Here is a 57,671-nt window from a genome sequence, read left to right as displayed (position 1 = left end):
CCGCTATTAGCGGAACGAATAGTATAATATCATCCGAAACCGCTTATGTCAACCGATTTTCAAAAAAAATCTAATGTCTTTATATTTCGATAATTTGCTCTATTATGTTGATTTGATATACATAATCCATAAAAGAGTTTGATGTAGTATTTGAGATTATAAACTGTCCATATATTGTGGTTGGAAAGCAATCTGCTAAATACATAAACAGCCAGGTCAACATTAATCCTTCTGCAAATCCTGTTATGATTCCCAAAAGAGAATTTACTGTATCTATTCCAGGGAGTTCTCCTATAAATACTATGAGTTTATCCAAGATGAAAAGCAGTAACACTCCAACAGCTACACTTATAATGAAAGCTATACCCTTTACAGCTGTTTCACTAAGCTCTGTAGATATTAGTTGAATCGTTGCTTCAACTGATTTATGAATAGTCTCATCAAATCCTTCTTTTATAGGCTTAGGAACCAGTTCCATTACTCCATCCATTCCAGATCCTTGCTTGGTTTCCTCTGATGCCTCATATTTCTCGTTTAGTCTTGTGGAGATTTGTTCCTGGACCATAGTTGGAATTGATGTATTTACATTTAAATAATCGGAGATATAATCACAGGCCATATTTACGAATATGAGAAGGAGCACCCATGAAATCACGCCATAAATAAGCCTAAGCATTCCCTTTCTTGCACCTCGTATCATGCAAAAAAGCATTAATAATATAAATATTATTAAGATTGGGTTTGTAAATTCTTCCATTAAACAATTCCTTCTATTTTAAGCTTATTTCTTCTGTTTTTGTTTCTTCTAAAACATAATATCTTCTTGAAGTTGCGCCTGGTATAATTCCGTATACCTTCTCATCAAAACTATAACTGAATTTTGCAAATCCTTGGTGATTGTATAAAGTTATGTTATTACCGTCTGAAATAAATATCTCGTTATTATCTAGTATGGAAACAGTGTTATAGCTTTGGCTTAATTCTTTTGACGCAGTTCTTAATCCATAGAGATTATATACATTCAGTTGGTTAACAATTGTACCATCCTCTTTTGCGGTTTCTGTTATGTATCCAAAATGAGTATCGTTGTAAAAAATGCTTTTCATCTCGCCTTCAATATTTAGTTCTTTTACAACGGTAGCTTTCAGATTATTATTGAAGATTATTATTCTATTATCTCCAAATGCAATTGCTTTATCTTTATCAACATATTCCACCTTTGGTATTAAAGCCCCTAGATATGTATTAGTAGCAACTATATTATCCTCTTCTTCTCTTCCAGCGCTTGTGAAATCATAGAATACCAATTCTGAAGTAAGCTCACCATTACTAACATTTATAATAGAAACTAATAATCTTGTAGCATCAGAAGATAGCGCCATCGATACAGGGAATCCACGATTTTCAGGATGTATTTCTCCTGATACCAATAAAGTTCCACGCTTATCGTACATCTGTATATAGCTTGTATTATTTTCCTGTAGTAAAAGTGCAACAGTTCCCTGAGATGCAACCTTTGCTTCAACAATAGGTATAGTAGTTGTTAGCTGCTTCACAAATCCTTTTGTGGAAAAAATGTCAACCTCAGTACCCTTTTTGTCATAGGCTACTACGTAGGAACCACTTTTTTCTACACTAGGATTAGTCATATTGAAAGTATAGTTCCAAATAAGCGAACCATCATAAGCAGTATAGAAGATGCCATCTCCACTATATTTCAACAAATTACCTTGAAAACTAGCAAAATTGCTTTCCGCAGAGTCAACTCTTTCCCAGGTTTTTGTTACCTCGTAATCATCGAAGGTTGTAACTATACGAATTACTACAACTGCAATAATTGCAATAACTATTAGCAATATTAAAAACATATATCGCTTCTTTGGCGGTTGATAGTCATCATCCTGACGCCTTCTTTCGACTATAGGCTCTTCGATTTCCTCTTCAGTTTCTTGCTTTCTTGGTATGGTTAATATTTTAAAATCTTCCATAAATAATAATTGTCCTTAAAAAAGAAATGGGCTGTAACCACAGCCCATATTGTTATTTTAATATGTAAAAATTGCAATTTGATATGGCGCAAGCGGGAATCCTACAGAATATTCTCTTCCATCACATTCCTCATGTTTAGGAATAATTGTCTCTGGAATGCATCCTCCATCTCCACCATACTGCTTGTTTTCGCTATCTAACAATAGCTTTAGCTTGCGGTTGGTAGGAACGCCCACACGATAATCTTCGTATTTCATTGGCGTCATATTGATTACAAACAGCATATCGTTCTTTCCGCTCTTTGACTTACGAATAAAACTGAAAATGCTTCTATATCCATCATTGGCATTTATCCATTCGAATCCTGCCCAAGAAACATCCTGCTCGTACATTGCTGGATATTCTCTGTAAATATGAAGTAAATCCTTAAACATGCGTGCAACATGTCTGTGATTTGAATTGTCTAAAACATACCAATCAAGCTCTCTTGCTTCACTCCACTCTGTCCCCTGAGCAAATTCCTGTCCCATGAATAAAAGTTTTTTGCCAGGATGACCCATCATGAAGGCATATCCTGCCATAAGGTTCTTATACTTATCAATTTCAAGACCTGGCATCTTTGCAAGCATTGAACCCTTAAGATGTACAACCTCGTCATGGCTGAGTACAAGGATATATCTCTCGGCCTCGTTGTAGCTCATTGCAAAGGTCATTTTGTTGTGATTGTCTTTTCTGAAATATGGGTCTAATTTCATATAATCAATGAAATCATGCATCCATCCCATGTTCCATTTGTAGGAGAAGTTCAAACCTCCGTTTTCAACATCCCCGGTAATCTTAGGCCATGCTGTAGATTCTTCTGCAATCATGACTGCACCTTGGTTTCTGCCTCTAATAAGGGTGTTAATATGCTTGAAAAATTCAATTGCCTCAAGGTTTTCATTTCCGCCATGCTCATTTGGTACCCACTGACCAGACTGCTTGCCATAGTCAAGGTACAACATAGATGCAACGGCATCTACTCTAAGACCATCGATATGGTAATGCTCAATCCACTGCAAAGCACTACCAATGAGGAAATTCTTAACCTCTGATTTTCCATAATCAAAAATCTTAGTTCCCCAGTCAGGATGCTCTCCCTTTCTTGTATCAGCATATTCATATAATGGCTGTCCATCAAAATCTGCTAAACCGTGAGCATCCTTAGGGAAATGAGCTGGAACCCAGTCAAGGATTACACCGATTCCATTTTTGTGTAAGTAATTGATAAGGTACATGAAGTCGTCTGGTGTACCATATCTAGATGTAGGTGCATAATATCCTGTTACCTGATAGCCCCATGAGCCATCAAATGGATATTCTGATATTCCCATTAATTCCACATGGGTATATCCCATGTCTAATACGTATTCAGTTATGCTATGAGCAAATTCTCTATAGCTGTAAAAGCCATCATTTTCTGGTCTAGGATGACGTTTCCATGATCCTGGATGAACCTCATAGATAGCCATTGGCTTTTCCCAAAAGTTACCAGATTTTCTCTGTTTCATCCAAGACGAATCAGACCATTTAAACTTAGTGTTGTCATAAATAATTGATGCTGTTCCTGGTCTTAATTCTGCATAGGTTGCATATGGATCAGCTTTATAAAGCTTATCTCCTGACTCTGTGTAAATTAAATACTTGTATAACTGTCCTTCTTTTGCCTCTGGTATGAAAGCCTCAAATACCCCTTGGCTTTCTGGTTCAATTCGCTGCATGAAATTCCTTGTTTCATCCCAGTTATTGAACTCACCAATAACGGCTACTTGCTTTGCGTGTGGTGCCCAAACATCAAAATATACTCCGTTTACCTTTCCTTGCTTGCCCTTGTGTGCACCAAGCTTCTTGTAAATGTCGTAGTGTGTTCCTTGGCCAAATAAGTAACCGTCTAATTCTGTGAAATTGCTCATATTTTTCTGTCTCCCCTAATTAGTATTAATCAAAATCCTTCTCTTTTAAGATGACGTTGCCGTCTCTATCGTATTTTGGCTTGTTGAAGAATCCACCTCTTGTAGATTTTTCAATAGCACCGTCCATGATCTCAGCAACCTCTTTTATTGTGGTAGCGTGATTATAACGGCCAATATTATTGATACGATTATAGAGAGCAAGTACTCCCATGTCATCGATAGTACAACCTGCCTCATAAGCATATGTTCTACCGAAGGATACTAATTCATCGATTGTAAATGCAGGAATTACAATCTTTTCTGTAAAGCGCTTAGCAAAAGAACTATCCTTTGCAAGTGCTCTATCAATTCCTCGCTTATTGTCTTCAATGATAATAATAGTTCCGGTGTTATCCTGCTCCATTAATAGAGATAGAGTAACTGCTGTTTCTTTTGAAATGTCACCAGCTGTCTCTATAATGAGGCAACCACCCTGAATCTTTGAGTAAAGCTTTTGAATATCCTTTTCATTAAGCTTTTCACCTGATATCTTTCCGATACCTCCCTTAGGATATCCGGTTTTCTTTTCCAGAACTCTGATGATGCTTGTGGCCATTTGGGTTTTACCTGAACCTGGCTCACCAATAATCATAATATTTCCGGAGTTAAGATGAGGTTGGTTGATTCTTTCTGAAACCCCAGCAAGTGCCTGACTTATTTTTTCCTTCATACCACTTATTGGAAGGAAATAAGAGAATGTCTCTAAATCCTCTTCATCAAGGTTAAGGTTTGGCACCTCTGACTGTATTGCCTGAGACAATACGTTTTCATCAACAAGCTGAGCATATTCCTCTGGCTCTATGACATTTTCAGAGATAATTGGCAATTCCTCTGATGTCATCATTTCTGGCATAGCAATCTCAGGCAATGGTACTTCTTCTGGAGATTCCATTTCTGCCATTGCTATATCAGGAATAGAGATTTCAGGTAATTCGTCTGTAATATCATACTCAGGCATCATTTCTGACTCCTGATACATCATCTCCGAATCACTATCAACATATTCCGAGTCATCTTCCATAATCTCAGACTCAAAAGTGCTTTCAGAAACACCTCTAATATCTGCCAATATATCCTCTGGTAACTGGATTACTGGAAGCTCAATTTCATCAATGCTAACAGCTGGTTCCTCTGGAGTAAACTCAGGAACAGCTTCTGGGATAGAATCCTGAACAGGTTCCTCTGCTGTAAGCCTATCTATTTCCTGCTGTAAAACCTTGTTTACATCAGCAATCATTTCTGAAGCTTCTTTTAAATCCACGTCCTCGTTCTCTCCATTGTTTAGTGTAGGTGGCCGCCAATTAGATGTCTCATCTACGGCATTTTCAGCCGAATGAACTATAGCTCCTGCTACACCAGCTGTTGCTCCTATTATAGCCGCCTCCTCTGGATGAACTATTGGAATATCAATTGAGCCTAATGGTTGTCCATTAATATTCAGTTTTGGTATAGAAAAGCCTTTCTCTTCTTCATAATTGTTAGGCTCATCTATGTTTTCATCAGAAACTGGTTCTGAAGATTCAACAGCATCAGCCAGTACTTCTGGTTCAACCTCTTGACCAGCTAAGTATTCTTCTTTTAAGAGATCAGCTGATGTCATTCCTGAATTAAGCTTAGACATTGCACCTTCTAAACGGTTAAGTACATTGTTAGCCTCTCTCAGTGCTCTAGCTCTAGCGCTTTCAAGCTCCTTAGATTTAGCATCCTCCATTGCAGCTTCTGCTGCACGCTTAGTTTTTTCCCATTCAGCAAGTACATCCTCTATGGTCATCTGTCCTTCGATTTGTTCATCATCGCTAGATGTCTCATCTGTCAGTCGAAGACTTATTTGTCCGTCGTATCCTTCTTCAAGGTACTGCTGGAATGTGTCGTTTACTGAAAATGAGTCATCTACTTCATTAGACTTCTCTTCTTCAGGAACCTTAAGATATGGAATTTCCTCTACGAGAGTCTTGATATTGTCCATGTTCTCAGATACTTCACCAGTATCTGTTGCTTTCATGATTTCATCTATATTCTTCTTTATTTCTGCCTGAAGATTAATGGTGTCAAAGCGCTCTGGACCAGTTGGCAACTTAATGTTTGCAATAGCTGGCAAGATTTCACTAGATTCTGCCACTGGCTTAGGACTAATTTCTGTAATTCCATCTTTTTTCTGCTGGAAGCTACGGTATTTATCCTCTTGAGTCTTGTCGAGAGGTTGATATAACATCTTAAGCTCTAAAGCACGCTCAACCACTGGACCATCTCCAAACCAAAGTATTATTTCATCGCAAAGGCTAATGCATTTTTCAGCTTGGTTTGTTTTGTGATAAAGATACGCAAGCTCATAAGCCCACTCCTCAATAAAATCATTTTCCTTGAGTTGCTCAAGAATAGTGATAAGAGTGGACACATCTGCACCTTTTGCTGTATTAATATTGTATTTCAGGATAAATCTAAGACTATCATGAGGAGCGATTTGTACAAACTCATTGTAGTATTCCTGCGCTTCGTCAATATCCTTTAGCTTGATGGATATCATACAAAGCTTGTACAAGATCATTCTTCCGATAGGAGAACGCTCATGAGCAAGAAGAAGCAAATCCCTTGCTTCCTCCACTTTTCCTGCTGACTCGTAGCACTCACTACCTGCAATAAGATCGTTGATATTGTGAATCTTTCGCCAATTAACTGTCTCCGCAACTGACATGGCATCAGCAAATTTATTTTTTGAGATGAGATCCTTCATCTCTTCGATTCTGTTTCTGTATTCCAATTTTTCCACAGTATTATTTCTCCAAAACTACATACTTATAGTTATAGAAATTTTAACATAGCTTATCTCTAAAATCAAAAAACCGAGAAGTTTTTTCTCGGTTTTTTAGGATTTTTTATTTTATTTTTTAACTATTGTCTGTTGTAGTTTATAAGGCATCCCTTGAGAATAATCTCACGTTCATCGTCTGTAAGTTGGCCTAATGTCATTTCAAATTCTTTTAAACCATCTTCCTTAACCACATATGCTTTGATTGTCTCAGATTTATTTACTACTGCATCCTTGATTCCTGGAATAAAGAGGAAATCAAGATTCTTGAAAGGAAGCTCTCCTTCTGGAATTACGAATGGAAGCATTCCCCAATTTATAAGATTTGAACGATATCTCTTTGTAGCATATTCGTTGGCAATATTTGCCCATCCTCCAAGAACCTTCTGACAAGATGCTGCCTGCTCTCTAGCTGAACCATCACCAGGCTTAACTGCAAAGATTGTTGAACCAACTCCAAAGTTGTCATGATTAACGTTTGGATATGTCTCCTTTACCTTATGAACAACCTTTTTCAGTTCTGGTACGGCATCTCCTGCGCACTCTCCAGCCTCAAGCGCCTTCTGAGCTTTTTGAATATTCTTTGCACGACCAACATACTCTGGATCCTTACGTGAAAGTGTAAACTCTGCAAGTCCAAGTGGGTTTGAACGATAAGATGATGTCTCTCCTGATGGAATAAGCTCATCAGTTGTAGTAACAGGGTCGTGAATCTCTGAAACTACCTGAAGGAACAAGTTCTCTGGAAGAGCACTCATCTTTGGCCAATCCTTAATATTTGGACCAAAGTGAATCTCTGTCTCAGGCTCTGCCTGTCCATGAGAATCAAATACACGATTAGCATAAATTCTACCATCAAAGTGGTATTTTGGCTTGCTGTAATCAACATCAATATCTGTTGCTGCTGTAAGATAACCCTTGTTTGCTGCTGTTGCAGCGATTGAACGAGCATCCATAAGAGCAACTGATGCTATCTGACCATTCTGAAGCTTAGAACCTTCACGGTTAGGGAAGTTTCTAGTAGAGTGGCGGATTGAGAAGCCATTGTTAGAAGGTGTATCACCTGCGCCGAAGCATGGTCCACAGAAGGCTGTCTTTACAATAGCACCTGTACTCATGAGATCAGCAACTGCTCCATTCTTAACAAGCTCCATATATATTGGAGTAGAAGCAGGATATACAGAAAGAGTGAACTCATCTGGCCCAATGCTTGTGCCACGGAGGATATCTGCAGCATCACAAATATTTTCAAAACCACCACCAGCACAACCAGCGATGATACCCTGATCTACATATAATTTGCCGTTTCTTACCTTATCCTTAAGCGAAAACTCAACCTGACCATCAAGAGAAACCTTTGCTCTCTTCTCGCAGTCATCAAGAATATCCATAAGATTAGCGTTTAATTCTTCAATTGTGTATGTGTTGCTTGGGTGGAATGGCATTGCAATCATAGGCTTAATCTCATCAAGATTAATTTCAATCATGCCATCGTAGTAAGCAACCTGTCCTGGATTAAGCTCTTTGTATTCTTCCTTACGACCATGAATCTCGTAGAATTCCTCAGTCTTTTTATCAGTAGTCCAAATTGAGCTAAGGCAGGTTGTTTCTGTAGTCATAACATCCACACCAATTCTGAAGTCCATAGAAAGATTTGCTACACCTGGTCCTACGAACTCCATAACCTTATTCTTAACATATCCCTTGTCGAATACTTCACCGATAATTGCAAGAGCAACGTCCTGTGGTCCTACGCCCTTTCTTGGTGTACCTGTCATATATACGGCGATTACACCTGGCATAGCTATATCATAGGTCTGGTTAAGAAGCTGCTTTACAAGCTCTGGTCCACCTTCACCCATTGCCATAGTACCAAGTGCACCATAGCGAGTGTGCGAATCTGAACCAAGTAACATCTTGCCACTTCCTGCCATCATCTCACGTGCAAACTGATGAATAACAGCCTGATGTGGTGGAACGTAAATTCCACCGTATTTCTTAGCACAAGTAAGACCAAACATGTGGTCATCCTCGTTTATTGTACCTCCTACTGCACAAAGTGAGTTGTGACAGTTTGTAAGGCAATATGGGATAGGGAATTTCTCAAGTCCTGAAGCTCTTGCAGTCTGGATAATTCCTACATAGGTGATATCATGGCTGATTAATTTGTCGAACTTAATCTGCAAATTATCCATGTTGCCTGAGGTATTGTGACTTTCTAAAATACCATATGCCATGGTTGCCTGATGCGCAGATGTTTTATTAACGTCCAAACCAGTTGCTGCTTTAATAGCGGCTGCTGCCTCATGACCATCTTCAACTATCTGTGTGCCATTAATTAGGTATACTCCGTTGTTGTAAAGCTTCATTCCTTATTCTCCTTTTACTTAATGCAATTTACCAAAAAGACCTCCAAGGCCCTTCTTACCTGATTTCTTAGGTTCTTCTCCTGACTCTTCCTCCTGCCATTTAAAATATTCAGCATCCAAGTCTTCAGAGGAAATAGCATTTCCCTCTTCGTCTAAGTCTCCAGCAGGCTGGTCTAAATCATCACCAATATCTAAGCCCGCTCTTGCAAAATAGTCCTTATCAATTCTAATTTCTGGAGCAGCGTATTTTGGAGCATCATCAAACTCCTCGTCTGTTCCATTTTCTTTTTCCTTGAGGCGACGCATGTTCTCCTCATCTATTAGTCTTAAATATTTCTGAGTATCAATCAAATCATTGAGATGACTCTTAAGCTCTAGCTGATTGCTTTTTACAGCTTTTGTCTCTTCCTTGATTTTCTTAATAGCATCATCATAAATTTTGGAAACGGCTTCTTCTGACTCTTTGATAACATTTTGAATGCTATCTAAAGCACTATCTGTGTACATGATTGAAGCAGCATAAATATCCTCTGCTTTTCTTGTAGCATCAAATACAATATCATCGCCCTGCTTTTGCATTTCACGGTTAGCCTTATCACGACTCTTAGCAGTAAGCTCGTATTCCTCCATCATTTCATACATGCAACCATTTAATTCTTTTAATAAATCCATCATGGCATTTTTATCCACGATGACATTTCTTGTGCTTCCTTCATACGGCTGGGCCTTTGAAAAAAGAACATGCATGTCTCTTAAAACTTTTTCGGTTCTATCTTGAGCTCCCATATTTTTCCTTCCAAATTTTAAAATATATAAAAATACCGAGCCGCTATACAGATATCAATTGGTAGCCACCCTGAAAATGCTCCCTCCAGGCAACCCCGCGTCAGATGAGCGGGCCTACTTAGTGCTGCTGCATTCCTGCCCTGACACGATTCATAGGTGCCCATTACGCAGGACCCAAAGATCAGCACACCTCCAAGGCAGCCGCCAAGTGATATCTATATTTTGCTATGCTCGGAGCCTTTATTCTATGAAATAAAGGCGATTTTGTCAATAAATAACTGGTATCTACATTAATTGATTTTTCTGTTCTCGCAGTTCTTCAAAGAATTTAGTCATCATTTCTGTACATCTTTCCCCTAAAACTCCAGTCTCCAAATCACAAACATGATTAAACTGATGCATCTGAAGGATATTAAGTACTGAACCTGCGCAACCTGCCTTTGGATTCATAGCACCAACCACGACCCTAGGTATTCTGGCTTGAACTATTGCTCCAGCGCACATTTGACATGGCTCCAAAGTCACATACAATGTGCAATCCTCAAGTCTCCAGTCCCCAGTCTTTTTACAAGCCTCCTGAATGGCAGCAATCTCAGCATGGGCAAGAACACTTTTATCAATATTACGACGATTATAGCCTCTTGCTATGATTTTGTCATCCTGAACTATAACGCAACCGATAGGAACTTCATTGATGTCGTAGGCTTTTTTTGCTTCCTTTAAGGCCTGTTCCATATATTTTTCATATGTTTTCAGGTTCTTTTTTTCAAGCTTTTCTGCCTGTTTGGCGATTCTTCTTTCTTGTCGTTCTTCCTTCGACATCATGGAATTTTCCCTCCTGTTTTGCTATACTTTTCTTTAATAAATAGTACATTTTAGGCTATTTCATGTTAACACTTTTATCATTAAAAGGAAATGACTTATGCTTATACTAGGGCTGCAAAAAACAACACTTTTAGACTATCCGGGGAAAATTGCCAGCACCATTTTTACCGGTGGTTGTAATTTTAGATGTCCATATTGTCATAATAGAGATTTGGTTATTCCTCCTAAAGACGTTATCGCTTATTCAGAAGAAGAAATTTTTTCTCACCTATCTTCAAAGAAAAAGGTATTGGATGGCGTTTGTATTACTGGAGGAGAACCAACCTTACATAAAGATCTACCTGATTTCATAAAGCAAATCAAGGATTTAGGTCTTATGGTTAAGTTAGATACTAATGGTACAAATCCAGAAATGCTCAAAGCACTCATTGATGCTAATCTTTTGGATTATGTTGCAATGGATATTAAGCATTCAAAGGATAAATATAATACTATAGCATCCATGAATAACCTTGATATATCTGTCATAGACAATTCTGTTCAAATACTTACGTCATCAAATATTGATTATGAGTTTAGAACAACCATCATGAAAGAATGTCATTCTTCGGAAGATATGGAAGATATAGGCAAGTGGCTGAAGGGAGCAAAAGCTTATTATTTACAAAGCTATAGAGAATCAGAACAGGTTATTAATCCTATTTTTTCACCACATGACCGTTCAACCTTGGAAAGCTTCGTTGAATTACTGAAACCATATATACCAAACACTAATCTTAGAGGTATCGACTAAATTTCATTACAGGGGGAACTTATGAAATTTGAGATTAACACTGAGAGACTAGATTTAAGAGTTCTCACAAAGCAAAATGCAGACATGGTTTTAGACTTTTACATCCGTAACAGAGATATTTTTGAAAAATATGAACCTGTTATAGGTGATGATTTCTATACCTTGGCACATCAGCAAAAAATCTTAGATTTTGAGTATCAAAACATTTTAAAAATGGTTATGATGCGTTATTGGATTTTTGAAAAAGATAATCCTTGCCAGATTATTGGAACCGTAAGCTACAGAAATATAGTTAGGCCCATCTATGAAAGCTGTACAGTAGGATACAAGATGGACAGGGACTACACTAATAGGGGATACTGCAGTGAAGCTTTGGCAAATAGTATTCCACTTCTTGCCAAAGAACTTGGAATTCACAGATTTGAAGCTCTGATTTTGCCAGATAATGATCCTTCTATTCACATGGTCGAAAAGCTTGGCTTTAAATTTGAAGGCATCCTCCGAGATAAAATCATTATCAACGGAGAACGCCTTGATCATTGCATGTTTTCCTATTTAGCAAATAATTAGTTACTTTATGATTTTGCTGCCATGTGGCTCCAGAACAAAGTCAAAATGCTGTCCTCTATAATCAAAGGATATTGGCTTTTCTTGAGCTGTATTGTTCAAAGCAACTAAAACAAACTCGTCATCTAAGGCTCTGGCAAATACCAGGGTCTCATTTTTTACTTGAACTTCCTCATATCTTCCTAACTGAAGAGCCTTTGAGTTTTTACGCACATCTGCAAGTGTCTTTATATGATCAACGAGGTCTGGATTATTTAACTTTTCTATATCCAGCTCTGGTCTAAGTGCATAATCTCCTTCTCCCGCTTTTTTATCACCTTCAATTCCATATTCGCTGCCATAGTATATTGATGGCAATCCTGGCATAGTAAATAACAAGGTGTAGGTCGGGAATATATTTGCCTTGTCATTAAGCAAGGTTGCTATTCTGTTTACATCATGGTTATCAATGAAATTATAAAGATACTTGCCGTAGTATAAACCACCTTGACCCCACTGACGCTTCATAGCATAGTTTATTTCAAAATAATTGTGGTCATTATGGCTGGAATATATACCCTTCCAACATTCATAATTTGTTACTGCATCCAGCATGTCCTCATTTACATAAATATTATAATCTCCATGAATTATTTCACCCATTAACCAAAAGCTTGGTTTCTTCTGCTCAGTAAAGCTTTTTAAACGTTTAAAGAAATCACGCTGAATACAATCTGCTGCATCTAGTCTAAGTCCATCAATATCAAACTCATCTATCCACATAGCAACTGCATTTAATACGTGGTTATTCACATCTTCACACCAGTAATTCAACTTAACCAGCTCTTGGGCTCCAGACCAACATTCATAGGAAAAGCCGTCATTATACCAATTGTTTCCACCAAAATTTAGACCTGCAATCCACTCTTTATAGCTTGAGGCCTCTCGCTTCTCTTTAACATCTAAAAATGCCTTGTGTCCTCTACCAACATGGTTAAATACACCGTCCAACACTACCTTTATTGAGGCATCATGACAAGCTTTAACAACTTTTTTAAAATCGTCATTTGTGCCAAGTCTTGTATCTAGCTTGTAATAGTCAAAAGTGTCATATCCATGTGTTCCAGATTCCCATATTGGACCCAAATAAATTGCATTAACACCAATTTCAAGCATATGTGGAATCCAGTCTATTAGCTTTAATATCCTGTGACCAGCTGTTTCTTCACCTTTATTTTCCCTAGGACAACCAAAGGCTCCTAATGGATAGATGTGATAAAAAATGCTCTCTTTAACCCAACTAATATCTCTCATGATGTCCTCCTTACTTATTTTTTAAGGAATTAATTCCTTTAATTGCAAAAAGGCAAGACGTAATTGCCTTGCCTTTTGTTTTATAATAGTATACCAGATTTTTCTTTACTAATTTCGATTTTTTCGTTAAGAATCTTGAATGGGTGATACAGAATAACACCAATAAAGATAGCTACACCTACATAAATCAACAATGTAAGCATACAGTCTCTATAGGTGTGCTCATAAAAGCCTCCTATACATTCACGAACCGCATTCATAGAATAATTAAATGGCATAAACTTGTACAATGCTTGGAATACATCCGGTAAAACTTCTATTGGGAAGGTTCCACCTGCACCTGCAACCTGTATTACCATAAGGATTACTGATAATGCTTCGCCTATATTTCCGAAGGAATATGTGAAAGAGTACAGTAATAACGAATATACAAAAGATGTCCATGCACATGCCGCCCAAAATAGTAATCTGTTTTGACACTGTATTCCTACAAATAAAAATGCCCCAAGTACAGTAATTAAAGTTTGGATTTGTCCTATCATACAAGTTACGAAAAATCTTCCGAAAAAGCATTCCCAGTTCTTTAGATTGTTCATTCCTGTAGTGTCTTTTATTTCTGTCTTTAGGATTGTAGACATGATTAGAGCACCAACCCAAATGGAAAGTATAATGTAGAATGGCGCTGTCATTGAACCATTATTTTCTACTTCATACACATATTCATTGGATACCTCAACTGGGCTGCTTATAAAATCTGATAGTAATTCAGGGTCAGAACGAAGTAGCTCCATTACTTTCAAATATGCCTCATTCTGATTTAAGCTCTTTATATCTTCAATCAAACATGAAAGCTTCTTTTCCATCTCTATAGCTTCGTCTCTTGATTTAACAAGACCACCTTCAGATTGAGAAAGAATCTTTTTATAATCGTTCAAATTGGCAACTACCATATCAATGCTCTTTGCATTGTATTTCACAAGCTTCTTGACTTCTGAAACGGTAGCCGATGCCGAATTAATAGCTTCTCCCGCCATTGGGGACAACTTACTTGAATAATTATCTCTAATATCCTTAGCCTGTGTTAAGACATTATCTGTATCAGTTACAGTTTTATTTCTGATTTCATTAAGATTTGCTGCACTGTTTTCTTCAGCCACCACAAATTCATCTATATCTGTTTTTATAGTCGCAAAGTTTGTATTTAGCGTTTCTATTGTTGTTCTTATATTCTCAGGAATATATGGATAAAGCCAGTTATCTTTTATTAGAGTATATATTCCGTCTACCTCTTCTGTACCACTCCATTTTTCATAGGCAAGATTATATAAACCTTGTATTTCTGGTCCGATTTTTGGACCTCCTACAGTATAATCGCTTAATCTTTTATTTATTACAGAAATGGTTGTACTGAATTCGTCTAATTTAGTATTTAATGAGTTTATCCTAGTATCTACTGTATTTTTTGCAGATTGTACATCCTGCTCAACGTTACCAGTATCTCCCTCCATAGAGGCCGTCATATCTTCTGCAGTCTTAGCTATTGCTTTTGCCGAATCTCCAACTGCTTTTCCTGTCTCTGCTATCTGTTTTGTAGAATCCATTAGAGCAATATAGGAATCAAGAATTACAATTATGCCATTTAAGTCGGAATCAAGTCGCTCTAGCTTTGCTATTCCTTTTCCGGTAATATTTCCCTGCTCATCAACAGTTGCAAAATATTCTCCAGCCTTTAGCAATACCTCCGCTACAGTTCCCACAAAGGCATGATCTACTTCTCTTTCGATTGTTGTCTTTACCTTTGCTGTGATTTTAGGTGCAATAGCGTTCTTTTTCTCATTTTCATAATAAGTAATCTTAGGATTCTCAATATTACCACCTAAAAAACTTATCATGTTTGCGCTAAATTCTTCATCAATAACAAGGGCTGCATAATATTCACCAGAATGAACCCCTCGAATTGCTTCTTCTGCATCTTCGGTGAATACCCAGCAGATAGAGTCATTTGTCTTAAGACGACTTATTATTATCTCACCAACATTTACTTCTTCTGTACCAATTACAATTCCCTGGTCTGAAGATGCCACCGCAACCTGAAGATGTTTTGTAGCATCCTTGCCGTAAGGATCCCAGTTAGACAATATATTGAACCAAGCATAAAGGCATGGTATTACTGTTAATCCTATTATTACTACCATTGCCACAACATTGGTAGATAACCTCTTTATATCTGATGCGACTATTTTAATTATATTTTTCATTTCTTAAGCTTATCTCCCACTGATTGGATATCACTTTTAATCCCTTGTTTTATTTCTTCTCTCTCTTTTTTTATTTCTTGCTTTTCTTTCTTAATCTCTTCTTTGATACCCTTTTTGATTTCTTTAATATCTTCCACCATTTCTTTTCTGACATTGTTAATGTCATCTATTCCTTGAACAACTTCATTTCCAATCAATGCTTGTTTTTCATCCTGTTCAAGTATTCCAAATTCCTTAAGATGCTCCTGTAATTTAAAATCCATATATTCCACGTACAGAAGATAAAAGGAAATACCAAACAATGAAATAATCCACAATACAAGGAATACTAGCTTCGATCTATTTGAAATAAAGCTAATTGCCAAGAAAATCAAGGGAAGAAGGATATTTACTTTCAATCCAACTCTTATTTTCTTTTGATTCTTAACATGTATTTCCTCTTGAAGATTATAGAATTTATCATACATTTCTTCTTTTTGATTCATGAGTGCCTCCAAAAACTGCAATCTCGATGATTACATCATCTCGGTATCTTCCATTCGTTCTTCCATGTAATGGTTAATTGGCTCAAATGGAATCTGTATTAACAAGCCAATTACTAAAGCTACTACCATAAATATTCCTAGACATGCTAGATACTTCAAATAATCATAATGATACATTCCACATAGGCATTCTCTTATTGCATTAATTGCATAAGGGAATGGGAAGAATATGTACATTTTCTTGAAGAAATCTGGCAAAAGCTCAATAGGATAAGTTCCTGAGCTACCTGCAATCTGTATAACAACAATAACAACTGATAATGCCTTTCCTACATCTCCCCAAGTTACCACTAAGGAATAGATTAAAAGGGTAAAGGTTGTTGCAATAACTGATGCTGCAAGCATAAAGAACCATGGATGTATGCATTGTACGTGAAGAAGGAATAAGTCTCCTAATACAATAACAACCGCCTGTAATTGTCCTAATATCCAATATAGGACATATCTTCCAAAGAATAATTGTCTCTTGGACGCATCTGGATATTGTGTTTTATCTGGATGAACTTTAATAATTGCTGTTAGAATTAAAGCTCCAACCCAAAAGGCTAAAGTTGAATAAAATGGTGCCACAGCTGAACCGTAGTTTTCTATTGGATATACAGCTTCTGTCTTTATCTCCACTGGCTCTGAGAAGAATTTTCCATATACCTCTGGATCTCCAGATAGAGCATTTACAACAGCCTCTATCTTATCTCCATCACCAACTTTATCTACCTGATCAATTACCTCAATTAAACGACCATTAATATATGCAATAGCGTCACTAGTCTTTGTTAGGCTAGTATTTGCAGCATCTACTGTATTATCGATAGCAGTAAACATTATCATCAAGTTGCCAAATGTATCTCCAAGGGAGTTAAGCATACTATTTGTGCTATTTAGATTTCCACTGAGGCTTGTTAATCCATTATGAATCTTTGGAACTAACTGATTGTCGTATTTAGTCTGTAAAGAATCTGTGTGTTTTCTAAGCTCAGCAATTTTTAATCTAAGGTCTTCTTCTTTTTTGCCTGCTGCTTCTGTTATATCGTTAGACGCATTATTAACAATCTCTTCTTCTTTCCACTGAACTATATCTTCGGCCTTATTCTTTAATTCATAGGCCTTTTTGCCAGCATCAATGTAGTCTCCATATCCCATATCTCTCAGGATATTTTCAACGAGTGTAATTTCTGATGAGTAATCGGATATGGCCTGCTTTGCCTCTTCTTTTGCTATAGCCTCAGGATTTAAGGTATCAAGTGCAGCTTTCATTGCTCCTACATCCTTTGCTAAACCTATAAGGCTCGTAGTGATTTCTGATACATTTTGTGTAGCCTCAGCTGCTTTAAGCTTTGTATCCATATCAGACAATGAACCATTAATAAGATTAAGCATCGCATCTACATCAGCTGAATAGCTATTAAGTGTAACATCAGCTTTATCTGTAGTTTTTTTGCTATTGTATACAGCTTCGGCTGTTTTTCTGGCCTGATTCTTTACATTGCTAGCATCATTTTCTGCCACCTTAAGAGATTGTTTAAGCTTGGCATCGTTTTCTATAATCTTTTTGATTGTCTCTTGTTGAGCTGATAAATCGTTACTTAAATCCCTTAAGTTGTCTATGGCAAGATTAATATCGTTATCTTCCTTAATATCATCTGATACTTTTTCTGCACCAGAAATAACCTCACTAACAACAACTTCTGTAAAGGCTACGTTTATGTTGTTCTGTAAGGTTTGAACTACTGTATCTGAAATTTTAGTTGCTACAGGATTCTTCTTTTGATTCTCGTAGAAATGAAGAGTAGGACGCTTTACTTCATCTGTAAGTACATTGTACATGTTGTAAGTAAAATTCTCGTCAATAACTACTGCTGCGTAATACTCTCCACTATATACGCCTTCAATTGCTTGATCTGATGAATCTACAAACTGCCAGTTAACTGCAGTATTCTCATGGAGATTATCTATTATTGTATCTCCCTGATTATGATAGTTTCCATCTTCATCAGTATATCCCTTATCCAAGGATACTGCTGCAAGCTTCAAAGCACCTGTATTTCCATAAGGATCCCAGTTGGAGTAAATATTGAACCATGCGTAAAGTGCTGGAAGAAAGCATATTCCAACTACAATCACAAGTGCAAAGAAATTTTTAGCTAGACTTAATATGTCATCAACAAAAATTTTCCTTATATTTTTCATTTTTATTTCCCTTATTAATTACTATTTTTCTTTTTCGAGGAGCTTGATATTATTTCTACTCTCTTGCTTTACTTCATATAGCATTTTATCTGCACCTTGAAGATACTCATAATAGCTTGTTTCCCCATCAAGTAAACCGTAACATATTCCCTGGGAGATGGTTACTCGACTATCCGACAATGAAAATTTGTGCTCCATTGCCTCATCATATATTCTGTCTCTTAATAGATTTGCTTTTGCAAGTACCTCGTCTTTTGTTAATCCTTCATAGATTATTACAAACTCATCTCCACCATATCTGGCACAGAAAATACTTTCATCTTGAGAAAGTTCAATAAGCTTGTCGGCAATAAACCTGATACAGTCATCACCTGCCTGATGACCATAATTATCATTAAACTGTTTAAAGTAATCTATATCAAGAATCTCTACCGCTATATTTCGCTTATGTGCGAATGCTCGATCAAAGGCTTCCTCACTATATTCATTAAGCTTCAGTCTATTATACATCCCTGTAAGTGGGTCTGTCTCTGAACGTTTTTGTAAAAATGTATTCTGCTCCTCTACTTTTTTATTGATTTGTGTAAGCTCCATATACGAATTTCGCATAACAAGCATGTTACTAACCATCAATCTGTTCTCTCGTTCCATAAATTCTGATAGCTCAAAGAACAGTACAGAAGCAATTTTATACTCCTCAATTTGCCCTACTCGTCGGTAATATCTTATCTTGAGAGTTAATAATTTTCTTTCAAGATTTTTAATAGAAGTTCGTTTTGTTAATTCATCTAAAACAGAATAACTTTTGAAGAAATCATCATATTTATCTGTGGCAAGAAGCATTTCCAGATAATCGTAGAAATCATCAAATACGTCCATTATTGGCATTCTTGTGCTTGTATTCTCATTTACCTTTTCAATCCAATAATCTCTTGCCTCTTTTTCGTTCATGGCATCGTGAACCCTTACAAAATAGCAGTATATTACTATTTTTTCCAAATCGTTTAGGTATGGCATGCACTCTACACGAAGCTTCTTTTCAATTTCCAAAAATTTTGATTCTTGCCCTAACTTCAAATATGCTCTACCTATTCCAAGCAAGCCAAAAGTTAAATTTTCCACATAATCTGACATGTCCTTGTGAGCCAAAATATATCTATATGCAATTTCAGTATGTGAGATTGATTTCTGATATTCCTCTATATTCAGATATAGAGAACCGAGATTTAGATGAATTACCCATTCCATATCAGGCAATGAATAATCCTCACAAATGCTAATGGCCTTAATATAATAATCCAATGCAAAGGGGGCATTTCCTCGATTTAATGAAGCTATTCCAAGCATATTGTTGGCCTTAGCAACATATTCCCACTCCCCAGCATTTTCTAATGGAACTAGGCTATTTAGCATTTGCGAATAGAAATTTGAAGCGTCATTCAAAAGGTAATATGTTTCACCTTTTGAAAAATACGCATAACCTACTAAAGCATCATCTTTCATGCCATTACCATAGGCAAGTAGCTTATCACTGGCAGAAAGTAACGCTGCTGCATCTTTTCCTCTATTTGATTGTATATCACCTATTAGAACTTGAACTTCTCTGTTATATGTTCGAATATCCATTAATACAAGCTCCCCCTCCTGTATATTAAATATTCTTTAAAATATTTGTAAGCTTTGCAAAGTCCTCTAAGGATAAGGCTTCTCCTCTTATTGTAGGACTAAAACCTGCCTGTTCTATAGCTGCTGCAATCTGCTCCTTTGAAAAATGTGTTCCATTTCCCAAACCATTTTGTAAAGTCTTTCTTCTTTGGTTAAAAGATGCTCTTATAATTTGGAATAAAAGCTTTTCATCGCATTCCACTGGTGGTTTGTTATGACATTTAAGATTAATAACTGTACTTGTTACCTTAGGCTGTGGCATAAAGCAGCTTGGTGGTGCATCGCAAACTATCTGTGGCATCGAATAATACTGAACAGCAAGAGAGAGCGCTCCATACTCTTTTGATCCTGGTCCCTCTTGCATTCTGTCTGCAACCTCCTTTTGAATCATAATTGTAATTGATTCAAGCGGAACGTGACTCTCAAATAATCCCATAATAATCGGTGTAGTTATATAATATGGCAAATTTGCCACAACCTTAATTGGCTTTCCACCGTTTTTCTCTTCAGCCAGTGCCCTTATGTCAACTTTTAATACATCCTGATTTATGACAGTCCAGTTTTTGTAAGTGGAGAGAGTATCATCAAGGATTGGAATAAGTGTTTTATCAATCTCCACAGCTACAACCTCTCTGGCTTCCTCACAAAGGCGCTGAGTCATAGTACCAATACCAGGACCTATTTCCAAAACAAAATCATCCTTTGTTATGCCTGCTGCATCTATTATGTTATCTAATATATTGCCGTCAATTAAGAAGTTCTGGCCATATTTCTTTTGAAAAGAAAAACCATGAGCTTCAAGAACAGCCTTTGTATAGGTTGGATTGCTTAAATATGCCATCGATTAATTCCTTTTTGCTTTTGAATATATTCTCAGAGCGTTTTCATAGGTGATACGCTCTACCTCGCTAACATCCATACCCTTAAGCTCAGCAATTTTCTCTGCCACATAGCTTAAGAAAATAGAAGAGTTGCGCTGGCCACGATGTGGAACTGGCGCCATGTATGGACAATCTGTTTCCAAAACAATACTTTCAATAGGGATAGCCTGTACTGTCTCCACCAGTTTCTTTGAATTTTTGAAGGTCACGACACCTCCAACACCTATAAACCATCCCATCTTAGTATATTCTAACGCTATTTCCTTAGAATATGAATAGCAATGAATAATACCTTTTCTTTCACTTTGCTTATTATAATCAACAATTGTGTTTAAAGTATCTTCTGCAGCATCTCGTGAATGAATTATCACTGGTAAATCCACTTCTTTTGCAAGTTCAAGCTGCTTTTTAAACCATTCCCTTTGCTTTGCTCGGCCTTCTTCATCTTTTATCCAATAATAATCAAGTCCGATTTCACCAATAGCAACTACCTTTGGATGAGACGCATTAGCCTTTATCCAATCAAGATTTTCACTTGTTAAATCATCCATTTCTTCGGGATGAATACCAATGGCAGCATAAACATTATCATAGGTTTCTGCAAGCTCTAGGCTATCTTTACAGCCTCTAAAGCTTGCACCAACGTTTACTATATTTCCAATATTGTTTTCTCTCAATAAATGAGAAAGAAGTTCGACTCTATCCTCGTCGAACTTCTCATCATCATAATGAGCATGTGTCTCAAAAATCATACTTCTATACCTAATTTATCTCTCGCCTGTTACAGCTACAAGCCTTAGAGTTTCTCAGCTCACCATAGAAAGCTTCGCTTGAGAAACCTAAGAGCTTGATGCCTACAGGCTATTTATACATTACTTAGCAAATTTCTGCGCCACTAGGCATATCCTTCTCTGGTGTCATAAGAGCAAGATTTCCTTCTGCATCCTCTGCACAAAGAAGCATACCCTCTGATAATACACCTGCAAGCTTTGCTGGCTTAAGATTTACAAGAACCATTACACGCTTTCCAACCATTTCCTCAGGAGAGTAGTGCTTGCTGATTCCTGAAACAATCTGCTTTGTCTGTGAACCAATCTTAACCTGTGAGCAAAGAAGCTTTTTAGAGCCCTTAACTGCCTCGCAGGCAACAATCTTTCCGACCTGGAACTGAAGCTTCATAAAATCATCAAATGTGATTTCTGGCTTAGCCTCAATATCGATACCTTCCTCATCATCAGCCTCTTCTGGCTCAACTGGATGAAGCTCTGCAACCTTTGCCATAACCTCATCAAGATCGAGACGAGCAAAAAGAATCTCTGGTGAATCAGTTACCTTGCCACCATTTGGATAGTGACCAAATGTAGAAAGTTCATCGTATGCAATTTCCTTTGCACCAAGCTGTGCAAGAACCTTCTCTGATGTCTCAGGCATAAATGCCTTGAGAAGAGTAGCACCGATTGAAATTCCCTCTACGAGATTATAAAGAACAGTAGCAAGTCTATCTTGCTTTGTCTCGTCCTTTGCAAGTGCCCATGGCATTGTCTCATCGATATACTTGTTACATCTCTTGAAAAGATTAAATACCTCTGTAATAGCATCTGCTACACGAAGATCTGCCATCTTAACCTCTACTGTAGCAACTGTGCCAGTAACTACTGTCTTAAGATCTGCATCTACATCCTCTGTAACACCCTTGTCCTCAACAACTCCACCAAAGTACTTGTTGCTCATAGAGATTGTACGATTTACAAGGTTTCCAAGTGTATTTGCAAGGTCTGAGTTTACACGCTCAACCATAAGTGGCCATGAGATAGCACCATCGTTTTCGAATGGCATTTCGTGAAGCACGAAATATCTAACAGCATCTACGCCAAAGAAATCAACAAGCTCATCTGCGTAGATAACATTTCCCTTTGACTTTGACATCTTGTCGTCGCCACCATCAGCAGCCTTTGTAAGAAGCCATGGATGACCAAATACCTGCTTTGGAAGTGGAAGATCAAGTGCCATTAAGAAGATTGGCCAATAAATTGTATGGAATCGGATAATGTCTTTTCCAATAAGATGAAGGTCTGCTGGCCAAAGAGCCTTAAACTGATCTGTAGACTCACCATCACATTCGTAACCAATACCTGTGATATAGTTTGTAAGAGCATCAAGCCATACATATACAACATGCTTTGGATCAAAATCTACTGGGATACCCCAAGTAAAGGATGTTCTTGAAACACAAAGATCCTGAAGACCTGGAAGAAGGAAATTGTTCATCATTTCATTCTTACGTGATACAGGCTGAATAAACTCAGGATGTGTATTGATATATTCAATAAGCTGATCAGCATACTTACTCATCTTGAAGAAGTATGCTTCTTCCTTAGCTGGCTGAACTTCACGACCACAGTCAGGGCACTTGCCATCTACAAGCTGTGACTCAGTCCAGAAGGATTCACATGGTGTACAGTAAAGACCTTCGTATGAGCTCTTGTAAATATCACCCTTATCGTAAAGCTTCTTGAAAATCTTCTTAACCTGCTTCTCATGATCTTCGTCTGTTGTACGAATGAACTTGTCATAAGAAGTGTTCATTAAATCCCAAATATTTCTAACCTGACCTGAGATATTATCTACAAATTCCTTTGGTGTAACGCCTGCTTCTGCAGCCTTAAGCTCGATTTTCTGACCGTGCTCATCTGTACCTGTCTGGAAGAATACATTGTAACCTTCCTGACGGCGGAAGCGTGCAATGCTATCTGCAAGGACGATTTCGTATGTGTTTCCGATATGTGGCTTACCTGATGTGTAAGCAATCGCTGTAGTGATGTAATAATTACCTTTGCTTGCCATTTCTAAAACTCCTACTCTTCTTCAAAAATATCATCTATTTTTTCTCCGCAGGTGCTGCAGAATCTAGAACCATCCTTTACAAGTGCACCGCACTTTGGACATGGCTTTCCTCCCTTTTTCTGCATTATCTCATCGGAGATTTCTTTTATTCTAAGGATAACAGCTGTAATTTCTTTGATGCTTTCATCATCTGCATCCTTATTTTCTTCGTAGTATTTTTTGCCTAGCTTTTCATAAAGCTTTGTTAACTCAGCTTGCTTAACCTTTTTATCATACTGAAGCTTTGTTAAATCCCCGGCATTTTGGGCCATCTTTCCAAGATCTTTTGTTGTGTTAACTATACCGTCTGATATTTCGTCTAAAAATCCCATACTCGACCCCCTTTATCCCATATAAAACTTACTCTTTAAACCCTATGATTTTATCATAATAGTTGACTTTTTACCACTATTTGAGATAGTTAAGCAATGCCTCCATCTCGAATAATTATATAAGCTAAATATCCTACATAAAGGGCAAGCATAATTACACCCTGTAATCTACCAAGATTCTTCTTAACAAAACACATAAGCCATACTATTACTGAGAATGCAAGAAGAATTAACGCATCAATAGCGTTTACAGTTTTAAATGGTATTGGCGAGATAGCAGCTGCTGCACCAAGTATTAGTAAGATATTAAATATATTTGATCCAACAACATTTCCAATTGCCATATCAAGCTCGTTCTTTTTAGCTGCAACAACTGATGTAACCAACTCTGGAAGGGATGTTCCAAGTGCTACAATTGTAAGACCTACTAATGTCTCAGACATACCAAATTTAAGTGCGAGAGTAGTACAAGAATCTACAACCCAGTCACCACCAAACTTAATTGCTACAGCACCACCGATAATATAGATAATGCATAACCAAGTAGGAATATTTACAATTTCCTTTTCAACATCAACCTCAGCTTCGTGAGCTGCTTCTTTTCTAGATTTCTTTGCTGCAGAAAGCATTGATAAAAGGAAAATCACAAAGGCTACTAGAAGAATTCCTCCATCAATATGTCCAAGCTCTTTTCCTAATAATCCCATACCTACAAGGGCAACTGTGCATATCATAGAAAAAGGAAAATCCTTCTTGATAGTATCTTCACCAACCTCTAAAACAGAGAAGAGAGCACAGCTTCCTAAAACAACCATAAGGTTGAAAATATTTGATCCAACTACATTTCCGATGGCAAGCTGATTACTTCCTGCCATAGAAGCTGTAACTGATACAGAAAGTTCTGGGAGAGAAGTACCCATAGCCACAATAGTCATTCCAATAACGAGTGCTGGTACATGAAGCTTCTTTGCTACAGCTGATGCGCCCTCTACAAAGAAATCTGCTCCCTTAATAAGAAATATAAAGCCTGCTACAAGTAAAATTAATGCTCCTGGTATTGTTTGAAAAAATGCTGTCATCACGACCTCCTAAAATCCAAAAGATATTCCCATAGTATGTTCAAGAAGTATCTTTACTCCGAGGAATACAAGAATAATTCCTCCTGCCAATTGTGCCTTAGCCTTAAATTTATCTCCAAAGATGTTACCCACATAAACACCACCTGAAGATATAACAAAGGTTGTAACTCCAATTATTGTTATTGCTTTAATAATATTAAAATTTTCGTAGAATGAAAAGGTTACTCCACAAGCTAATGCATCAATGCTAGTGGCAATTGCTAGAAGAGTAAGCTCTTTATAATCAAGAGGTGGATCCATTTCTTCAACCACATCTTTTTCTTTCCACTCTCTAATTGCATCCACAATCATTTTTCCTCCGACATATAACAGAAGAATAAATGCAATCCAGTGGTCAAAAGCAACTATTTTCTTTGCGAAGGTTGTTCCAAGCGCCCATCCTATCAAAGGCATTAATGCTTGAAATCCTCCAAAGAATAAGGCAATGACAAACATTTGTCTTTTGTTTACCTTTCTCATCGCCAATCCTTTACATATTGCAACTGCGAAAGCATCCATAGAAAGACCTATTCCTAGAAGAAAAATATCAAGATTACTCATTTGGTAACTCCTTATACATTTGATTGGAACAAGAGAGAAGAGTAGTAATTCTGCCAGAAAATTACGTATATATAATAAAAAACCCACGTGCAAGATTCACTTATAGAATCAATGCACGTGAGTCTCACTATTTAATGTTTGCCAGGTTTAATCACCGAGTCTGTTGACAAACAACGTATACACGCTTGCTACTCCCTCACGAAGATGTAATCAATTTACTAGATTATTTATTATATGTCAACTTTCCTTCCAAACTTTGTATACAAAGCGTTGATTATAAAATAGCTGACTATTCCACCAGATACACCTATTAAAGTTCCAACTATAACGTCTGTTGGCCAATGAACAAACACATATAATCGACTTATGGCTATACATCCCGCAAGAATTATGGCTGGTATGCCAAACTTCTTGTTTCTTGTAAATATTGCTGTTGCTACAGCAAAGCTAATATTTGAATGGCCTGATGGAAATGAAAAATCATGTGGTACCTTTACAAGCATCTGCACATCTTGTTCCAACCAGCATGGACGACATCGCATTACCATTGGTTTAAGAATAACATTACATACTAATACTGTTAGTATAATTGAAATGGCAGCTTGAAATCCTAGCTTTCTATTTAAAGGTAAAACAATTAATAGGATAGTAATTACTATCCAAAACCATCCAGCATTTCCAAGGAATGTTATTTGGGGAACGATGAAATCCAAAAAATCATTATGTATACTTTGAAACCAGTGTAAAAGATTTAATTCCCAATCAAAATAAAACACTCGTGAGCTTTCTATTATAGCTTCCATATTTGCCTCCATATACGTAAAAAGTGCCAAAGCTTTAAACTTTGGCACTAGTATACACATTTTATGTGTCTATTTTATATTAAGATTTCTAAATTCTGTTATGCTTCAATCTTGCAGAAAGACTTTTTACCCTTCTTAAGAAGGAATTCCTCAGCAAAAGCTGACTTTTCATAAGCTGTAAATGGATCTGAAACCTTTTCACCATTTACTGAAACGCCACCCTGCTGTACAGCACGTCTTGCCTCTGCACGGCTAGCTGTAAGACCAGATGAAACCAATACCTGAAGGATATCTACCTTGCCATCTCTGAAATCTTCATCTGAAAGAGTGTGGCATGGTACGTTCTCAGAATTTGCTCCTCCTGCAAAAAGAGCCTTTGATGCTTCACGAGCCTTATCAGCTTCCTCTGTACCATGAACCATCTGTGTAAGCTCATATGCGAGGATATCCTTTGCTTCATTAAGCTGAGCACCTTCCCAGCTATCCATTTCCTTAATCTGCTCAATAGGAAGGAATGTAAGCATACGGATGCACTTAAGAACATCTGCATCTCCAACATTTCTCCAGTACTGGTAGAACTCGAATGGTGTTGTCTTGTTGGCATCAAGCCATACAGCATTTCCTGCTGTCTTACCCATCTTCTTACCCTGTGAATCTGTAAGAAGAGTAATAGTCATAGCGTGAGCATCCTTACCAAGCTTACGTCTGATAAGCTCTGTACCACCAAGCATGTTAGACCACTGGTCATCACCACCGAACTCAAGGTTACAGTTGTATTTCTGGAACATGTAATAGAAGTCATAAGACTGCATAATCATGTAGTTGAACTCAAGGAAAGAAAGACCCTTTTCCATACGCTGCTTGTAGCACTCTGCACGAAGCATGTTGTTAACTGAAAAACATGCACCAACTTCTCTAAGAAGGTCTACATAGTTAAGGTCAAGTAACCAATCAGCATTGTTAACCATAAGAGCCTTATCATCTGAAAAATCGATGAATCTTTCCATCTGGCGCTTAAAGCACTCTGCATTGTGGTCAATGTCCTCTCTAGTAAGCATCTTTCTCATATCTGTACGACCTGATGGATCACCAATCATGGTTGTACCGCCACCAATAAGGGCGATTGGCTTGTTTCCAGCCATTTGTAATCTCTTCATTAATGTGAGAGCCATAAAATGACCAGCTGTAAGGCTATCTGCAGTACAATCGAAGCCGATATAGAAAGTTGCCTTGCCCTCGTTTATTAATTTTTTGATTTCTTCCTCATTTGTTACCTGAGCAATGAGGCCACGCTCTACTAACTCGTCGTAAATTGTCATTGCAAATTTCTCCTTTCTCACATTATTTTGATAGTTAGTAATAAATCCTATTATGCAAAAATCCCTCGCCCCCATTACTAGGGTCGAGGGATATTTAAGAGGTGCCAGTCGGATTTGAACCAACGATCAGGGAGTTGCAGTCCCATGCCTTACCACTTGGCTATGGCACCATATTCAAATTATAAAAAAGTAAAACGGAGAAGGAGGGATTTGAACCCTCGCGCCGGTTGCCCGACCTACACCCTTAGCAGGGGCGCCTCTTCGGCCTCTTGAGTACTTCTCCAAGTTGTAGGTTTATTACTTATTTTGTTTCGACGCAAGTGTTATTCTACAGGAGTATAGGGCTGTTGTCAACAAAAAAATACCTTTTTTTCTAAGAAAAATTTAGGAGGTGTTCTGAGCAGAACACCTCCATAAAATTTGCATGAAATTATCTCTGATTAATGGAAATTACTCAGCTGTCTTCTCTGCAAACATAAAGTACTTGTTCTGGTTCTTAGATGTATAAATACCATCTACATTTGTCTTCTGGAGATAGATATCGTTGTAGAAGTAGATAGGTACTACTGCACTTGTCTCCATAAGCATATCCTCTGCCTCACGCATAAGCTTTACACGCTCTGCAAAGTCTGTTGTAGCATAAATCTTCTGAATGTGCTCATCGTATTCCTTCCATGAAGGAGCAGAAGAGTTGCTTGTATCCTTACCAAGCTGCATGTCGTTGTTACCACCTGTTGATAACCACATTTCAAGCATGTTGATAGGATCGTTAAAGTCTGCAATCCATCCCTCACGAGCGATATCAAACTTACCAGCTTTTCTATCCTCAAGGAATACGTTCCAGTCTTCTGTTTCAATCTTAACATCGATACCTACAATGCCCCAATCCTGCTGGATGCACTGTGCAATTGCTTCGTGACCTGTACCTGAGTTTGTCATGTATGTAACTTCAAGTGCTGGGCTAATCTTGTATCCGCCGTTTCCGTCTGACTCGAATGAATATCCGCACTCTTCAAGAAGACCCTTAGCCTCTTCTACATTACCTGCACCTGTTGTTGTTGCATCATAGTATCCGAAATCATCTGCTTCGAAGATTCCACCATTACCATCAGCCATTCCGTCTGGAATGAATGTATCAGCTGGTACCTGACCTGTCTGACCTACAGTATCAACGATGTACTGTCTATCGATAAGAAGTGAAAGTGCCTTTCTCATCTTGCAAGCCTGATCAGCTGTAAGACCCTTGAAGAGATCTGAGTTTACATTGAAACCAACATAGTATGTTCCAAGTGTATCAATTACGTGGAACTCTGGGCTGTTAAGAAGTGACTGAATCTCGTCGTTTGGTACAGTATCAGCGAAATCAATGTCACCTGAGTTGTATGCAGCGTAGATAGCTGTATCATCTGCTGAAAGCATGAATTCTAGCTTCTCAAGCTTAACTTCGTCAGCTCTGTAGTAGTTAGGGTTCTTCTCATAAACCATAGACTCGTTGTGCTTCCACTCTTTAAGTGTAAATGCACCGTTTGATACGAAGCCTGGCTCCTGTGCCCATGCACCTGGCTGTGTTCCATCTGGATCAGCCTTCTCTACATCTGCCTGGAATACTGGCATAAATGTTGGGAATGCAAGAAGATCGTAGAAGTATGCACATGGTGCGTTAAGCTCTACCTTAAGTGTGTAATCATCTGTTGCCTCAATCTTAAGTGTTCCATCTGAGTTTGTTGCAATTGGAGCAAACATGTAAGCATAATCAGCTGCTGTCTTTTCATCTACAGCACGATTCCAGCTATATACAAAGTCATTAGCTGTAAGTGCATCACCGTTAGACCACTTTGTCTCTTTAAGCTTGATTGTGTAAGTAAGACCATCCTCTGATACCTCTGGCTCACCATCAGCGATAGCTGGTACGCAATCGTTGTTCTCATCATAAGTGTAAAGACCTACAAATGAGTTAACTGCAAGACATGCACCATCAACTGATGAGTTAAGAGCTGGATCAAGGTAATCTGGCTCTGATGCAAGGTTGATTCTAAGTGTTGTTGTGTCTGTGTTGACTGCTGTAGCTTCTGCAGGAGCGCTATCTGCTGAACCATTAGATGCAGATCCTGAGTTTTTGTTACCACAAGCTACAAGGCTTGCTGCCATAGAAGCAACAAGAAGAACTGCGATAAGTTTCTTTTTCATTCTTTTTTTCTCCTTATTTTTTTATTTATTCTAAGCCCCTTGGCTCAAAATCAAAAAATTGTGGAACTACTTTTCCCAGCAAGCTACAAAATGACCATTTCCTCTGTCTGTAAGAGGTGGCATTTCCTTAGCACACTGTTCTGTTGCATATCTACATCTTGTTCTGAATGGACATCCACTTGGCATCTTAAGAGGGCTTGGAACATCTCCCTCAAGGATGATTCTCTGGCTCTTTCTAGCAGTCTCTGGATCTGGAATAGGTACTGCAGAAAGAAGTGAGAGAGTATATGGATGTACTGGATTATTATTTAAATCATCAGCATCTGCAATTTCCATAATGTGGCCTAAGTACATTACGGCAATTCTGTCTGAAATATGATGTACTACAAGTAAGTCATGAGCGATAAATAAGTATGCAACTCCAAGCTTTTCCTGAAGCTCCTCAAACATATTTACTACCTGTGCCTGAATTGATACATCAAGGGCAGATACTGGCTCATCACAAACGATAAACTTTGGATCTACTGCAAGAGCTCTTGCAATACCAATACGTTGTCTCTGTCCACCTGAGAACTCGTGAGCATAACGCATTGCATGCTCAGCATTAAGTCCTACTGTTTCCATAAGGGAAAGAATCTTGTCACGACGCTCACCCTTTGAAGAATAAAGCTTATGAACATCAAGAGGTTCACCAATGATATCCTCAACTGTCATTCTTGGATCAAGTGATGAATATGGATCCTGGAATACCATCTGCATCTGCTTACGGTATGGGTGCATATTTACATCAATTTTCTTTTCGCTATCAAAAAGAACGTCACCATCAAAAACGATTCTACCTGCTGTTGGCTGATAGAGACGTAGGAGAGTACGACCTACTGTTGTCTTTCCACATCCTGATTCACCAACAAGACCAAGTGTCTCACCTGGCTTAATTGCAAATGAAATATCATCTACAGCCTTAAGTGGTACTGTATGAAATCCCTCTTTAATTGGGAAATACTGCTTTAAATGTTCTACCTCAAGGAGGTACTTTTCTTCACTCATCTTATGCCTCCTTTTCCTCATAAAGTTTCTTAACATTCATCCAGCAGCTAGCTAAATGACTGTCGCTAATTCTAAGTTCTTCTGGTACCTGGTTAAGACAAATCTTCATTGCCTCATCGCATCTTGGACAGAATGCGCATCCCTCTGGCATGTTAAGAAGATTGATAGGAGTACCTCCGATTGGAACAAGCTTTTCGTTCATATTATCTGTACGAGGAATAGAACGAAGAAGGCCCTTTGTATATTCATGTGCAGGATGATAGAAGATATCATCTGCTGTACCACGCTCACATACACGACCGCCATACATTACAATAATTTCATCACACATAGAAGCAATAACACCAAGATCATGAGTAACCATGATAATTGCCATTCCAAGCTTCTTCTGTAAGTCCTGCATAAGCTCAAGAATCTGAGCCTGGATTGTAACATCGAGAGCAGTTGTTGGCTCATCAGCAATAAGAATATCTGGCTCGCATGCAAGAGCCATTGCGATCATATCACGCTGTCTCATACCACCTGAATGCTCATGTGGGTACTGCTTAATACGCTTTTCTGGATCATTTACACCAACTAAACTTAAAAGCTCAATTGCTCTTTCCTTTGCCTGAGCACGAGTCTTGTTTGTATGAAGCATAATTGCTTCCTCAAGCTGATAACCAACAGTAAATACTGGGTTTAAGCTTGTCATAGGGTCCTGGAAGATGATAGAGCATTTACTTCCTCTAAACTTCTGCATTTCCCTTTCTGAATACTTTGTTATGTCCTCACCCTTGTAAAGAACCTCACCACCTGTAATTCGTCCTGTCTGTGCAAGGATTTGCATAATTGAATATGCTGTAACTGATTTTCCTGAACCTGACTCTCCAACAATTCCAAGAGTCTTTCCTGGCTCAAGCTTAAAATTTACGCCATTTACTGCCTTGACCTCACCTGCGTCAGTGAAAAAGCTTGTGTGGAGGTCATTGACTTCTAGTACATATTTTGAATCTGACATAATTACCTCCTAAATTAATCAAGCTTTGTATCGAATGCATCTCTAAGACCATCACCAAGGAGGTTAAGTGCAAGAACGATTAAGCAAATAATAACTGCTGGGATTACAAGTCTTTCTGGATAAGACTGCATACCAGCTCTAGCATCATTGGCAAGAGAACCAAGTGATGAAAGTGGTACTGAAACACCAAGTCCTAAGAATGACAAGTAACTCTCTGTGAAGATAGCACTTGGAATCTGAAGGGCAGTAGTGATAATGATTACTGATAAACAGTTTGGAAGAATATGAGTTCTAAGAATCTTTGCATTTGATGTACCAATACATCTTGCAGCAAGAACGTACTCATTATTCTTGATTGTAAGAATCTGGCCTCTGATAAGACGTGCCATACTTACCCAATATAAAAGTCCAAATACAATGAACATAGATATCATATTTGCACCAAGTGATGAGAAGATTGTTCCAGCAAGCTTACCAGAAAGATTTTCCTTTAATACTACTGATAAAAGGATGATGATAAGCATATCTGGAAGAGAATAGATGATATCAACAATTCTCATCATAATAAGGTCGACTTTTCCACCAAAGTAACCTGCGATTGAACCATAAACGATACCAATAAGTACAACCATGATTGCAGCTACAACTCCGACTGCAAGGGATACTCTTGTACCATAGATAACACGAATGAAATAATCTCTACCAAGACCGTCTGTACCAAAAATATGTGGAAAAAGGTCTTCGCCAGTTTCATTCATATAATCAAGCTCTTTCTGTGAATACATGAAAAAGCCAAGGTTAGCACTACCTTTATCTCTTACTCCGTTAACGGCAATAATCTGATCATAAGAATATGGAACAAAATGTGGTGCGATAATGATTATTAATAAAATAAGTGCAAGCACTACAATACTTCCCATAGCAAGTGGGTTTTTACGAAGTCTTCTCATACCATCCTTAAAGAATGTTGTAGACTCACCCATAACGTCCTGCTGACGTTTTTCCTCATCTGTCGCTTTTTCAAAATTAGCAGCGCTGAATTTTGAAAGATCCACCTGAGCTGACAGGAGGCTTTTTTTCATTTCTTTATTATCCAATTTCTAATTTCCTCCTAATCAAGCTTAATTCTTGGGTCAACGAACTTATAAACAATATCAGTAAGAAGGTTTGCAACAACCATAAGGATTGCAAGGAAAATTGTTACTGCCATAATTGTTGTGTAATCTCTGTTTGTAATTGAGGTTACAAATGTTGAACCAAGTCCACCTATTGTGAAAATGTTTTCTACTACCATTGATCCAGTTAAGATATATGCAACCATTGGTCCCACATATGTGATTACTGGAATAAGAGCATTTCTAAGAGCATGTAAGAAAATAACCTTAATCTTTGATACACCCTTTGCTCTGGCTGTTCTAACATAATCCTGATTAAGAGCATCAAGCATACTTGTCTTGGTAAGACGTGTAATATATGCCATTGGATACACTGCAAGTGCGATAACTGGAAGTGTATAATTTGGATCCGATGCAGAATAAACCTGGAACCATCCTAATTTTAAACAAAATACCAATAACAAAAGGGTAGCTAAAACAAAGGATGGCATAGCTGTACCTAAAGTTGTAAAGAAAATAATTAATCGATCTGGTAATTTGTTTCTAGTAAGTGCCGCAATAGCTCCAAGGATAATACCAATTATTATAGCGATAATAGCCGCTCTACCACCGAGTTTTGCTGAAACAGAAAACTTAGCAGTCATGTCCTGCCAGATAGGACGACCAGTTTTAAGTGAAACTCCCCAATCTCCATGAAGAAGATTATTCATGTAAAGAACATATTGTGTTCCAAGTGGCTTATCCAAGTTGTATCTAGCCTCCAATTCTTGGATTACCTTTGGATCTGTGGCCTTTTCTTTGTTGAATGGGCCACCTGGGATAGCGTTCATAGCAAAGAAAGTGATCATAGTAATTATCCATATAGACACTATCGCCAGTAAAATTCGTTTTGCGATGTACTTAGCCAAAACATAAACTCCTTTTCTTTAATTTCTTTCTATCTTAAAAAACCCTTATTAATTAGATTTTATAAGCTATTAAATTCTTTAATCGCAGTTTCATATAGATTATTTCCATCTGAATCAATAACAACGATTACTGGAAAATCCTCTACATAAAGCTTTCTGATTGCCTCTGCACCTAAATCATCGTAACAAATCACTTCTGAGGATTTGATACATTTTGATAGGAGAGCGCCAGCTCCTCCAACTGCTGCAAAATAAACACCCTTGTTTCTCATAATGGCGTCTATTACTTCTGGAGAACGCTTACCTTTTCCAATCATAGCCTTTAACCCTAAGTCTAAAAGTCTTGGGGCATACTTATCCATTCTACTTGCAGTAGTAGGGCCAGCAGAACCAATAGGTCTACCTTCCCTTGCTGGAGATGGACCCATATAATAAATTGTTGAATTTTCAATAGGTATTGGAAGTTCTTCTCCCTTATCAAGAGCTTCATTCATCCGCTTGTGGGCGGCATCCCTGGCTACATAGATTTCACCAGTAATAAAAACATAATCTCCCGAATGAAGAGTTGCAGTAATCTCTTTTGTAATTGGTGTAATAATTTTGTGCTCCATTATAGCTCCCTCGTGATGTGTCTATTTACATGACAGCAAATATTAATAGCAACTGGAAGTCCAGCAATATGTGTAGCGTAGGTATTAATATTTACTGCTAGAGCAGTAGTACTTCCACCAAGTCCGCCTGGACCAATTCCAAGCTTATTTATCTTTTCAAGCATTTCATCCTCCAAATCCTTTACCCAAGGAATTGTTGGTCTTGCTGAAAATTCTCTTGTTAGTGCCTGCTTTGCCATTAAAGCAGATTTTTCAAAGGTTCCTCCTATTCCTACTCCAACCACCATTGGTGGACATGCATTTGGACCTGCGTCCTTCACTGCAGTAAGAATAGCTTCTTTAACTCCCTCAATTCCATCGGCTGGTTTAAGCATAAACACACGACTCATGTTTTCTGAGCCAAAGCCTTTTGGAGCAAGAGTTATCTTTATTTTGTCTCCAGCCACAATATCGTAATGAATTACAGCTGGTGTATTGTCTTTAGTATTAATTCTTTCAATAGGGTCGCCCACTACTGATTTTCTAAGATAGCCTTCGGTATATCCTTTTCTCACACCTTCATTTATAGCATCAGTAAGAAGACCTCCATCTATGTGAGCTTCTTGACCAACCTCTACAAAAAATACGGCCATTCCTGTATCTTGGCAAATTGGAATTTGTTCTTTATCAGCAATTTCTAAGTTTTCTTGTAGCTGATTTAGAATCTTTTTTCCAAGTTCTGACTTTTCCTTCTCTACAGCTTCCTCTAATGCTGAACACATATCATTACTTAAGTAATGATTTGCTAAAATACACATGTCTTTTACATTAGATACAATTGTTTCAAAACTTATCTGTCTCATCAATGTTTCCTGTAAATACTTTAATATATCGTTGCTTTAATTTATCGCTACTTTAAATGATTAAAGCGTTTTCTTGTAAATAAAAGGAGCTGCTATATCTAAATAACAGCCCCATTGCTATTACACACTTTTATGATTCGGTTGTTAATTCACCATTTAATTCTTCAACCTCTTCAGAAAGTATTGTATCACTTTTTCTAACTTTTGCAATACTAATCAACTTTGTATTTTCCTTTAAGTCGATTAATTTTACACCTGATGTAATTCTACTAAGGAGTGCAGTACCTGAAACTTCAATTCTAATTATAGTTCCGGCTGTATTAATGAGCATTACCTCATCATCTTTTTCAACAGCCTTTGCACCAATAAGATTTCCTGTTTTTTCAGTAATCTTGTAGCACTTAACACCCTTACCACCTCGATGAATAACATTAAACTCACTCATCAATGTGCATTTACCAAGACCATTTTCAGAAACAGTCATAAGGCTTTCGCCCTGGGAAATAAGCTGCATTCCGATGATTTCATCATCAGCTGAAAGATTCATACCAATAACACCCATGGTAGCTCTTCCGGTTGCACGTACTTCAGTCTCGCTAAATCTAATAGCTTGACCATACTTTGTAACCATAATTACATCTTCTTTACCATCTGTAAGCTTTACTTCGATGAGCTTATCATCATCTCTTAAGGTAATTGCTGTAAGACCATTTTTACGAATATTATCATATTCTGTAATCTTTGTCTTTTTAACAAATCCATCAGCTGTGGCCATGAATAAGTATTTATCTTCATGATAATCCTCAATAGGAATCATAGCAGTTACTTTTTCATCAGGCTGAAGTTGTAAGATATTAACTATTGCAATTCCTCGACTGGTTCGACTGCTTTCTGGTATCTCGTATGCTTTAATTCTGTATACTCGACCTTTATTAGTGAAGAAGAGGAGATAGTCATGTGAAGACATCATAAGCATTTCGGTAACGTAATCCTCGTCGATTGTCTCCATTCCCTTAATTCCCTTACCGCCTCTGTGCTGAGCCTTGAAGTTATCCTCGTTCATACGCTTGATATAACCAAGCTTTGTAAAGGTAACAACAGTATTTGTAACAGGAATCATATCCTCCATGCTGATATCGTACTCATCAAATCCAATGCTTGTACGACGGTCATCACCGTACTTATCAGCAATTTCTGTAATTTCTGTCTTTATTACTCCAAGAAGAATCTTTTCATCACCAAGTATTGCTTTCAACTTTCCAATTAAAATTTGTAAATCATCATATTCACTCTGGATTTTGTCTCGCTCCAAACCTGTAAGAGCACGAAGACGCATATCAACAATAGCCTGTGCCTGTGCTTCTGATAATCCAAAGCGTTCCATTAACTGAGCCTTTGCAGTATTTACATCAGCTGAGTTTCTGATAATCTTGATTACTTCATCAATATTATCTAGAGCAATTAATAATCCCTCTAAAATATGGGCACGCTCTTCAGCCTTATTGAGCTCGTACTTTGTACGACGAGTAACAACATCTTTCTGATGATCAAGATAATGCTTAAGCATTTCCTTTAAGCTAAGGATTTTTGGCTGGTTATTAACAAGAGCAAGCATGATAACACCAAAGGTATCCTGAAGCTGAGTATGCTTATAGAGCTGATTTAAAATAATATTAGGATTTACATCTCGGCGAAGTTCAATACAAACTCGGATACCTTCACGTGATGATTCATCACGGAGATCTGTAATACCATCAATCTTTTTATCTTTAACAAGCTTAGCGATATTTTCGATAAGTCTTGCTTTATTTACCATGTATGGAAGCTCGGTAACGACAATTCTGTTTTTACCATTATCCATAGGCTCGATTTCTGAAACTGCACGAACTCTTATCTTTGCACGACCTGTTCTATAAGCTTCTTCGATTCCAGCTTTACCAAGGATAACGCCACCTGTAGGGAAGTCTGGTCCTTTAACGATATTTAAAAGCTCATCAATATCAGTATCTCTATCTTCTTCAACCTGATTATCTATAATTTTGTTTACGGCACCAATTACTTCACGAAGATTGTGAGGTGGAATATTAGTAGCCATACCAACGGCGATACCAGTTGTTCCATTAACAAGAAGATTTGGATAACGAGCTGGAAGAACAGTAGGCTCTTTCTCAGTCTCATCAAAGTTTGGCATAAAGTCTACGCCATCCATATCGATATCTTTTCCAAGAGTGAATTTTTCATCCTTGTAGTTGATACCGAACATTGTCATAGAAATCTTAGAAAGACGTGCCTCGGTGTATCGCATAGCAGCGGCACCATCACCATCTTCTGAACCAAAGTTTCCATGACCATCTACAAGTGGATATCTTGTGTTCCAATCCTGAGCCATGTTTACAAGTGCGCCGTAGATTGAGCTATCACCATGAGGGTGATATTTACCCATTGTATCACCGACGATACGAGCACATTTTCTATGTGGCTTGTCAGGACCATTGTTAAGTTCAATCATAGAGAAGAGAACTCTACGCTGAACAGGCTTAAGACCATCTCTTACATCAGGAAGTGCACGTGAGGCAATAACACTCATGGCATAATCGATGTAGGATGTTTCCATTGTTTCTTTCAGGTCAACATCATGAATATTATCAAAAATTTTGTCGTCCATAATTATCCTTTTTCTTTGTGTATTATGGGGCGAAGCCCCGAAATTTTTTAACTATTAGATATCTAAGTTCTGTACATATTTAGCGTTTGCTTCAATGAATTCTCTTCTAGGTTCTACGTTATCACCCATAAGAGTTGAGAATGTAACATTGATTTCTGAAACATCTTCATCATCAATAACAACACGCTTAAGGATTCTCTTTTCAGGATCCATGGTTGTTTCCCAAAGCTGTTCAGCATCCATCTCACCAAGACCCTTGTATCGCTGAATCTTATTATTGTTATCTCTGCCGACTTCAGTAAGAATCTTGTTTAATTCTTCATCTGAGTATGCGTACCAAACCTTTTTATTTTTCTCAAGCTTGTAAAGTGGAGGAGTAGCAAGATATACATATCCCTGCTTTATAAGCTCTGGCATAAATCTGTAAAGGAAGGTAAGCATAAGTGTTGCAATATGAGCACCATCCACATCGGCATCAGTCATAATAATAATTTTATGATAACGAAGCTTTGAAATATCAAAATCTTCATGAATACCTGTACCAAAAGCTGTAATCATTGCTTTGATTTCGGCATTACCATAAATTCTATCTTCTCTAGCCTTTTCAACGTTAAGAATTTTTCCACGAAGTGGAAGAATAGCCTGTGTTGCACGGCTTCTTGCTTTCTTAGCAGAACCACCAGCGGAATCACCCTCTACGATGAAGATTTCACAATTCTTTGGATCCTTATCTGAACAATCAGCAAGCTTTCCTGGAAGTGACATTCCTTCAAGAGGAGTCTTTCTTCTACTTAAATCTCTAGCTTTTCTAGCTGCTTCTCTTGCACGCTGTGCCATAAGAGATTTTTCGCATATCTTTTTAGCAGTAGCAGGATTTTGTTCAAGGAACCATGTAAGCTGCTCAGTTACAATTGAATCAACAGCTCCTCTAGCTTCTGAATTTCCAAGCTTTTGCTTTGTCTGTCCTTCAAACTGTGGCTCTTCAATCTTAATTGAAATGATTGCAGCCAATCCTTCACGAATATCATCACCATCAAGCTGAGGATCACTATCCTTTAAAATCTTATTATCTCTAGCGTATTTATTAAATACCTTTGTAAGAGCACCTCTGAAACCAGTAAGATGAGTACCACCTTCAGGTGTAACAATATTATTTACATAACTGTAAGCCTGGTCCTGATATCCATCGTTGTGCTGCATTGCAACTTCAACGTAGATATTATCCTTTGTGCCTTCGCAGTAAATAACATCATCATAAAGCGCTTCATTTCCACGGTTTATGTACTGGACAAATTCTTTAATACCACCTTCGTAATGGAAGCTTTCTTCTCTAGGTTCATCACCTCTTGTATCTGTAAGAGTAATACGAAGTCCCTTTGTAAGAAAAGCAGTTTCACGAAGACGAACCTTTAAGGTTTTAAAGTCAAAAATAGTTGTTTCAAAAATAGTATCATCTGGAAGGAATGTTACCTTTGTTCCAGTTTCTTCTGGACTGCAAGTTCCAATTTCTTTAAGTGGATACATAGTTTTTCCACGCTCATAGCGTTGTTTGAAAATCTTGCCATCACGCTTAATTTCAACTTCAACCCAATTTGAAAGCGCATTAACTACAGAAGCACCTACACCATGAAGACCACCTGAAACCTTGTAGCCGCCACCGCCAAATTTTCCACCTGCATGAAGTACTGTAAAAACAACTTCAACAGCTGGAATTCCAGCTTTACTGTTGATACCTGTAGGAATTCCTCGTCCATCATCTACAACTGTAATGGAATTATCTGGATTAATTGTTACTTGGATATGTTTACAAAATCCTGCAAGTGCCTCATCAACGGCATTATCAACAATTTCATAAACCAAATGATGAAGACCACGCTCTGAAGTTGAGCCTATATACATACCTGGACGTTTACGGACTGCTTCTAGTCCCTCCAAAATCTGTATTTGATCTGCACCATATTCCTGATTTGCTTCGTTACTCATTTAGTTCCTCCGTAATTAATTCTATAGAACCATTTGTTACTTTATATACAGTATTTAACTTAAATCTATTGCTTACAAATTCATCTATACCTGTACAGGTAATAATAGTCTGCGTATCAAGTAGATTATCAAGTAGATCACTTTGACGATTTTTATCAAGTTCAGATAAAACATCATCTAATAATAGAATAGGCTTGTCATTTATTGTATTTTCGACAAGCTTTATTTCTGATAGCTTTAGAGAAAGTGCACAGGTCCTTTGTTGACCCTGACTTCCGAATTTTCTAATATCGATTCCATCAACAGTTATTTTAATATCATCTCTATGAGGACCAACGCTAGTCTGGCAAAATCTCATATCTTTTTCTTTATTTTTAACTAATTCATCAAGAAAGAAGATATCTTCGATATTTGGATCATAAGAAACATCAATATTTTCTTTTCCAGAAGTGATTTTGCTGTGAATATCTTTAACAATAATGTTGATATCATCAATAAATTTTTGCCTTCTTGTGATTATCTTTTTACCATAATTGATAAGTTGTTCATCCCAAATAGGCAAAGTTTCTTTTAAATCAGGCTTATAAATCATTTCTTTTAAAAGTGCATTTCTTTGATTTAAAGCCTTATTATAATTTGATAAATCAGAAAGATATATTTTATCAATCTGACATAGCTCTGCATCCATAAACTTTCTTCTCTCAGCAGGACCATTTTTTATTATGTTTAAATCCTCTGGAGAAAAGAAAATTATATTTATAAGACCAAATAAATCTGCTGCTTTTTTTATTGGAACTCTATTTATAGCAATTCCCTTTGATTTATTCTTCTTTAAATGAATATCTATTTGATATTCTCTATCATTCTTTGAAACTATAGTCTTTATATGACTTTCGTTTTTATCAAATTTTATTATTTCTTTATCACGGCTACCCTTATGTGATTTTGTAGTTCCCGATAAGTAAGCAGCCTCTAAAATATTTGTTTTTCCTTGGGCATTATCCCCAAAGAGAATAGTAGTGTGCTCATCGAAATCAATATTCAATGATTCATAATTTCTAAAATTCTCTAACTCAATGGATTTAATTATCATTGGTAACTGTTACGCTTTCTCCATTAAATTCCACTACATCTCCAGGATATATTTTCTTGCCACGGCGAGTTTCAACTTCACCATTATATTTAACAAGACCATCTTCAATAACTTCTTTTGCCATTGCACCTGATTCAACAAGATTAGCAAGTTTAAGAAGCTGACCAAGCTTTATAAATTCATCTCTAATTTGAATAGTTTCCATCATTTACTCCTAGTTTGCTCCAGGATTATTAAAGTTTACAGGAAGGACAATATAAACATATGAGCCTTCATCATCCTTAATAAAGCAAGGACTCTTTGCATTTAACATATAAAGATTGATTTCTTCATCATCAATTGCTCTAAGGGCATCCATTACAAACTTTGGATTAAATCCAATCATAATATCTTTACCCTCTTTAACAATATCAATATCTTCGTTCAATGAACCAAAGTGTGACGAAATTGAAAGGGACATTGTGTTGTCACCAGTATTAACAATAATTGGCTTTTTATCTCCTTCATGAACAAGGATGCTTGCTCTATCGATACAATTAAAGAATTCTTTTTTGTTAATCTTAATCTTTGTATCATAGTCAGCAGAGAGCATCTGCTCAATTTTGAAATAATCACCTTCAATAATTCTAGATACAACTGTTGTTCTGTCAAACTCAAAGATAATGTTATTGTCATTAACATAGATATTTACTACATCATCAACACCACCATCTATGATTTTTATAATTTCGTTTAATGTCTTCTTTGGAACAACAACTTTAACATCACTTGTCTCAGATTTAAGGTCAACATTTCTAATTGAAACTCTATGACCATCAAGTGCTACAACCTTAAGCTTATTATCTTTAATCTCAAGAAGCTCACCTGTCATCATTTTATTGTTGTCATTATCTGCAACAGAGAAAATTGTTTTACTAATAATATCTCTAAAAGTGAACTGTGAAATATTGATAGGCTGTGTTCTTTCAAACTGAGGAATATAAGAGAAGTTTTCTCCAGATTTTCCTACAATATCAAATTTAAGTTTTTCACATGTAATTGATGTTTTGTAATTTGAATCTGTTTCTATAGTAACTTCATTATCAGGAAGCTTTCTAACTATCTCAGGAAACTTTTTAGCATCAAGAGCTACAATACCTCTTTCAGAAATTGTTCCATTAATAATAGTTTCTATTCCTATTTCAAGATCATTAGCAGTAAGTTTAATTTCTCCAGAAGATGCATCAATAAGGATACATTCAAGTATTGCCATTGTAGTTCTGGTAGGAACTGCTTTTGATACAATATTAACGCCTTTTAGCAGGTCGGATTTTTGACAAGTGATTTTCATTTGTTTACTCCCTTTCTAAATAAAATAAATAAAATATATTTTCTAAGTACTATTCTTATAGGTTGTTGATTTGTATATAACTGTGAAACCTAAGTATTTATACGTAAAACATAAAAAGTTAAATCTAGAAAATCTGTGAATTAATTATTGATAATGTATGGATATTTTGTGAATAAAATTTGTTCAAACTTTTAAAGTATTTGTTTATCCTCAGGTGATTCACATACTTTTAACAATTTATCCAAAGGGTTATCAACATGTTTTACACATTAATTAGGATTGATTTTCTTTTTAATTGTTTCTACTAAGTTCTTTGTGTTTTCATCCTTATCGATTTCTTCTTCGATTTTATTTGCTCCATGGATGATTGTTGAATGATCTCTTCCTCCAAGAAGTAGGCCTATTGCCTGTAATGAAGAATCTGTCATTGTGTTACACAAATACATAGCAATTTGTCTTGGTCTAACTACTGAGCTAGATCTGTTTTTTGATGCCATCTGATCAACTGTAATATTAAAGTGCTCAGATACAACTTCTATAATAAGCTGAGGAGTAATTTCTCTTGAAATATTAGGAGATATGAAGTTTTGGAGCTCTCTTTCAGCTATCTCCATTGTAATATCAATTTTTTCCAATCTAGAAAAAGCAATAAGCTTATTAAGAGCTCCTTCAATTTCTCTAATGTTTGATTGGATGTTCTCAGCAATATATTTTCTAATTGATTCATCTAAGTTGAAATTTTTTTCTTCAATCTTTTTACTAAGGATGGCCATACGTGTTTCATAATCTGGATATCCAATATCTGCCATAAGACCCATATCGAATCTTGATTTGAAACGATCATCAAGTGTTTCCATATCCTTTGGAGGTTTATCAGATGAAATAACAATTTGCTTTCCCATTGCATGTAAAGCATTAAAGGTATGGAAAAACTCTTCCTGAGTTGCTTCCTTTCCTATAATAAATTGAATATCATCAACCATTAATACATCAACAGTACGATATTTATCTCTAAATCTCTGCATTGCTGTTGCATTATTATTTGTTCTCATATTTTCAATAACTTCATTTGTAAATTCCTCTGAAGTAACATATAAGATATGAGTATTTGGATTTTGATTTTCTATATAATTTCCAATTGCTTGCATTAAGTGGGTTTTACCAAGTCCTGGACCTCCATAAATATATAGAGGATTGTAAAATTCACCTGGTGATTCAGCAACTGCAAGAGCAGCTGTCTGTGCAAATCTATTATTTCTACCAACGACAAAATTATCAAAAGTGAATTTTGGATTTATAGTAGAGTTACCAATCTTTCTTTCACCGTAAGATGTTGTTTCTTCTATATTAATAAGACCAGCATTTTTTTCTTTATTAATTTGATTTGCATTTTCCTGTGAAATAACTAAGATTTCATCGAATTGTATTCCTGTGATTTCAGCTATAGTAACTTTAAGTGGTGTTGCATATTTTCTAGTTACATATCCTAGAGTCATTGTATTTTGATCACCACTATATGTGAGATATAATTTATTATCTTCTATTTGGAATAATTCAAGAGGTTTTATCCAAGAATCATAAGACACATCTGTAATAGCATATTCATTTTTTAAATAGGATAGAATTTCATCCCATTTATTTTTAACAATTTCTTCCATATATATTCCCTTTTATCCACATTTAAATATATTCTTTTTTATTCTAAACCAAATATGGCATTTTAGCAATATTTAGTGGGAAATGGTGTAGGGGATTGTTTGAAAAGAAAATTGTCTTATTTTGTGAATTTGAGGCCTTATTTGACTTATTATTTTTTATCCACAATTGAGTATCTTTTTTATCCACATAAAAATAGTAAATATTTAGGAATTTTATCATTTTATGTTGATAACTTTCATTTTATTTAGTGTTATCCACAATGTTTTCCACAGCTTGTAGATAAATAAAAATTTTTTTTATCACTTTTAACACAATATTTAGTATTCATTCATTTCAAGTTCTTAAATATATTGTGTTTTTTAGTTATCCACAATCATATTTAGTTTTAAATACTTCATTTTTTATTGACTTTATAGGCTTTTGCCTTTATAATTTCAACTGATGTTTTCTCATAAAGAGGAGGTGGATATATTATGAAGATGACATATCAACCAAAAAAGAGACAGAGATCCAAAGTACACGGATTTAGATCTAGAATGAGCACAGCAGGTGGACGTAAAGTTCTTGCTGCTAGACGTGCAAAAGGAAGAAAGAAGTTATCAGCTTAGGCCACAGACCATGTGGTCTTTCTTTCTATTTAAAGGAAAATATTTGTTATGGAATTTAGTGAATCTCTAAAAAAGAATAAGGACTTCACAACTGTATACAGACGAGGTGTATCAAAAGCTAATAGACAGCTTGTTATGTATATATACCATAATAAGACAGATCGAAATCGTATTGGAATTTCTGTTAGTAAAAAGGTTGGAAATTCGGTAGTTAGACATCATTTGACGAGACTGATAAGAGAAAGTTATAGACTAAATGAAGAGATGTTCAATAGTGGTTTGGACATTGTAGTCGTTGCAAGAGAGGCCTCAGCATCTGCAAATTTCGAAGAGATACAAAAATCTTTGCTTCATCTTGCAAATCTTCACAAAGTAACTAGAAAATAATTGGAATCATCGTTTCTATTATGTTGAAGAAGTTTTTTATATTTTTAATTAGGTTTTATCAAAAATATATATCTCCGATGAAACGTACTAAATGTCCTTATTGTCCTACATGTTCTAATTATGGTCTTCAGGCTATTACTAAATATGGGGTCATAAAAGGAGGTTGTTTGACTACATGGCGTCTTTTGCGTTGTAATCCTTTTTCACGTGGTGGTTATGATCCGGTTCCTTAGTAACTGGAGGTTTTACATTGAGCGAACTTTTTTTAACCGCTTATAACGGTTCCATCCTCGGACCTATTGCAAAGGTATTAGGATGGTTTATGGACAAAATCTATACTCTCCTTTCTCAGCTTGGAATTGAGAATATAGCTGTTACAATCATTGTTTTCACTATTTTCATTTATCTTTGTATGTTTCCTCTTACATATAAACAACAGAAATTTGCTTGTTTACAGCGTAAGATGCAGCCTGAAATGAAAGCTATTCAGGATAAATATAAAGGTAAAAAAGATCAGGCTTCTATGCAGAAGCAGCAGGAAGAGACTCAGGCTCTTTATGATAAGTATGGTGTATCTATGGCTGGTAGCTGTGGATATATGATTATTCAGATGCCAATTCTTTTTGCTCTTTATAGAGTTTTCTATAATGTTCCTGCTTATATTTCATCAGTTAAAAATATCTTTACAGATCTTGTTGATGGAATTATGGCAACTGATGGTTTTGCAAAGACCATGCAGTCTATTTTTGATGAAACTGGAATAAAGACTCTTAGTCCTACATTTACAGGAAAAGATACAACAGTTATTTCAGATTCTATTATTGATGTTTTATATAAGCTTCCACAGTCAGGATGGGATGCTCTTTCATCAAATTTCTCTGGTTTAGATAGTGTTATTACATCTACACACAATGCTTTAGATAAGGTTAATTACTTATTTATTCTTAATATTTCAGAAACTCCACTTAGTCTTATCAAGAGTGGATGGACATCTGATACTAAGAATTTTGCAATTATTATTTGTGCTATTTTAGTTCCAGTTTTTGCATACTTATCTCAGGTAGCAAATATCAAACTTACACCAACATCTACAGAAGGTCAGTCTGATCAGATGGCACAGCAGATGAAGACTATGAATCTTATGATGCCACTTGTTTCACTTTTCTTCTGTTTCTCAGTTCCTGTAGGTCTTGGTCTTTACTGGATTGCTGGTGCTGTTGTTCGTTGTATTCAGCAGTACTTCTTAAATAAGCATTTTGAGAAGATTGATCTTGAAAGCATTATTGAAAAGAATAAAGAAAAAGCAGCTGCTAAGGCTGAAAAGCGTGGTATTCGTCAGGCTCAGATTTATGAAGCTGCTCGTATGAGCACAAAGAATAATACACTTGCTTCAAAAGCAAACCTTGTTAATGATAATGAGGATACACTTAAGAAGGCAGAAGAGTTAAGATCTAGTGCCAGCGACGGTTCACTTGCTTCAAAAGCAAATCTTGTTAAGCAGTTTAATGAAATGAATAATAAATAAGGGGGAAGTAATAAATGGAATATAAAGAATTTACTGGAAAAACTGTAGATGATGCACTTACTAATGCTACAGTTGCTTTAGGTGTTACTTCTAGTGAGATTAAATACGAAGTTGTAGAAGAGGGAAGCAATGGTTTCCTTGGTATTGGTTCAAAGGATGCTGTAATTAAAGTAGTTATTTCTTCTTATGAAGATCCAAAGCAGGTTGCAAAAGAATTCCTTGATGGAGTTTTTGAAGCTATGCAGCTTGAAGTTAATCTTACAATGGAATTAGATGAAAGTGATAATACTCTTTTAATTGATTTAGCTGGTCCAGAAATGGGAGTTTTAATTGGTAAAAGAGGACAGACTCTTGATTCTTTACAGTATCTTACAAATCTTGCAGTTAATCGTTCTTCTGAAAACTATACAAGAGTTAAGATTGACACTGAGGATTACAGACGTCGTAGAAAAGATACTTTAGAAAATCTTGCAAAGAATATGGCTAGCAAGGTAAAGAGAACAAAGAAGGCTGTTACTCTTGAAGCTATGAATCCTTATGAAAGACGTATTATTCATTCAGCACTTCAGAATGATAATAATGTTACAACACATTCAGAGGGTGAAGAGCCATATCGTTATGTTGTAATTACTCTTAAGAAATAGAAATCCTTCTTTTGATTTTTTAGGGTTAGTCTTATAATATAGACTAGCCCTTTATATTTGATTATGTATTTCTAAGCTTAAGTTAAGATAATAGAATTACTGTTATTTTTACTTTGGTTTAGTAAGCATTTTAAATTGGAGGCATTATGTATCAAAGCGATACCATTTGTGCTATAGCTACATCTATGAATAGTTCTGGTATTGGTATTATCAGAGTTAGTGGTGAAGAATCCATTTCTATTGTGGATTCTATTTTTCGTGGTAAGAATAAATTAGCAGAATGTGAAACTCATACTATTCAGTATGGACATATTTATGATGAAGAAGAGTTAGTAGATGAAGTTCTTATCATGATTATGAAAGGACCACGTTCTTATACTACTGAAGACACTATTGAGATTGATTGTCATGGTGGTATTTTGATTTTAAAAAAGGTTCTTTCTTTATTAATAAAAAAAGGTGCTCGTATTGCTGAACCTGGTGAGTTTACAAAACGTGCCTTTTTAAATGGACGTATTGATTTATCAGAAGCTGAATCTATTATGGATTTAATTTCATCTAATTCTGAATTAGCTATGAAAAATTCTATTAAACAGCTTTCTGGTTCTTTAAATAAAATTATTGTTGATTTAAGGGATAAGATTCTTTATGAAACTGCTTATATAGAATCAGCTTTAGATGATCCAGAGCATTATGATTTAACTGGTTATCCAGAAGAACTTTCTACTAAAGTTAATAATATGCTTGATTCAATTAATGATTTAATTGATTCCTTTAATTCTGGTCATATTTTAAAAGAAGGAATTAATACATTAATTTTAGGAAAGCCTAATGCAGGAAAGTCTTCTCTTTTAAATACTTTATCTAGAAGAGAACGAGCTATTGTTACAGATATTCCTGGTACAACACGTGATACTTTGGAAGAGCAAATCACAATTAATGGAGTTGCTTTAAATATTATCGATACAGCAGGTATCAGAGAGACTGATGATGTCGTAGAAAAAATTGGTGTTGATAAGGCTATTGATTCTATTGATGATGCTGATTTAATTTTATTTGTAATTGATTCCTCTAGACCATTAGATGAGAATGATGAATTTATTATTAATAAAATTATAGATAAAAAAGTCATAATTTTGCTTAATAAATCTGACCTCGTATCAAAAATTAGCGAGGAAGAAATATACAATAAATATAATAAACCTGTTATTTCTTTTTCATCTGTTAGCTTAGATGGATTGAAAACTTTAGAATCAAAAATAACTGATATGTTTTTCACTGGTCAGGTTAAATCAGATGATACTTTGTATATTACAAATTCAAGACAGGCTGGTTGTTTATCAAATGCAAAAAACAGTTTAACTAATGTTTTGACTAGTATTGAAAATATGATGCCAGAAGATTTCTTTTCCATTGACTTAATGGATGCCTATAACTATTTAGGTGAAATTACTGGTGAAACTATTGAAGATGATTTAGCAAATAAGATTTTCTCTGAATTTTGTATGGGAAAATGATATGATTTTTGAAGGAGTATTTTAATGAGTTACGTTGAAGAATCCTATGATGTAGTAGTTATAGGTGCAGGCCATGCTGGTTGTGAAGCCGCATTAGCTTCTGCTCGAATGGGATTAAATACTATTTGTTTTACAGTTAGTATGGATTCGGTTGCATTAATGCCATGTAATCCTAATATTGGTGGCAGTTCAAAGGGACATCTTGTAAGAGAGCTTGATGCTCTTGGTGGTGAGATGGGTATTAATATTGATCATACCTTTATTCAATCTAAGATGCTTAATTCTTCAAAAGGTCCTGCTGTTCATTCTCTTAGAGCACAAGCAGATAAAGCAGCATATTCTATGAGAATGAAAAAAGTTATGCAGCAAACTCCTAATCTTACATTAAGACAGGCTGAAGTTGCAGAATTAATTATTGAAGATAAAAAGGTTGCTGGCGTAAAAACACTTTCTGGTGCAACTTATCATTGTAAAGCAGTTGTTATTTGTACAGGAACTTATCTTAAGGCAAGATGTTTGTATGGAAATGTTATTGAACATTGTGGACCAAATGGATTAAAGGCAGCTAATCATCTTACAGATTCATTACTCGCTAATAATGTAGAAATGAACCGCTTTAAAACCGGTACTCCAGCAAGAATTGATGGAAATTCTATTGATTATTCTAAGATGGAACCACAATATGGAGATAACCCTGTTATTCCATTTTCATTTAGTACGCCACGTGAATCTGTTCAGATTGAACAGGTTCCATGTTATTTAACTTATACTAATGAAAAAACTCATGAAATTATTCGAGCAAACCTTGATCGTTCTCCTATGTACTCAGGAGTAATTGAAGGTACTGGCCCTAGATATTGTCCAAGTATTGAGGATAAGGTAGTTCGTTTTGCTGATAAGAATCGTCATCAACTTTTTGTTGAACCTGAGGGTCTTAATACTAATGAGATGTATATTGGTGGTATGAGTTCTTCAATGCCAGAAGATGTTCAGTATGCTATGTATAGAACCGTTCCTGGTCTTGAAAATTGTAAGTTTGTTCGTAATGCTTATGCTATTGAGTATGATTGTATAAACGCAACTCAACTAAAAGCATCTCTTGAATTTAAAGATATTTCAGGTCTTTTTGCTGCTGGTCAGTTTAATGGAAGTAGTGGTTATGAAGAAGCAGCAGCTCAAGGTCTTGTTGCAGGTATTAATGCTGCCCTTAAATTATTAGGAAAAGATCCAATGATTCTTGATAGAAGTAATTCTTATATTGGTGTTCTTATCGATGACCTTGTTACAAAGGAAACAAAAGAGCCATATAGAATGATGACTTCTAGAGCTGAATATAGACTATTACTTAGGCAAGATAATGCAGATTTACGCCTCTCTAAAATCGGATACGAGGTTGGTCTTTTATCTAAAGAACGCTATGACTATGTTGTTGAAAAGGAGCGTTTAATAGAAGAAGAGGTTGCTAGAGTTAAAGAAATAAATATTGGGGCTCGTAAAGAGGTTCAAGAGCTTCTTGAATCTTATGGAAGTATTCCTCTTTCAAATGGTATAAAGCTTGTTGACTTAATTAGACGTCCAGAACTTGATTATGATAAGCTTGCTTCTATTGATCCAGAACGTCCAGAGCTTTCTGATGAAGTTAGAGAAGAAGTTAATATTTATATTAAGTATGAGGGATATCTTTCTAGACAGGAAAAACAGGTTAAACAATTCAAAAAACTTGAATCTAAAGTTATACCACAAAATATAAATTATGAGGATGTTTCTAGTTTACGTTTAGAGGCTCGTCAGAAGCTTACAAAATTACGTCCTGCAAATATTGGACAGGCTTCTCGTATATCTGGAGTAAGTCCAGCTGATATTTCTGTGCTTTTAGTTTATCTTGAAACTTTTAAAGGTTAGTTTTAGGGGTATATAAATGTACCCTTAAAAACATCTAAAAAAATAAAGGAGATTTATGAGTAGAGATTATTCATATTTAATTAACACTTTATCAGGGTGGAATTTTAGTCTTAATGAAAAACAGATTAAACAGCTTGATACTTTCTATGAAATGTTAATAGATAAAAATAAAGTAATGAACCTTACTGCTATTACTGAATTTGATGAAGTAGTAGTAAAACATTTTGTAGATAGTTTATCTATATGTACTGTTCTTCCTGAATCTGTACAGACTGTATGTGACTTAGGAACAGGTGCTGGTTTTCCTGGTATTCCTATGGCTATAGCTTATCCTGATTTACAGTTTACTCTTATTGATTCTCTTAATAAAAGAATCAAGTTTCTTCAGGACGTTGTTGATGCTATAGGTCTTACTAATGTTACACTTATTCATTCTAGAGCAGAAGAAGCTGGACGTAATAAATTATATAGAGAACAGTTTGATTTAGTTGTTTCTCGTGCTGTTGCTAATATTGCTACTTTATCAGAGTATTGTTTACCATTAGTTAATATAGGTGGTTATTTTATTAGTTTTAAATCTGGAGATGTAGATGCTGAAATAGTAGAATCAGGTTCTGCTGTAAAGAAGCTTGGTGGTTCTATGGAAAAGCCAGTGTATTTTATTTTACCTGATACTGATATTAGTAGATCTTTTCTTATAATTAATAAAGAAAAAAATACACCTAAAGCATATCCTCGTAAAGCTGGAACTCCAAGTAAGGAACCACTTAGATAATAAAATATGTTTCACATGAAACATATTTTGTTATTAGATTCATTTATTAACACTATATATGGGGGAATATATTATATGGTTAATGACTTCCTAAAAAAATATCAGGAAGAACTTATTTCTGAAAAGATTCAATTAAAAGAAGATATTGATTTATTAGAAACCAAGATTAAGGAAGAGAGTAAGTTTCTTTCTTTATTAGAAGATTCAAATGAATCATATTTTAAAGAGTTTACTCCACGTGATATTAATGCTAAAAATAATAAAAAAGCAGAAGAAGTAAGAGTTACTCTTAATGAACTAACTTCTCAGATGGATATTAAATTACAAAAAATGAAGTTTTTTGAGAGTAGATTAACAGAGCTTAATGCATTAATAAGTAATACTGTAATTCATAATAAGCCAGTTATTAAAAAAAATGATAGTGAGATTATCAATGATAATCCATTGAAATTAGATAAAAATCAATTAATTGATAGTCTTAAATCTATAAATGATTTAATTTTGTTAGACCCATATAGAGCACAAATTGAATTAAATAATTTAATATCTAGTATCTAAAAATAGTGCATAATCTAAATATAGGAATGTTTCACGTGAAACATTTATAGGTTACTAACCTACTTAAACACAAAATATAGTATAAAGATTTTTGATTCAACTCCTATATATTGCTATTTATAATATAATATGTTTCACGTGAAACATTATTTAATAATAAATATAATAACTATATATAGTAATAAAACATAGATATAGAACTAATCGTACAGATATTCTTGGTAGAATTGAGATTTTTAGAATGATATAATTCTAAGAGTTGAGTAGGTAATATATAAATAAGAAAAGAGGGAGACAATAAATGAAAAGAGTAATTGCAATTGCCAACCAGAAGGGTGGAGTTGGTAAGACTACTACTAGTATTAACTTGTCTGCATGTTTAGCAGAAGCAGGAAAAAAGGTACTTGTTATTGATACTGATCCTCAGGGAAATGCAACAAGTGGTCTTGGTTTAGATAAAGATGAATGTGAGAATACTGTTTATGAATTAGTTCTTGATCAGTGCAGCATTAAGGAATGTATGTATAAGGTTGAAAATATTCCAAACCTTACAGTTATTCCATCAAATGTAGATTTAGCTGGTGCTGAGATTGAGCTTCTTGGTATTAATGAAAAAGAATATATTCTTAGAAATGCAGTTGATTATATAAAGGATGATTTTGATTATGTCATTATCGATTGTCCTCCTTCACTTAATATGCTTACAATCAATGCAATGACAACTGCAGATTCAGTTCTTGTTCCTATTCAGTGTGAGTATTATGCATTGGAAGGAATCAGCCAGTTGATTCATACAATCGACCTAGTTCAGCAAAGACTTAATTCAAAGCTTAAAATTGATGGTGTAGTATTTACTATGTATGATAAGAGAACAAATCTTTCTTCTGATGTAGTTGATACTGTAAAGAATAATCTTAATGCAACAGTATATCAGACAATTATTCCTAGAAATGTAAGATTAGCAGAAGCTCCATCTCATGGACTTCCTATTAACTTATATGATGAAAAGTCTGCTGGTGCAGAAAGCTATCGTAATCTTGCAAAAGAAATAATCGGACGAAAGGATATATAAGATGGCAAAAAAGGGAGGACTTGGTAAGGGATTAGATTCTCTTATTGTTAAGAAAGAAGAGGGTGTTGTACTTGCTAATCCAGAGGAGCATGGTTCACCAGTTGAAGTTGATATTAATAAGATTGAACCAAATAAACTTCAACCAAGAAAAAACTTTGATGAGGACAAGCTTCAGGAATTATCCGAGAATATTAAAATTCATGGAATCGTTAACCCATTGATTGTTCAGGATAGAGGATCTTATTATGAAATAATTGGTGGTGAACGTCGTTGGAGAGCAGCACGACTTGCTGGTTTTAAGAAAGTACCAGTTATTATCAAAAAGCTTAGCGAGCAGGAGTTCGTTGAGATTTCTCTTATTGATAACATTCAAAGAGAACAGCTTAATCCAATTGAAGAAGCAATGGCATTTGCCAGACTTATAGATGAGTTTAAGCTTAAGCAGGATGAAGTAGCAGAGAGAGTATCAAAGAGCAGAACTACAATTACAAATGCTCTTAGATTACTAAAACTTGATAGACGTGTTCAGGATATGATTATTGATGATAAGCTTTCCACTGGACATGCTCGTGCTATGCTTGCAATAACAGATTCAGAAAAGCAGTATGAGTTTGCTGAGAGAGCTTTTGATGAAAAGATGTCTGTTCGTGACGTTGAAAGAGAAGTTAAGAAGCTCTTAAATGATAAGCAGGGTGATAAGAAGGCAAAGGCAGCTGGCTTAGATCCTCAGCTTGTAGCAATTTATCAAGACACTCAGGAAAAACTTAAAAGTGTACTTGGTACAAAAGTGTTTATCAATGCTAAGGATAACAAAACAGGTAAGCTTGAAATTGAATACTATAGCCAGGATGAGTTAAACAGAATTGTTGATTTACTTGAAAGTATAAAATAAAACATATGTTCGATAGGAGCAAAAATGATAGAGCAATATTTAGGATTTAGTTCAGACTATATTATTATTGGACTTGCAGCCCTTGTCCTTATAATGATAATTCTTTTGATTGTTTTTATAGCACAAATGTCTAAGCTTAAGAAAAGATATAAAATCTTTATGCTTGGCAGTGATGCTAGATCATTAGAAGATACATTAATATATCGATTAGAGCAGGTTGATGAATTAATCGAAGCAAATGCTAGCAATGAAAGAAATATCGATTCAATCTTTAAGAATATGCAAAGCTGCTTCCAAAAATTTGGATTAGTGAAGTATGATGCATTTAATGAGATGGGTGGAAAGCTTAGCTTCTCACTTTGTATGTTAAATGAAAAAAATACTGGATACATAATTAATGCTATGCATTCTCGCGAAGGCTGTTATACTTATGTTAAGGAGATTATAGATGGAAATTCTATAATTCAACTTGCAGAAGAAGAACAACAGGCATTAGATCAAGCAATAGGTGGAATGTAAAGTGCATCAGTATTTACCAGCGATTGGATTTACAAAACTTAATAAAACAGCCATAGAAGAATTGATTACTGAAATAACCTTGCGTCCTGATTACCAGGAGTCTGCAATTGATTATGAAGGTAATCAATTCGTAGAATTAAGATATATGGTTGCCGATAATGTAGGGCTAGTATTACGCGGCGTTTTTAATGAAAAAGATGAATTTATTTTGGATTATTATTATCCATCTTATTTTGGTGAGTCAATTTCTATAAAGAACGATGTAGAAGTAATAAAGCAAACTGATAAAGATAACTACTATGCAATGTGCGATGAAATTAGATTAGGTGTTAATCTTATTTTTCAGCTACAAAACATGGGAGCATTCTTAAGAAAGAATCTTAAGGATAAAAAGAGTTACAACTCAGATATCAGACTAGCAGCATTATCTGTAGACGGAAAGATTCTTTTACCAGTATACGACAATGAAAAAAGTCGTATAAAGGAAAAAATGAACAACCAGAAGAGAATCAATCTTGTTGAACAAGCACGTGAGGGAAATGAAGAAGCCCTTGAAAATCTTACAATGGATGAGATTGATTTATATCAACGAATTTCAAGAAGAGTGACAAGAGAAGACATTCTTAGTGTCGTAACAACCTTCTTTATGCCATATGGAATTGAAAATGATAAATACGAAGTTCTTGGTAATATTCTGGATGTTAAAGAAGTAGTAAATCATCTTACTATGGAAGAGCTAGTTTTGATGATTGTTGAAAGCAATGATGTTGTTTTTGAGGTATGTATTAACAAGAAGAATCTTTATGGTGAACCAGCTGTAGGACGTCGATTTAAGGGAATAATTTGGTTGCAGGGAACTGTTGATTTTTCGTAATTAGTAGATTAAAATCTAATAGTTACGATTACGAGTTCCCTTAGTTAAATGGATATAACAAGCGCCTCCTAAGCACTAGTTGAGGGTTCGATTCCCCCAGGGAACATCTGTAAAATTGTGGAGCCAAAGGGCTCCATTTTAATTTACAATAAGAAAATAAAATATTGGTGTAAAAGAGAAAGAGATAATCTAATTGCAAAAGTGTCTCTTTCTCTTTTTATATACGCGAATAATAACAGTTTTTCCACACAAAATTCGCAATATTAAGTTACAATAATGCTAATAGTGGATATAGAAGGACTATTTTTGCAAAAAATAGTTTTAATCCACAAGTAGTCTAAAAATTACAAATATTGTATAATCAAATTAAGAATGCAAATAAGTAATTTTTATAGAGGGGGAAAATATTTAAGAGGAGGACGGTAATGTATGGCAGAAGTTACTTTAACTAAAGAGCAACAAGATACACTAGGTGAAATTGCTAATATTAGTATGGGGTCGTCAGCAACATCACTTAGTGCATTACTAAATAATCTTAAGGTAGACATTACTACACCACATATTGAGTTAATTCGTAAAAGCGAAGCACTAGATGATTACCATAATGTGTGTGTATTGGTTCATATCAATTACGTAAAGGGTCTATCTGGAAGTAACGTTTTAATATTAAAAGAAAATGATGTAAAGATAATAGCAGATCTTATGATGGGAGGCGACGGAACTAATACATCAGGAGAGATTGGAGAATTGCAGCTTAGTGCTGTTTCTGAAGCAATGAATCAGATGATGGGTAGTGCAGCATCGTCAATGTCTCAATTGTTAAATAGAATAGTTGATATTTCTCCACCAAAAACAGACAACATAGATGTTGAGAGCGTAAAAATATTTGAAAGGTTATTTGAATCGCCAGAAGTGGATTTTGTTAAGATAACATTCGATTTAAAAATTGGAACAGTAGTTGATTCTGTTATGGTTCAGCTATATCCTATTTCTTTTGCATTAGACATGGTACATCTGTTTGATAAGAATAATCAATAATCAGGGGGCACAATGGACGAGAATACCAAGAAAATCCAACGAGAGATAGCAAAGGATAAGATCCAAATTATTCTATCTAGCATTGCAGTTGCGGTTTTAATAATCATGGAGCTCTACATAATGATTAATTTTAAGAGTAACTTCATGTTTATGGCAGCCGGCATACTGCTGATGATAGTTGCGCTATTTTTCCTAATAAGTGGAGTGTTGGACATATCTCTTAAGAATAAAGATATGGAAGCACAAAAATACGAAGAGATTTATAATGCACAAAAGGCTTCGTATCTCGTCATAAAGAAAAGCTTTGATGAAATGGACCAGCGTCTAAGAAACATCGAAGAAAACAGCTCTTTACCAGCTGAAGATATCATTAATGCACAGAAAGCAGTTGCAAAGGTAACTATATCAAGAAGTAAAGAAAATACGGATGCTTTGATGAACTCAAATGATGAGTTAATCAATCAACTGTTTTCAATTAAAGAAAAGCTTGAAACAAGTAATAGCCAAATAATTGAAAAACAGCAGGCAATGCTGAAGGAATCGAATTTTGATATCCAGCAAAAAATAGCAGCGTTAACAACGCAAATATCAAATATTGAAGGTAAAATTCAAAATAGTGTACCATTGATGGCACAGCCAATTCAGATGGTGGCACCACCAGTTGCACCAATTCCGGCTGCGGCACCTATACCAGAGCCAGTAGTTCAACAGGAAATACCTGTAGAATCAGAAATTACTGCAGAGCCAATTCCAGAAGAACCAGTATTGGAGGCACCTGTTGAGGAATCTCCTATGGAAGATCTGGGAATTGACTTAGATATGCCGGTGGCAGAAGAAACACTAGTAGAAGAACCAGCAATGGAAGAGGTAGCAGCCGAGGAAGCACCAGTAGAAGACTTAGGAATTGACTTAGACATGCCGGTGGCAGAAGAAGCACCAGCAGAAGAGC

General features: G+C 35.9%; 49 protein-coding genes, 3 tRNA genes, 1 other RNA gene and 1 pseudogene. 18 read left to right on the top strand and 36 right to left on the bottom strand.

The window, feature by feature from the left end:
* Positions 1-79: 79 nt before the first annotated feature.
* The 8 genes from BLR54_RS13470 to tadA all read right to left on the bottom strand — a co-directional run bounded on the left by BLR54_RS13470 (position 80) and on the right by tadA (position 10,697).
* A complete protein-coding gene (locus tag BLR54_RS13470; protein WP_090421939.1) occupies positions 80-757 on the bottom strand; it encodes a CvpA family protein in 678 nt (225 codons plus the stop codon).
* Between the two features lie 13 nt (positions 758-770).
* On the bottom strand, positions 771-1,988 hold the full coding sequence (locus BLR54_RS13465; RefSeq protein WP_090421937.1) for a DUF5711 family protein: 1,218 nt from the start codon (positions 1,986-1,988) through the stop codon (positions 771-773).
* Between the two features lie 57 nt (positions 1,989-2,045).
* Positions 2,046-3,941: a 1,4-alpha-glucan branching protein GlgB gene (glgB, locus tag BLR54_RS13460; protein WP_090421936.1), complete on the bottom strand. Its 1,896-nt coding sequence runs from the start codon at positions 3,939-3,941 to the stop codon at positions 2,046-2,048.
* A gap of 25 nt (positions 3,942-3,966) precedes the next feature.
* Positions 3,967-6,747 (bottom strand): hypothetical protein, encoded by a 2,781-nt coding sequence (locus BLR54_RS13455; RefSeq protein ID WP_090421934.1) that lies wholly within the window; start codon positions 6,745-6,747, stop codon positions 3,967-3,969.
* Between the two features lie 122 nt (positions 6,748-6,869).
* The gene (locus tag BLR54_RS13450) at positions 6,870-9,155 is read right to left on the bottom strand and encodes a hydratase (RefSeq protein WP_090421933.1); all 2,286 of its coding nucleotides are present in this window, start codon (positions 9,153-9,155) and stop codon (positions 6,870-6,872) included.
* Positions 9,156-9,173: 18 nt separating this feature from the next.
* On the bottom strand, positions 9,174-9,941 hold the full coding sequence (locus BLR54_RS13445; RefSeq protein ID WP_090421931.1) for a hypothetical protein: 768 nt from the start codon (positions 9,939-9,941) through the stop codon (positions 9,174-9,176).
* A gap of 35 nt (positions 9,942-9,976) precedes the next feature.
* Positions 9,977-10,176: signal recognition particle sRNA large type (ffs, locus tag BLR54_RS13440), an RNA gene on the bottom strand.
* A gap of 50 nt (positions 10,177-10,226) precedes the next feature.
* Positions 10,227-10,697, bottom strand: a complete 471-nt coding sequence (tadA, locus tag BLR54_RS13435) for a tRNA adenosine(34) deaminase TadA (protein WP_090421947.1) — start codon at positions 10,695-10,697, stop codon at positions 10,227-10,229.
* Between the two features lie 166 nt (positions 10,698-10,863).
* On the opposite strand from tadA, the gene BLR54_RS13430 reads away from it, so the two are divergent.
* Positions 10,864-11,559, top strand: coding sequence for an anaerobic ribonucleoside-triphosphate reductase activating protein (locus BLR54_RS13430; protein ID WP_090421929.1), 696 nt, complete (start codon positions 10,864-10,866; stop codon positions 11,557-11,559).
* 21 nt (positions 11,560-11,580) lie between these two features.
* Entirely contained in the window at positions 11,581-12,129 is a 549-nt protein-coding gene (locus BLR54_RS13425; protein WP_090421927.1) for a GNAT family N-acetyltransferase, read from the top strand.
* Here BLR54_RS13425 and BLR54_RS13420 read toward each other — a convergent pair whose 3' ends face one another.
* The 28 genes from BLR54_RS13420 to dnaA all read right to left on the bottom strand — a co-directional run bounded on the left by BLR54_RS13420 (position 12,130) and on the right by dnaA (position 44,410).
* Positions 12,130-13,419, bottom strand: a complete 1,290-nt coding sequence (locus BLR54_RS13420) for an alpha-amylase family glycosyl hydrolase (protein WP_090421925.1) — start codon at positions 13,417-13,419, stop codon at positions 12,130-12,132.
* 80 nt (positions 13,420-13,499) lie between these two features.
* Positions 13,500-15,677 (bottom strand): YhgE/Pip domain-containing protein, encoded by a 2,178-nt coding sequence (locus BLR54_RS13415; RefSeq protein ID WP_090421924.1) that lies wholly within the window; start codon positions 15,675-15,677, stop codon positions 13,500-13,502.
* Entirely contained in the window at positions 15,674-16,162 is a 489-nt protein-coding gene (locus tag BLR54_RS13410) for a hypothetical protein (protein ID WP_090421922.1), read from the bottom strand. The genes BLR54_RS13415 and BLR54_RS13410 overlap by 4 nt, the downstream gene beginning before the upstream one ends.
* A 30-nt stretch (positions 16,163-16,192) precedes the next feature.
* Entirely contained in the window at positions 16,193-18,409 is a 2,217-nt protein-coding gene (locus tag BLR54_RS13405) for a YhgE/Pip domain-containing protein (protein ID WP_090421920.1), read from the bottom strand.
* 21 nt (positions 18,410-18,430) lie between these two features.
* Positions 18,431-20,035, bottom strand: a complete 1,605-nt coding sequence (locus tag BLR54_RS13400; protein WP_090421918.1) for a GGDEF domain-containing protein — start codon at positions 20,033-20,035, stop codon at positions 18,431-18,433.
* A gap of 25 nt (positions 20,036-20,060) precedes the next feature.
* A complete protein-coding gene (rsmA, locus tag BLR54_RS13395; RefSeq protein WP_090421916.1) occupies positions 20,061-20,915 on the bottom strand; it encodes a 16S rRNA (adenine(1518)-N(6)/adenine(1519)-N(6))-dimethyltransferase RsmA in 855 nt (284 codons plus the stop codon).
* A 3-nt stretch (positions 20,916-20,918) separates the two neighbouring features.
* The gene (locus BLR54_RS13390; protein ID WP_090421914.1) at positions 20,919-21,707 is read right to left on the bottom strand and encodes a TatD family hydrolase; all 789 of its coding nucleotides are present in this window, start codon (positions 21,705-21,707) and stop codon (positions 20,919-20,921) included.
* Between the two features lie 124 nt (positions 21,708-21,831).
* Positions 21,832-23,799 (bottom strand): methionine--tRNA ligase, encoded by a 1,968-nt coding sequence (gene metG / locus BLR54_RS13385; protein WP_090421912.1) that lies wholly within the window; start codon positions 23,797-23,799, stop codon positions 21,832-21,834.
* 11 nt (positions 23,800-23,810) lie between these two features.
* Positions 23,811-24,170 carry a zinc ribbon domain-containing protein gene (locus tag BLR54_RS13380; RefSeq protein ID WP_090421910.1) on the bottom strand — a complete coding sequence of 120 codons (360 nt, stop codon included), beginning with the start codon at positions 24,168-24,170 and terminating at the stop codon, positions 23,811-23,813.
* An 89-nt stretch (positions 24,171-24,259) separates the two neighbouring features.
* Positions 24,260-25,249, bottom strand: coding sequence for a calcium/sodium antiporter (locus BLR54_RS13375; RefSeq protein WP_090421908.1), 990 nt, complete (start codon positions 25,247-25,249; stop codon positions 24,260-24,262).
* 9 nt (positions 25,250-25,258) lie between these two features.
* Positions 25,259-25,849 (bottom strand): manganese efflux pump MntP, encoded by a 591-nt coding sequence (locus tag BLR54_RS13370; protein WP_090421906.1) that lies wholly within the window; start codon positions 25,847-25,849, stop codon positions 25,259-25,261.
* 230 nt (positions 25,850-26,079) lie between these two features.
* On the bottom strand, positions 26,080-26,652 hold the full coding sequence (locus tag BLR54_RS13365) for a phosphatase PAP2 family protein (RefSeq protein WP_090421904.1): 573 nt from the start codon (positions 26,650-26,652) through the stop codon (positions 26,080-26,082).
* Positions 26,653-26,750: 98 nt separating this feature from the next.
* The gene (gene tyrS, locus BLR54_RS13360; RefSeq protein WP_090421902.1) at positions 26,751-27,971 is read right to left on the bottom strand and encodes a tyrosine--tRNA ligase; all 1,221 of its coding nucleotides are present in this window, start codon (positions 27,969-27,971) and stop codon (positions 26,751-26,753) included.
* A gap of 99 nt (positions 27,972-28,070) precedes the next feature.
* Positions 28,071-28,141: transfer RNA gene (locus BLR54_RS13355), tRNA-Cys, on the bottom strand.
* A 25-nt stretch (positions 28,142-28,166) separates the two neighbouring features.
* Positions 28,167-28,254: transfer RNA gene (locus tag BLR54_RS13350), tRNA-Ser, on the bottom strand.
* Between the two features lie 167 nt (positions 28,255-28,421).
* Entirely contained in the window at positions 28,422-30,158 is a 1,737-nt protein-coding gene (locus BLR54_RS13345; protein WP_090421900.1) for a peptide ABC transporter substrate-binding protein, read from the bottom strand.
* Positions 30,159-30,224: 66 nt separating this feature from the next.
* Positions 30,225-31,205, bottom strand: a complete 981-nt coding sequence (locus BLR54_RS13340) for an ABC transporter ATP-binding protein (RefSeq protein WP_090421898.1) — start codon at positions 31,203-31,205, stop codon at positions 30,225-30,227.
* Between the two features lies 1 nt (position 31,206).
* Positions 31,207-32,205: an ABC transporter ATP-binding protein gene (locus BLR54_RS13335; RefSeq protein WP_090421896.1), complete on the bottom strand. Its 999-nt coding sequence runs from the start codon at positions 32,203-32,205 to the stop codon at positions 31,207-31,209.
* A 14-nt stretch (positions 32,206-32,219) separates the two neighbouring features.
* Positions 32,220-33,287 (bottom strand): ABC transporter permease, encoded by a 1,068-nt coding sequence (locus BLR54_RS13330; protein ID WP_090421945.1) that lies wholly within the window; start codon positions 33,285-33,287, stop codon positions 32,220-32,222.
* Positions 33,288-33,316: 29 nt separating this feature from the next.
* On the bottom strand, positions 33,317-34,228 hold the full coding sequence (locus BLR54_RS13325) for an ABC transporter permease (RefSeq protein ID WP_090421894.1): 912 nt from the start codon (positions 34,226-34,228) through the stop codon (positions 33,317-33,319).
* 59 nt (positions 34,229-34,287) lie between these two features.
* Positions 34,288-34,839, bottom strand: coding sequence for a Fe-S-containing hydro-lyase (locus BLR54_RS13320; RefSeq protein ID WP_090421892.1), 552 nt, complete (start codon positions 34,837-34,839; stop codon positions 34,288-34,290).
* Positions 34,839-35,681 carry a fumarate hydratase gene (locus BLR54_RS13315; protein ID WP_176761954.1) on the bottom strand — a complete coding sequence of 281 codons (843 nt, stop codon included), beginning with the start codon at positions 35,679-35,681 and terminating at the stop codon, positions 34,839-34,841. Before BLR54_RS13315 ends, BLR54_RS13320 begins: the two co-directional genes overlap by 1 nt.
* A gap of 130 nt (positions 35,682-35,811) precedes the next feature.
* Positions 35,812-38,346, bottom strand: coding sequence for a DNA gyrase subunit A (gene gyrA, locus BLR54_RS13310; RefSeq protein ID WP_090421888.1), 2,535 nt, complete (start codon positions 38,344-38,346; stop codon positions 35,812-35,814).
* Positions 38,347-38,400: 54 nt separating this feature from the next.
* On the bottom strand, positions 38,401-40,329 hold the full coding sequence (gene gyrB / locus BLR54_RS13305; protein ID WP_090421886.1) for a DNA topoisomerase (ATP-hydrolyzing) subunit B: 1,929 nt from the start codon (positions 40,327-40,329) through the stop codon (positions 38,401-38,403).
* Entirely contained in the window at positions 40,322-41,422 is a 1,101-nt protein-coding gene (gene recF / locus BLR54_RS13300) for a DNA replication/repair protein RecF (protein WP_090421884.1), read from the bottom strand. Before recF ends, gyrB begins: the two co-directional genes overlap by 8 nt.
* Positions 41,412-41,627 (bottom strand): S4 domain-containing protein YaaA, encoded by a 216-nt coding sequence (yaaA, locus tag BLR54_RS13295; protein WP_090421882.1) that lies wholly within the window; start codon positions 41,625-41,627, stop codon positions 41,412-41,414. The genes recF and yaaA overlap by 11 nt, the downstream gene beginning before the upstream one ends.
* Before the next feature lie 9 nt (positions 41,628-41,636).
* Positions 41,637-42,752: a DNA polymerase III subunit beta gene (gene dnaN / locus BLR54_RS13290; RefSeq protein ID WP_090421880.1), complete on the bottom strand. Its 1,116-nt coding sequence runs from the start codon at positions 42,750-42,752 to the stop codon at positions 41,637-41,639.
* A gap of 269 nt (positions 42,753-43,021) precedes the next feature.
* A complete protein-coding gene (dnaA, locus tag BLR54_RS13285; protein WP_090421878.1) occupies positions 43,022-44,410 on the bottom strand; it encodes a chromosomal replication initiator protein DnaA in 1,389 nt (462 codons plus the stop codon).
* 474 nt (positions 44,411-44,884) lie between these two features.
* Between dnaA and rpmH the strand changes: the two genes are divergently transcribed.
* From rpmH to BLR54_RS13205, 16 genes and pseudogenes are all read left to right on the top strand, one after another.
* On the top strand, positions 44,885-45,019 hold the full coding sequence (gene rpmH, locus BLR54_RS13280) for a 50S ribosomal protein L34 (protein ID WP_015550658.1): 135 nt from the start codon (positions 44,885-44,887) through the stop codon (positions 45,017-45,019).
* A 48-nt stretch (positions 45,020-45,067) separates the two neighbouring features.
* Positions 45,068-45,406 carry a ribonuclease P protein component gene (gene rnpA, locus BLR54_RS13275; protein WP_090421876.1) on the top strand — a complete coding sequence of 113 codons (339 nt, stop codon included), beginning with the start codon at positions 45,068-45,070 and terminating at the stop codon, positions 45,404-45,406.
* 20 nt (positions 45,407-45,426) lie between these two features.
* On the top strand, positions 45,427-45,639 hold the full coding sequence (gene yidD / locus BLR54_RS13270) for a membrane protein insertion efficiency factor YidD (RefSeq protein WP_176761953.1): 213 nt from the start codon (positions 45,427-45,429) through the stop codon (positions 45,637-45,639).
* Positions 45,640-45,656: 17 nt separating this feature from the next.
* Positions 45,657-46,931 (top strand): YidC/Oxa1 family membrane protein insertase, encoded by a 1,275-nt coding sequence (locus BLR54_RS13265; RefSeq protein ID WP_242871256.1) that lies wholly within the window; start codon positions 45,657-45,659, stop codon positions 46,929-46,931.
* Positions 46,932-46,945: 14 nt separating this feature from the next.
* Positions 46,946-47,575: an RNA-binding cell elongation regulator Jag/EloR gene (gene jag, locus BLR54_RS13260; RefSeq protein WP_090421874.1), complete on the top strand. Its 630-nt coding sequence runs from the start codon at positions 46,946-46,948 to the stop codon at positions 47,573-47,575.
* A gap of 146 nt (positions 47,576-47,721) precedes the next feature.
* On the top strand, positions 47,722-49,092 hold the full coding sequence (gene mnmE, locus BLR54_RS13255) for a tRNA uridine-5-carboxymethylaminomethyl(34) synthesis GTPase MnmE (RefSeq protein ID WP_090421873.1): 1,371 nt from the start codon (positions 47,722-47,724) through the stop codon (positions 49,090-49,092).
* 24 nt (positions 49,093-49,116) lie between these two features.
* Positions 49,117-50,994 carry a tRNA uridine-5-carboxymethylaminomethyl(34) synthesis enzyme MnmG gene (gene mnmG, locus BLR54_RS13250; RefSeq protein WP_090421871.1) on the top strand — a complete coding sequence of 626 codons (1,878 nt, stop codon included), beginning with the start codon at positions 49,117-49,119 and terminating at the stop codon, positions 50,992-50,994.
* Positions 50,995-51,049: 55 nt separating this feature from the next.
* A complete protein-coding gene (gene rsmG / locus BLR54_RS13245; protein WP_090421869.1) occupies positions 51,050-51,769 on the top strand; it encodes a 16S rRNA (guanine(527)-N(7))-methyltransferase RsmG in 720 nt (239 codons plus the stop codon).
* A 75-nt stretch (positions 51,770-51,844) separates the two neighbouring features.
* A complete protein-coding gene (locus BLR54_RS13240) occupies positions 51,845-52,327 on the top strand; it encodes a hypothetical protein (protein WP_090421867.1) in 483 nt (160 codons plus the stop codon).
* A 301-nt stretch (positions 52,328-52,628) separates the two neighbouring features.
* Positions 52,629-53,399: a ParA family protein gene (locus tag BLR54_RS13235; RefSeq protein ID WP_090421865.1), complete on the top strand. Its 771-nt coding sequence runs from the start codon at positions 52,629-52,631 to the stop codon at positions 53,397-53,399.
* Between the two features lies 1 nt (position 53,400).
* Positions 53,401-54,291, top strand: coding sequence for a ParB/RepB/Spo0J family partition protein (locus BLR54_RS13230; protein ID WP_090421863.1), 891 nt, complete (start codon positions 53,401-53,403; stop codon positions 54,289-54,291).
* A gap of 24 nt (positions 54,292-54,315) precedes the next feature.
* Positions 54,316-54,810: a DUF4446 family protein gene (locus tag BLR54_RS13225; RefSeq protein ID WP_090421861.1), complete on the top strand. Its 495-nt coding sequence runs from the start codon at positions 54,316-54,318 to the stop codon at positions 54,808-54,810.
* Between the two features lies 1 nt (position 54,811).
* Positions 54,812-55,684, top strand: coding sequence for a DUF3881 family protein (locus BLR54_RS13220; protein WP_176761952.1), 873 nt, complete (start codon positions 54,812-54,814; stop codon positions 55,682-55,684).
* Positions 55,685-55,718: 34 nt separating this feature from the next.
* A tRNA-Arg gene (locus BLR54_RS13215) sits at positions 55,719-55,790 on the top strand.
* Positions 55,791-56,113: 323 nt separating this feature from the next.
* Positions 56,114-56,722: a flagellar motor switch phosphatase FliY gene (gene fliY, locus BLR54_RS13210; protein WP_090421856.1), complete on the top strand. Its 609-nt coding sequence runs from the start codon at positions 56,114-56,116 to the stop codon at positions 56,720-56,722.
* Positions 56,723-56,734: 12 nt separating this feature from the next.
* Positions 56,735-57,671: pseudogene (locus BLR54_RS13205) on the top strand (hypothetical protein); the annotation flags it as partial.

The organism is Pseudobutyrivibrio sp. YE44 (assembly GCF_900104335.1).
Classification (GTDB): domain Bacteria; phylum Bacillota; class Clostridia; order Lachnospirales; family Lachnospiraceae; genus Pseudobutyrivibrio.
Note: the sequence above shows the minus strand (reverse complement) of the source record. Positions and strands in the feature narration are given on the sequence as shown.

Excerpts from the sequence above, each read along its gene's own strand:
- rsmG (WP_090421869.1), top strand. The coding sequence starts at position 51,050 with ATGAGTAGAGATTATTCATATTTAATTAACACTTTATCAGGGTGGAAT.
- BLR54_RS13225 (WP_090421861.1), top strand. The coding sequence starts at position 54,316 with ATGATAGAGCAATATTTAGGATTTAGTTCAGACTATATTATTATTGGA.
- BLR54_RS13235 (WP_090421865.1), top strand. The coding sequence starts at position 52,629 with ATGAAAAGAGTAATTGCAATTGCCAACCAGAAGGGTGGAGTTGGTAAG.
- BLR54_RS13470 (WP_090421939.1), bottom strand. The coding sequence starts at position 757 with ATGGAAGAATTTACAAACCCAATCTTAATAATATTTATATTATTAATG.
- BLR54_RS13400 (WP_090421918.1), bottom strand. The coding sequence starts at position 20,035 with ATGGATATTCGAACATATAACAGAGAAGTTCAAGTTCTAATAGGTGAT.
- BLR54_RS13380 (WP_090421910.1), bottom strand. The coding sequence starts at position 24,170 with ATGGGATTTTTAGACGAAATATCAGACGGTATAGTTAACACAACAAAA.
- gyrA (WP_090421888.1), bottom strand. The coding sequence starts at position 38,346 with ATGGACGACAAAATTTTTGATAATATTCATGATGTTGACCTGAAAGAA.
- BLR54_RS13320 (WP_090421892.1), bottom strand. The coding sequence starts at position 34,839 with ATGGAGCACAAAATTATTACACCAATTACAAAAGAGATTACTGCAACT.
- BLR54_RS13345 (WP_090421900.1), bottom strand. The coding sequence starts at position 30,158 with ATGAAAAAGAAACTTATCGCAGTTCTTCTTGTTGCTTCTATGGCAGCA.
- recF (WP_090421884.1), bottom strand. The coding sequence starts at position 41,422 with ATGATAATTAAATCCATTGAGTTAGAGAATTTTAGAAATTATGAATCA.
- tyrS (WP_090421902.1), bottom strand. The coding sequence starts at position 27,971 with ATGACAATTTACGACGAGTTAGTAGAGCGTGGCCTCATTGCTCAGGTA.
- BLR54_RS13370 (WP_090421906.1), bottom strand. The coding sequence starts at position 25,849 with ATGAGTAATCTTGATATTTTTCTTCTAGGAATAGGTCTTTCTATGGAT.
- BLR54_RS13420 (WP_090421925.1), bottom strand. The coding sequence starts at position 13,419 with ATGAGAGATATTAGTTGGGTTAAAGAGAGCATTTTTTATCACATCTAT.
- BLR54_RS13390 (WP_090421914.1), bottom strand. The coding sequence starts at position 21,707 with ATGATTTTTGAGACACATGCTCATTATGATGATGAGAAGTTCGACGAG.
- dnaN (WP_090421880.1), bottom strand. The coding sequence starts at position 42,752 with ATGAAAATCACTTGTCAAAAATCCGACCTGCTAAAAGGCGTTAATATT.
- BLR54_RS13415 (WP_090421924.1), bottom strand. The coding sequence starts at position 15,677 with ATGAAAAATATAATTAAAATAGTCGCATCAGATATAAAGAGGTTATCT.
- glgB (WP_090421936.1), bottom strand. The coding sequence starts at position 3,941 with ATGAGCAATTTCACAGAATTAGACGGTTACTTATTTGGCCAAGGAACA.
- jag (WP_090421874.1), top strand. The coding sequence starts at position 46,946 with ATGGAATATAAAGAATTTACTGGAAAAACTGTAGATGATGCACTTACT.
- BLR54_RS13410 (WP_090421922.1), bottom strand. The coding sequence starts at position 16,162 with ATGAATCAAAAAGAAGAAATGTATGATAAATTCTATAATCTTCAAGAG.
- BLR54_RS13315 (WP_176761954.1), bottom strand. The coding sequence starts at position 35,681 with ATGAGACAGATAAGTTTTGAAACAATTGTATCTAATGTAAAAGACATG.
- rpmH (WP_015550658.1), top strand. The coding sequence starts at position 44,885 with ATGAAGATGACATATCAACCAAAAAAGAGACAGAGATCCAAAGTACAC.
- metG (WP_090421912.1), bottom strand. The coding sequence starts at position 23,799 with ATGGCAAGCAAAGGTAATTATTACATCACTACAGCGATTGCTTACACA.
- fliY (WP_090421856.1), top strand. The coding sequence starts at position 56,114 with ATGGCAGAAGTTACTTTAACTAAAGAGCAACAAGATACACTAGGTGAA.
- rnpA (WP_090421876.1), top strand. The coding sequence starts at position 45,068 with ATGGAATTTAGTGAATCTCTAAAAAAGAATAAGGACTTCACAACTGTA.
- BLR54_RS13335 (WP_090421896.1), bottom strand. The coding sequence starts at position 32,205 with ATGTCAGATTCAAAATATGTACTAGAAGTCAATGACCTCCACACAAGC.
- BLR54_RS13425 (WP_090421927.1), top strand. The coding sequence starts at position 11,581 with ATGAAATTTGAGATTAACACTGAGAGACTAGATTTAAGAGTTCTCACA.
- BLR54_RS13450 (WP_090421933.1), bottom strand. The coding sequence starts at position 9,155 with ATGAAGCTTTACAACAACGGAGTATACCTAATTAATGGCACACAGATA.
- BLR54_RS13340 (WP_090421898.1), bottom strand. The coding sequence starts at position 31,205 with ATGAGTGAAGAAAAGTACCTCCTTGAGGTAGAACATTTAAAGCAGTAT.
- BLR54_RS13430 (WP_090421929.1), top strand. The coding sequence starts at position 10,864 with ATGCTTATACTAGGGCTGCAAAAAACAACACTTTTAGACTATCCGGGG.
- BLR54_RS13465 (WP_090421937.1), bottom strand. The coding sequence starts at position 1,988 with ATGGAAGATTTTAAAATATTAACCATACCAAGAAAGCAAGAAACTGAA.
- BLR54_RS13230 (WP_090421863.1), top strand. The coding sequence starts at position 53,401 with ATGGCAAAAAAGGGAGGACTTGGTAAGGGATTAGATTCTCTTATTGTT.
- yaaA (WP_090421882.1), bottom strand. The coding sequence starts at position 41,627 with ATGGAAACTATTCAAATTAGAGATGAATTTATAAAGCTTGGTCAGCTT.
- BLR54_RS13365 (WP_090421904.1), bottom strand. The coding sequence starts at position 26,652 with ATGGAAGCTATAATAGAAAGCTCACGAGTGTTTTATTTTGATTGGGAA.
- rsmA (WP_090421916.1), bottom strand. The coding sequence starts at position 20,915 with ATGGCATATTTAAGCAATCCAACCTATACAAAGGCTGTTCTTGAAGCT.
- dnaA (WP_090421878.1), bottom strand. The coding sequence starts at position 44,410 with ATGGAAGAAATTGTTAAAAATAAATGGGATGAAATTCTATCCTATTTA.
- BLR54_RS13445 (WP_090421931.1), bottom strand. The coding sequence starts at position 9,941 with ATGGGAGCTCAAGATAGAACCGAAAAAGTTTTAAGAGACATGCATGTT.
- mnmE (WP_090421873.1), top strand. The coding sequence starts at position 47,722 with ATGTATCAAAGCGATACCATTTGTGCTATAGCTACATCTATGAATAGT.
- BLR54_RS13405 (WP_090421920.1), bottom strand. The coding sequence starts at position 18,409 with ATGAAAAATATAAGGAAAATTTTTGTTGATGACATATTAAGTCTAGCT.
- BLR54_RS13330 (WP_090421945.1), bottom strand. The coding sequence starts at position 33,287 with ATGAAAAAAAGCCTCCTGTCAGCTCAGGTGGATCTTTCAAAATTCAGC.
- gyrB (WP_090421886.1), bottom strand. The coding sequence starts at position 40,329 with ATGAGTAACGAAGCAAATCAGGAATATGGTGCAGATCAAATACAGATT.
- BLR54_RS13375 (WP_090421908.1), bottom strand. The coding sequence starts at position 25,249 with ATGACAGCATTTTTTCAAACAATACCAGGAGCATTAATTTTACTTGTA.
- BLR54_RS13240 (WP_090421867.1), top strand. The coding sequence starts at position 51,845 with ATGGTTAATGACTTCCTAAAAAAATATCAGGAAGAACTTATTTCTGAA.
- yidD (WP_176761953.1), top strand. The coding sequence starts at position 45,427 with ATGTTGAAGAAGTTTTTTATATTTTTAATTAGGTTTTATCAAAAATAT.
- mnmG (WP_090421871.1), top strand. The coding sequence starts at position 49,117 with ATGAGTTACGTTGAAGAATCCTATGATGTAGTAGTTATAGGTGCAGGC.